The 49,699-nt window shown below is 71.4% G+C and carries 50 protein-coding genes and 1 tRNA gene; 35 read left to right on the top strand and 16 right to left on the bottom strand.

The features are described 5' to 3' along the window. Positions 1-125 precede the first annotated feature (125 nt). Entirely contained in the window at positions 126-785 is a 660-nt protein-coding gene (locus ACXN5W_RS22380) for an RloB family protein (RefSeq protein ID WP_473160307.1), read from the top strand. Between the two features lie 344 nt (positions 786-1,129). Here the strand turns inward: ACXN5W_RS22380 and ACXN5W_RS22375 are convergent. Continuing rightward, positions 1,130-1,216: transfer RNA gene (locus ACXN5W_RS22375), tRNA-Ser, on the bottom strand. Between the two features lie 174 nt (positions 1,217-1,390). Between ACXN5W_RS22375 and ACXN5W_RS22370 the strand changes: the two genes are divergently transcribed. After that, entirely contained in the window at positions 1,391-2,368 is a 978-nt protein-coding gene (locus ACXN5W_RS22370; protein ID WP_473160306.1) for an NAD(P)H-quinone oxidoreductase, read from the top strand. Positions 2,369-2,372: 4 nt separating this feature from the next. Here ACXN5W_RS22370 and soxR read toward each other — a convergent pair whose 3' ends face one another. Next, a complete protein-coding gene (soxR, locus tag ACXN5W_RS22365) occupies positions 2,373-2,807 on the bottom strand; it encodes a redox-sensitive transcriptional activator SoxR (RefSeq protein WP_473160305.1) in 435 nt (144 codons plus the stop codon). 49 nt (positions 2,808-2,856) lie between these two features. Between soxR and ACXN5W_RS22360 the strand changes: the two genes are divergently transcribed. Both ACXN5W_RS22360 and ACXN5W_RS22355 read left to right on the top strand, forming a co-directional pair. After that, positions 2,857-3,558 carry a transketolase gene (locus ACXN5W_RS22360; RefSeq protein ID WP_473160304.1) on the top strand — a complete coding sequence of 234 codons (702 nt, stop codon included), beginning with the start codon at positions 2,857-2,859 and terminating at the stop codon, positions 3,556-3,558. Further along, complete coding sequence (locus tag ACXN5W_RS22355; protein ID WP_473160303.1) at positions 3,558-4,436, top strand: transketolase family protein; 879 nt, start codon at positions 3,558-3,560, stop codon at positions 4,434-4,436. The genes ACXN5W_RS22360 and ACXN5W_RS22355 overlap by 1 nt, the downstream gene beginning before the upstream one ends. Before the next feature lie 75 nt (positions 4,437-4,511). Here ACXN5W_RS22355 and ACXN5W_RS22350 read toward each other — a convergent pair whose 3' ends face one another. From ACXN5W_RS22350 to ACXN5W_RS22325, 6 genes are all read right to left on the bottom strand, one after another. Beyond that, positions 4,512-5,222 (bottom strand): glycosyltransferase family 2 protein, encoded by a 711-nt coding sequence (locus ACXN5W_RS22350; protein ID WP_473160302.1) that lies wholly within the window; start codon positions 5,220-5,222, stop codon positions 4,512-4,514. Positions 5,223-5,441: 219 nt separating this feature from the next. Then, positions 5,442-6,053 carry a hypothetical protein gene (locus ACXN5W_RS22345; RefSeq protein WP_473160301.1) on the bottom strand — a complete coding sequence of 204 codons (612 nt, stop codon included), beginning with the start codon at positions 6,051-6,053 and terminating at the stop codon, positions 5,442-5,444. Between the two features lie 111 nt (positions 6,054-6,164). Beyond that, a complete protein-coding gene (locus ACXN5W_RS22340) occupies positions 6,165-7,568 on the bottom strand; it encodes a sensor histidine kinase (protein WP_473160300.1) in 1,404 nt (467 codons plus the stop codon). Positions 7,569-7,749: 181 nt separating this feature from the next. Beyond that, positions 7,750-8,448 (bottom strand): response regulator transcription factor, encoded by a 699-nt coding sequence (locus ACXN5W_RS22335; protein ID WP_473160299.1) that lies wholly within the window; start codon positions 8,446-8,448, stop codon positions 7,750-7,752. 155 nt (positions 8,449-8,603) lie between these two features. Further along, the gene (locus ACXN5W_RS22330; protein WP_473160298.1) at positions 8,604-9,152 is read right to left on the bottom strand and encodes a hypothetical protein; all 549 of its coding nucleotides are present in this window, start codon (positions 9,150-9,152) and stop codon (positions 8,604-8,606) included. Positions 9,153-9,211: 59 nt separating this feature from the next. After that, positions 9,212-10,384, bottom strand: coding sequence for a thiolase family protein (locus ACXN5W_RS22325; RefSeq protein ID WP_473160297.1), 1,173 nt, complete (start codon positions 10,382-10,384; stop codon positions 9,212-9,214). Positions 10,385-10,525: 141 nt separating this feature from the next. Here ACXN5W_RS22325 and ACXN5W_RS22320 point away from each other — a divergent pair, with 141 nt between their 5' ends. Then, positions 10,526-10,951, top strand: a complete 426-nt coding sequence (locus tag ACXN5W_RS22320) for a PH domain-containing protein (RefSeq protein WP_473160296.1) — start codon at positions 10,526-10,528, stop codon at positions 10,949-10,951. Between the two features lie 262 nt (positions 10,952-11,213). Here the strand turns inward: ACXN5W_RS22320 and ACXN5W_RS22315 are convergent, their stop codons facing one another. Further along, positions 11,214-12,122, bottom strand: a complete 909-nt coding sequence (locus ACXN5W_RS22315; RefSeq protein WP_473160295.1) for a rhomboid family intramembrane serine protease — start codon at positions 12,120-12,122, stop codon at positions 11,214-11,216. Positions 12,123-12,155: 33 nt separating this feature from the next. Beyond that, the gene (locus ACXN5W_RS22310) at positions 12,156-12,686 is read right to left on the bottom strand and encodes a peptidylprolyl isomerase (RefSeq protein ID WP_473160294.1); all 531 of its coding nucleotides are present in this window, start codon (positions 12,684-12,686) and stop codon (positions 12,156-12,158) included. 117 nt (positions 12,687-12,803) lie between these two features. Between ACXN5W_RS22310 and ACXN5W_RS22305 the strand changes: the two genes are divergently transcribed. After that, the gene (locus ACXN5W_RS22305) at positions 12,804-13,472 is read left to right on the top strand and encodes a hypothetical protein (RefSeq protein WP_473160293.1); all 669 of its coding nucleotides are present in this window, start codon (positions 12,804-12,806) and stop codon (positions 13,470-13,472) included. A 124-nt stretch (positions 13,473-13,596) separates the two neighbouring features. On the opposite strand, the gene corA is transcribed toward ACXN5W_RS22305, so the two are convergent. Further along, entirely contained in the window at positions 13,597-14,739 is a 1,143-nt protein-coding gene (gene corA / locus ACXN5W_RS22300) for a magnesium/cobalt transporter CorA (RefSeq protein WP_473160292.1), read from the bottom strand. Between the two features lie 473 nt (positions 14,740-15,212). Further along, a complete protein-coding gene (locus ACXN5W_RS22295) occupies positions 15,213-16,307 on the bottom strand; it encodes an aminotransferase-like domain-containing protein (protein ID WP_473160291.1) in 1,095 nt (364 codons plus the stop codon). 195 nt (positions 16,308-16,502) lie between these two features. On the opposite strand from ACXN5W_RS22295, the gene ACXN5W_RS22290 reads away from it, so the two are divergent. The 4 genes from ACXN5W_RS22290 to ACXN5W_RS22275 all read left to right on the top strand — a co-directional run bounded on the left by ACXN5W_RS22290 (position 16,503) and on the right by ACXN5W_RS22275 (position 20,011). Further along, on the top strand, positions 16,503-17,291 hold the full coding sequence (locus ACXN5W_RS22290; RefSeq protein ID WP_473160290.1) for a hypothetical protein: 789 nt from the start codon (positions 16,503-16,505) through the stop codon (positions 17,289-17,291). A 170-nt stretch (positions 17,292-17,461) separates the two neighbouring features. Then, positions 17,462-18,193: a phosphocholine cytidylyltransferase family protein gene (locus tag ACXN5W_RS22285; RefSeq protein ID WP_473160289.1), complete on the top strand. Its 732-nt coding sequence runs from the start codon at positions 17,462-17,464 to the stop codon at positions 18,191-18,193. Beyond that, the gene (locus ACXN5W_RS22280) at positions 18,181-19,278 is read left to right on the top strand and encodes an iron-containing alcohol dehydrogenase family protein (protein WP_473160288.1); all 1,098 of its coding nucleotides are present in this window, start codon (positions 18,181-18,183) and stop codon (positions 19,276-19,278) included. The genes ACXN5W_RS22285 and ACXN5W_RS22280 overlap by 13 nt, the downstream gene beginning before the upstream one ends. Before the next feature lie 25 nt (positions 19,279-19,303). Next, the gene (locus tag ACXN5W_RS22275) at positions 19,304-20,011 is read left to right on the top strand and encodes a CDP-alcohol phosphatidyltransferase family protein (protein ID WP_473160310.1); all 708 of its coding nucleotides are present in this window, start codon (positions 19,304-19,306) and stop codon (positions 20,009-20,011) included. Between the two features lie 27 nt (positions 20,012-20,038). Here ACXN5W_RS22275 and ACXN5W_RS22270 read toward each other — a convergent pair whose 3' ends face one another. After that, the gene (locus tag ACXN5W_RS22270) at positions 20,039-21,370 is read right to left on the bottom strand and encodes a glycosyltransferase (RefSeq protein WP_473160287.1); all 1,332 of its coding nucleotides are present in this window, start codon (positions 21,368-21,370) and stop codon (positions 20,039-20,041) included. 24 nt (positions 21,371-21,394) lie between these two features. Here ACXN5W_RS22270 and ACXN5W_RS22265 point away from each other — a divergent pair, with 24 nt between their 5' ends. The 20 genes from ACXN5W_RS22265 to ACXN5W_RS22170 all read left to right on the top strand — a co-directional run bounded on the left by ACXN5W_RS22265 (position 21,395) and on the right by ACXN5W_RS22170 (position 43,163). After that, complete coding sequence (locus ACXN5W_RS22265) at positions 21,395-22,255, top strand: Fpg/Nei family DNA glycosylase (RefSeq protein WP_473160286.1); 861 nt, start codon at positions 21,395-21,397, stop codon at positions 22,253-22,255. Between the two features lie 241 nt (positions 22,256-22,496). Further along, positions 22,497-24,086 (top strand): sugar transferase, encoded by a 1,590-nt coding sequence (locus ACXN5W_RS22260; protein WP_473160285.1) that lies wholly within the window; start codon positions 22,497-22,499, stop codon positions 24,084-24,086. 50 nt (positions 24,087-24,136) lie between these two features. After that, positions 24,137-25,369 (top strand): histidine kinase, encoded by a 1,233-nt coding sequence (locus ACXN5W_RS22255; RefSeq protein WP_473160284.1) that lies wholly within the window; start codon positions 24,137-24,139, stop codon positions 25,367-25,369. Next, positions 25,366-26,121, top strand: a complete 756-nt coding sequence (locus ACXN5W_RS22250; RefSeq protein ID WP_473160283.1) for a LytR/AlgR family response regulator transcription factor — start codon at positions 25,366-25,368, stop codon at positions 26,119-26,121. The genes ACXN5W_RS22255 and ACXN5W_RS22250 overlap by 4 nt, the downstream gene beginning before the upstream one ends. Positions 26,122-26,300: 179 nt before the next feature. Continuing rightward, positions 26,301-26,714 carry a hypothetical protein gene (locus ACXN5W_RS22245; protein WP_473160282.1) on the top strand — a complete coding sequence of 138 codons (414 nt, stop codon included), beginning with the start codon at positions 26,301-26,303 and terminating at the stop codon, positions 26,712-26,714. Beyond that, positions 26,714-28,357 (top strand): sodium/solute symporter, encoded by a 1,644-nt coding sequence (locus ACXN5W_RS22240; RefSeq protein WP_473160281.1) that lies wholly within the window; start codon positions 26,714-26,716, stop codon positions 28,355-28,357. Before ACXN5W_RS22245 ends, ACXN5W_RS22240 begins: the two co-directional genes overlap by 1 nt. A 110-nt stretch (positions 28,358-28,467) precedes the next feature. Continuing rightward, the gene (locus ACXN5W_RS22235) at positions 28,468-29,229 is read left to right on the top strand and encodes an ABC transporter ATP-binding protein (RefSeq protein ID WP_473160280.1); all 762 of its coding nucleotides are present in this window, start codon (positions 28,468-28,470) and stop codon (positions 29,227-29,229) included. Then, a complete protein-coding gene (locus tag ACXN5W_RS22230; RefSeq protein ID WP_473160279.1) occupies positions 29,220-30,899 on the top strand; it encodes an ABC transporter permease in 1,680 nt (559 codons plus the stop codon). Before ACXN5W_RS22235 ends, ACXN5W_RS22230 begins: the two co-directional genes overlap by 10 nt. Before the next feature lie 59 nt (positions 30,900-30,958). Further along, positions 30,959-31,597 carry a flavin reductase family protein gene (locus ACXN5W_RS22225; protein ID WP_473160309.1) on the top strand — a complete coding sequence of 213 codons (639 nt, stop codon included), beginning with the start codon at positions 30,959-30,961 and terminating at the stop codon, positions 31,595-31,597. Between the two features lie 205 nt (positions 31,598-31,802). Next, positions 31,803-32,159, top strand: coding sequence for a DUF485 domain-containing protein (locus ACXN5W_RS22220; RefSeq protein ID WP_473160278.1), 357 nt, complete (start codon positions 31,803-31,805; stop codon positions 32,157-32,159). Then, positions 32,156-33,823 (top strand): solute symporter family protein, encoded by a 1,668-nt coding sequence (locus tag ACXN5W_RS22215; RefSeq protein WP_473160277.1) that lies wholly within the window; start codon positions 32,156-32,158, stop codon positions 33,821-33,823. The genes ACXN5W_RS22220 and ACXN5W_RS22215 overlap by 4 nt, the downstream gene beginning before the upstream one ends. 162 nt (positions 33,824-33,985) lie before the next feature. Beyond that, complete coding sequence (locus ACXN5W_RS22210; RefSeq protein WP_473160276.1) at positions 33,986-34,963, top strand: UDP-glucuronic acid decarboxylase family protein; 978 nt, start codon at positions 33,986-33,988, stop codon at positions 34,961-34,963. 82 nt (positions 34,964-35,045) lie between these two features. Then, positions 35,046-36,296, top strand: coding sequence for an LCP family protein (locus tag ACXN5W_RS22205; RefSeq protein ID WP_473160275.1), 1,251 nt, complete (start codon positions 35,046-35,048; stop codon positions 36,294-36,296). Between the two features lie 164 nt (positions 36,297-36,460). Beyond that, positions 36,461-37,672, top strand: a complete 1,212-nt coding sequence (locus ACXN5W_RS22200; protein ID WP_473160274.1) for an LCP family protein — start codon at positions 36,461-36,463, stop codon at positions 37,670-37,672. 258 nt (positions 37,673-37,930) lie between these two features. Then, positions 37,931-38,869, top strand: a complete 939-nt coding sequence (locus ACXN5W_RS22195; protein WP_473160273.1) for an LCP family protein — start codon at positions 37,931-37,933, stop codon at positions 38,867-38,869. A gap of 28 nt (positions 38,870-38,897) precedes the next feature. Further along, on the top strand, positions 38,898-39,233 hold the full coding sequence (locus tag ACXN5W_RS22190) for a rhodanese-like domain-containing protein (protein WP_473160272.1): 336 nt from the start codon (positions 38,898-38,900) through the stop codon (positions 39,231-39,233). Between the two features lie 4 nt (positions 39,234-39,237). After that, positions 39,238-40,080 carry a glycerophosphodiester phosphodiesterase gene (locus tag ACXN5W_RS22185; protein ID WP_473160271.1) on the top strand — a complete coding sequence of 281 codons (843 nt, stop codon included), beginning with the start codon at positions 39,238-39,240 and terminating at the stop codon, positions 40,078-40,080. A gap of 71 nt (positions 40,081-40,151) precedes the next feature. Next, positions 40,152-41,603 carry an ATP-binding protein gene (locus ACXN5W_RS22180; protein ID WP_473160270.1) on the top strand — a complete coding sequence of 484 codons (1,452 nt, stop codon included), beginning with the start codon at positions 40,152-40,154 and terminating at the stop codon, positions 41,601-41,603. Positions 41,604-41,647: 44 nt separating this feature from the next. Continuing rightward, the gene (locus ACXN5W_RS22175; RefSeq protein WP_473160269.1) at positions 41,648-42,154 is read left to right on the top strand and encodes an ATP-binding protein; all 507 of its coding nucleotides are present in this window, start codon (positions 41,648-41,650) and stop codon (positions 42,152-42,154) included. 121 nt (positions 42,155-42,275) lie between these two features. Continuing rightward, positions 42,276-43,163, top strand: a complete 888-nt coding sequence (locus ACXN5W_RS22170; protein ID WP_473160268.1) for a DUF5926 family protein — start codon at positions 42,276-42,278, stop codon at positions 43,161-43,163. 81 nt (positions 43,164-43,244) lie between these two features. Here ACXN5W_RS22170 and ACXN5W_RS22165 read toward each other — a convergent pair whose 3' ends face one another. Then, a complete protein-coding gene (locus ACXN5W_RS22165; RefSeq protein WP_473160267.1) occupies positions 43,245-44,447 on the bottom strand; it encodes an arginine deiminase in 1,203 nt (400 codons plus the stop codon). Positions 44,448-44,611: 164 nt separating this feature from the next. Here ACXN5W_RS22165 and ACXN5W_RS22160 point away from each other — a divergent pair, with 164 nt between their 5' ends. The 5 genes from ACXN5W_RS22160 to pheA all read left to right on the top strand — a co-directional run bounded on the left by ACXN5W_RS22160 (position 44,612) and on the right by pheA (position 48,111). Further along, positions 44,612-45,355 carry a hypothetical protein gene (locus tag ACXN5W_RS22160; protein ID WP_473160266.1) on the top strand — a complete coding sequence of 248 codons (744 nt, stop codon included), beginning with the start codon at positions 44,612-44,614 and terminating at the stop codon, positions 45,353-45,355. Positions 45,356-45,520: 165 nt separating this feature from the next. Next, entirely contained in the window at positions 45,521-45,967 is a 447-nt protein-coding gene (locus ACXN5W_RS22155) for a PAS domain-containing protein (protein WP_473160265.1), read from the top strand. Positions 45,968-46,077: 110 nt separating this feature from the next. Next, positions 46,078-46,464 (top strand): ACT domain-containing protein, encoded by a 387-nt coding sequence (locus ACXN5W_RS22150; protein WP_473160264.1) that lies wholly within the window; start codon positions 46,078-46,080, stop codon positions 46,462-46,464. A gap of 99 nt (positions 46,465-46,563) precedes the next feature. Next, complete coding sequence (locus ACXN5W_RS22145) at positions 46,564-47,145, top strand: hypothetical protein (RefSeq protein ID WP_473160263.1); 582 nt, start codon at positions 46,564-46,566, stop codon at positions 47,143-47,145. 9 nt (positions 47,146-47,154) lie between these two features. Further along, a complete protein-coding gene (gene pheA / locus ACXN5W_RS22140; protein WP_473160262.1) occupies positions 47,155-48,111 on the top strand; it encodes a prephenate dehydratase in 957 nt (318 codons plus the stop codon). Positions 48,112-48,246: 135 nt separating this feature from the next. On the opposite strand, the gene ACXN5W_RS22135 is transcribed toward pheA, so the two are convergent. Together ACXN5W_RS22135 and ACXN5W_RS22130 are read right to left on the bottom strand one after the other, a co-directional pair. Further along, positions 48,247-48,975 carry an AIM24 family protein gene (locus ACXN5W_RS22135; protein WP_473160261.1) on the bottom strand — a complete coding sequence of 243 codons (729 nt, stop codon included), beginning with the start codon at positions 48,973-48,975 and terminating at the stop codon, positions 48,247-48,249. Positions 48,976-49,158: 183 nt separating this feature from the next. Continuing rightward, entirely contained in the window at positions 49,159-49,521 is a 363-nt protein-coding gene (locus ACXN5W_RS22130; RefSeq protein WP_473160308.1) for a metallopeptidase family protein, read from the bottom strand. Positions 49,522-49,699: the final 178 nt, after the last annotated feature.

Genomic DNA, 49,699 nt, shown 5'->3' with positions numbered 1-49,699 from the left:
CTGGCCCGTCAGACGACTCGCTGGAACAACTCCACCGAGCGGCAAGCCGCCCAACGCATCAACGCCGAACGACTTCTCACCACGTAGCTGCCCAGTTACCCGACAGTCTCTAAGCCGACGGGAGGGTGAAGCGCTTGCCTCCGCGTAAACCAACTTCGGCCAGTGGGTTACAGAGACGAAGAGGCAGCCGCGAGGTTCGTCAGCGTTTTCTTCTGCTGTGCGAGGGGATCGTAACGGAGCGCGAGTACTTTGAGCACCTGCGGAAAGAGTTGCGTGGAACTCTCGTGACGATTGAGATTTCTCGGGAGCAAGGAGATCCCCTGAGGCTCGTAAAAGAAGCATCACGAATGCTCCGAGACTCCTCTCGGCAGGCGAGAAGAAGTCGGGACGATTACATGCGCTACGACTCGGTCTGGTGCGTCTGCGATGTCGACGACCATGCTCGGCTAGAGGAGGCGGTTCGACTAGCAGCACGCCAAGGGGTAAGTATGGCGATCTCGAACCCATGCTTCGAAATCTGGCCCGCGCTCCACTTCGATCCGTGTACACGTCACGTTACCTCGGACGACCTCAAGGCGATCATTCGTCGGCACCTTCCGGGATACGAGAAAAGCCTAGACTGCCAGAAGTTGGTTGGCCGACAGGAAGAGGCGGTTCGTAGAGCGATAGCACTCGAAAACCAGCATGCCCGGAACGGTAAACCGACGGGATCTAACCCATCTACCGGTGTATGGAAGCTGGTGCAGACGTTGAAGGATTCGGCCGGATCGCCAGCCATGAAATGAACATCGCGGCCATCCCGTCTGCTGCTGACCCACACCTCGACGGAGCGAGCCATGGCTGCCGTGTCGCTATGGGCGTACCGGCGAGGTAGGTAGCGCGGTGGCCGAACACAGCGTGCGCGTTCTGTTGAAGGTCTACGCCTCCTGCATCGACGGACAGGACGAAGCGGCCCGGAAGCACATCAAGGGGGCGTTGGGCACCGAGGGCGGAGTAGCGCCGACACGGATACGACACAACCAGTGAGATGCGACGGCCCTCAGAGGGACGAAGTGAGACCGATTCGCAAAGCGAGAAATGCCTCAGACCAGCGGTCTGCGCTGGCCGCAGGACACTGCCGCTCAGGATGCGGAGGGTGTGGGATTCGAACCCACGAAGAGGTTGCCCCCTTACCGGTTTTCAAGACCAGCGCCATCGGCCACTAGGCGAACCCTCCCGGCGCGAACCGGCGTACCGGATTCGCGGTTCCTAGTCTGCCATGACCCGGCGACACTCCGGTGATCGGCGGACCCCGGCGTGGATCGGCGGGCGGGCGGCGTCGATCGCCGCACCCGGGTGATCGGGGCGGGCCGGGGCGTGGATCACGCCCGCCGTGGGGTATGACTGGGCCATGCGCGCGATCACGATCCCCAAGCCCGGTGGTCCGGAGGCTCTGGTCTGGGCGGAGGTGCCAGATCCGGAGCCGAGTCCGGACGAGGTGTTGATCGACGTGCGGGCCAGCGGGGTCAACCGGGCCGACCTGTTGCAGCGTCAGGGGCACTATCCACCGCCGCCCGGCGCGTCGGCGTACCCGGGAATGGAGTGTGCGGGTGTGGTCGCGGCGGTCGGCACCGGGGTGACCGGCTGGGAGGTCGGGCAGCCGGTCTGCGCGCTGCTCGCCGGCGGCGGCTACGCCGAGCGGGTGGCCGTACCCGCCGGGCAGGTCCTGCCGGTGCCGGCCGGTGTGGACCCGGTGGAGGCCGCCGCGTTGCCCGAAGTCGCCTGCACGGTCTGGTCGAACGTGGTCCGGCTGGCCGGCCTGGCGTCCGGGGACACCCTGCTGGTGCACGGCGGGGGCAGCGGGATCGGTACGTTCGCCGTCCAGCTCGGCAAGGCGCTCGGCACGACAGTCGTGGTCACCGCGCGGGCCCGTAAGCATGACGCGCTGCGCGAGCTGGGTGCGGACCACACGATCGACTACCAGACGCAGGACTTCGTCGAGGAGATCCGCTCCGCCACCGGCGGGCGGGGCGCCGACGTCATCCTGGACATCATGGGCGCGGCGTACCTGGGTCGGAACATCGCGGCGCTGGCCACCGGCGGCCGGCTCGTGGTGATCGGCATGCAGGGCGGGCGCAAGGGCGAACTGGACCTCGGGGCCCTGCTGGCCAAGCGGGCCAGCATCTCGGCCACCGCGCTACGGTCGCGGCCCGTCGAGGACAAGGCCGCGATCGTTCAGGGGGTACGTGAGCAGGTCTGGCCGTTGATCGAAGCCGGGAAGATCCGCCCGGTCGTGGACCGCCGGTTCCCGCTGGCGCAGGCGGCGGAGGCGCATCGGCTGCTGGAGTCCAGCGACCACCTGGGCAAGGTGCTGCTGGTCCGCGAGTAGCGCCTCAGCTCAGCAGGCGGCGGGGGCCGGGGCCCTCGGCGGCGAGGACGTCGCCCGGGTTGTAGAGGCGGCACCGTTGCAGCGACAGGCAACCGCAGCCGATGCAGCCGGTCAGGTCGTCCCGGAGCTGGTTGAGCTGCCGGATCCGCTCGTCCAGCCTGGCCCGCCACAGGTTGGACAGCCGGTTCCAGTCGGCCCGGGTGGGGGTGCGGGAGTCGGGCAGCCCGTCGAGTGCCGTCCGGATCTCCGCCAGTGGGACGCCGACCTGCTGGGCGATCCGGATGAACGCCACCCGGCGCAGCTCGGCACGCTCGTACCGGCGCTGGTTGCCGCCGGTGCGCCCGGCTCTGATCAGGCCCAGCCGCTCGTAGTACCGCAGCGCCGAGGGCGCCACCCCGGACCGGGCCGAGAGGTCGCCGATGGTGAGAGTGTCCTGCATGACGACCTCGCCTTGAGTTGAAGCGGACTTCAAGTTGCAGGGTAGCCAGATGAGCCAGTTGACGAACACGGTGAACCGGGTGGCCTCGGTCGCACCGCTGCTGAGCCGGGTCACCGGGGACGAGAAGCACGCGCCCAGCGCACACAGCACCCTCGATGTGCTGTGGGTGCTGTACGACCGGGTTCTCCGGGTCTCCCCGGCGAGCGTGGACGACCCGGACCGGGACCGGTTCCTGCTCTCCAAGGGGCACGGACCGGCCGCCTACTACGCCGTACTGGCGGCGAAGGGGTTCATCCCGGCGGATTGGCTGGACGACGTGGCGGGGCCGGACAGTCGGCTCGGTCACCACCCGGACCGGCTGCTGGTGCCGGGCGTGGAGATCGGGTCCGGCTCGCTGGGCCACGGCCTGGGACTGGGCGTGGGCACCGCGCTGGGCCTGCGGGCCCAGGGCCGCACCGACCCCCGGGTGTACGTCCTGCTCGGCGACGCCGAGTTGGACGAGGGTTCGAACCACGAGGCGATCGCCTACGCCGGCGCCACCGGACTGGACAGCCTGACCGCCATCGTCGTCGACAACGAGTCCGCCACCCACGGCTGGCCGGGTGGCATCGCGAGCCGCTTCACCAGCAACGGCTGGACCGCCGACACGGTGAACGGCCGGAACCACGACGAGATCCACGCGGCGCTCACCGGACACCGGCCCGACCGGCCACACGCGGTGGTCGCCCGGATCGGGGCCGGGGAGGCGTGATGCGCGAGACGTTCATCGACACGACGACGCGGTTGCTGGCCGACGACCCGCGAACCGCGCTGGTCCTCGCCGACATCTCGGCGGCGGCATTCGAACCGGCGGCCCGCCGCCACCCGGACCGGGTGCTCAACGTGGGCATCCGGGAGCAGTTGATGGTCGGGGTGGCCGGCGGACTCGCCCTGACCGGGTTGCGGCCGATCGTCCACTCCTACGCGACGTTCGTGGTGGACCGGGCGTACGAGCAGATCAAGCTCGACCTCGACCACCAGGGCACGGGTGCGGTGCTGGTCAGCGTCGGCGCCTCGTACGACGGGTCGTCGATGGGCCGGACCCACATGTCTCCCGGCGACGTGGCCCTGTTCGACACCCTGGCCGACTGGACCGTCCGGGTTCCGGGCCACCCGGACGAGGTCTCCGCGCTGCTGCGGCGCGCCGGCGACGGCGATGACCGGGTCTACCTGCGGCTGTCCAGCCAGACCAACGGGAGGGGCTATCCCGACGCGGACCGGCTCATCCCGGTACGTCGGGGTTCGGCCGGTGCGCCGCTGGTGGTGGCGGTCGGCCCGATGCTGAACGCGACCCTCGCGGCGGTGGCCGGGCTCGACGTGACGGTGGCCTACACCCACACGCCACGGCCGTTCGACGCCACGGGGCTGCGTGAACTGGCGGGCCAGGACGTGGTGCTGGTCGAGCCGTACCTGGCCGGGACCTCGTCCGCCGCGCTGAGCCGGGCGCTGGCGGACCGGCCGCACCGGCTGCTCGCGCTCGGGGTGGGAGAGGTCGACCTGCACCGCTACGGCAACCCGGCCGACCACGCACGGTGGCACGGGCTGGACGCCGCCGGACTACGGCGGTCGATCACCGCGTTCCTCGACTGACGTCCGGTCGGGCTGCGGCCGGGATCCGGAGGTCGGCTTCCTCTCGGGGCCGACTTCCGGGTGGGTACGGTTCGGTCAGTTGACTCCGGAGCTCAGCGCGCGGGGCCGGCGGGCCCGCTCGCGGCTGAGGATCCACAGCGCCTCGACGCCATCCCGCCAGGTGATCTTCTTACCCTCGTCGCGACCCCGCGCCCGGTAGCTGATCGGCACCTCGTACGGCCGGATCTTGCGGCGCAGCAGCTTGCCGGTGACCTCGGCCTCCATGCCGAAACCGCGCGACTTGATCGTCAACGACCGGTAGAGCGCGACCGGCAGCAGCTTGAAGCAGGTCTCCAGGTCGCCGATGTACGAGTTGTAGAGCACGTTGGCGGCGGTCGTCACGGCCTTGTTGCCCATGACGTACCAGAAGCTGTAGGCGCTGTGGCTGCCGAAGGTCCGATTTCCGTAGACCACCGTGGCGCGGCCGTCGAGGACCGGGGCCAGCAGCCGAGGGATGTCGTTGGGGTCGTATTCGAGGTCGGCGTCGAGGATGACCATGTACTCACCCTCGGCGTTGTCCACGGCCGTCTTGATCGCCGCGCCCTTGCCGGCGTTGCGCTGGTGGGTGATCACCCGGACGCGGTTGTCGTCCGCCGCGGCGAGGATCTCCGCGGTGCCGTCCTTGCTACCGTCGTCGACCACGACCAGTTCGATGTCGCAGGGGTAGTCCACGGCTAGCGCCTGCTTGAGCGCGTCGGCGATGCGTTCGGCCTCGTTGTAGACCGGCATCAGGATCGAGAGCTTCACGAGAATCTCCGTGGTGAGTCGACAAATCTCCGACAGCGTATCCGAAGCTGTTCGATCACTATGCCCGGCGCTGGTCATACCGCTCTCGCCCGGCCCGGGGGCGAGCGCTCCCACCTGGGCCGGAGCCCTCTTTCGCCGAAGGGTCCGGTTCGATTGAACCAATCGGGGCGGCGGGACGCCCGGCGAACCGGACACCCCGCCGCCCCTACGAGACGTCGGCTACTTCTTCTTGTTCGGGATGACGATCAGTCGGGCCACGCCCTTGTCGCCGTCCTTCGCACCCGCCACACCCAGTTCGGTACCGATCTTGACGTCGCTGGCCTGGATCGTGCTCCGGTGCTCGACGACCCGCAGTTTCGGGTCGAACGTCCAGGTCATCGTGAAGCCGTCGGTCGACTTCACGGTCACCGAGGTGTCGCTGACCGCGGTCACCGTGCCGCGCTGGACCGCCACGGTCTTCGTACCGTCCTTGCCTTGGACCACGACCTCGCCGTGCAGGGTGTTCCGGCGCAGCAGTACCCGCGCCCCGTGCCGCTTGCGCCACGCCTCCGCCCGCTGCTTGCGCTGACCCTTGTCGGCACCGGGGCTCGCACTCGGGTCGGCGGCATCGGTGGCCGCCAGGTCCGGCGACGGATCCGCCGCGGCGATCTGCGCGGTGTCGAAGCCCATGGCCGCCAGCGCCTGACCGTCGGCGCCCATGGCCGCGGCCACGTCCACCGCCGCCTGCTGCGCGGAGTCCGCGGCCTGCTGCGGCGTGCCGCATCCGGTCAGGCCCAGCGCGACCGTCCCGGCCAGCAACGCCGTGCCGATGGCAACTCCCCAACGCTTCATCGTCCGTCCTTCCTGTGGAATACGGCCAGACTGCCGTACCCACGCGAGCGCACCGTCAGGCCGATGTTCGGGTTTGGTAAGAGCACCCGGCACCCGGCACCCGGCACTCGGTCAGGGCGGTGCGGGCAGCCGGACCGTGAACCGGGCCCCACCCTCGGGGGCGTGGTCCGCGCCGATGACGCCACCCAACCGGCGTACCAGGCCGGCCGCGAGTGCCAGCCCGAGGCCGCTGCCGACCTTGCGGATGCCTCGGTAGCGCTGGTGCAGGGCGCCCCGCTCGAACGCCACCGCGAGATCGTCGTCGGTGAAGCCAGGTCCGCCGTCGCGGACCTCCAGCAGGCCACCCTCGGGCACCGGGTACGCCGCCAGCACAACCGGCGCACCCGGCGGTACGACGCGGAGCGCGTTCTCCAACAGCCCGTCGAGCACCTGCCGGATCCGTCCCGGATCGGTGTAGACGGCCACCGGAGCGCTGGGCAGCTCCGCCCGCAGTTCCACGCCCGCCGCCGCGCACCGTGGTGTCCAGGTCTCCACGGTCGCCCGCAGCAACTGGCCCAGTTCCACCGGCATCGGTTCGAGGGCGAAGTCGGCCGCCTCCAGCCGGGCCAGCGCGAGCAGGTCGCTGACCAGCCGGTCCAGGTGCTCCGCCTCGGACAGCATGGTCTGCCCGGCCCGCCGAGCGCCGTCCGCGTCCACCACCCCGTCGGCGATCGCCTCGGCGTACCCCCGGATCGCGGTCAACGGCGTCCGCAGCTCGTGCGAGACGGACAGCAGGAACTCCCGCTGTCGGCCCTCGCTGGTGGCCAGCGCCTCGGCCAGGCCGTTCAGCGCGTACGCCAGTTCCGCCGCCTCCTCCGGCGGCTCGACCGGAACCCGGACGTCCCGGTCCCCCGAACGCAGCCGGTGCGCGGCGGTGGCGGCGTTGCGGATCGGCCGGGCGAGCCGCCGGGCCAGCAGCAGCCCGGCCACCACTCCGGCGGCCAGGCCGGCGGACAGCGGCAGCCACAGTCCACCGGCGATCCGCAGCCACAGCCCGCTGGAGACAGGGCGGACCAGGACCACGCCATTGCCACCGGGCAGGGCACGCGCCTCGACCAGCGCGACCCGGTCGCCGACCAGTCGCCGCCCGGAGAAGCTGCGGCCCGCGGCCAGTCGTTGCAGCACCACGGACGGCAGCCCCGCCCGGTCCGGCTGGCCGTCCCGGACCAGGTACGCGTCGATGTCCTGGTTACGCAACTGCTGGATGATCCGCTCCTCGTCGGCGGTGCGACCCCGGTCGATCCGGGGGCGCAGTGCCTGGGCGGCCAGGTTCGCCTGCGCGGCCAGCGCCTGACGCTCCTGCCGGTCGGCCGTCCGCGCGGCCAGTGGCACCGCCACCAGGACGGTGACCAGCACCGAGACCAGCGCCACCGCGCAGCTCACCAGGACGGCTCGGGCCGTGAGGGTCCGGCCCGGTTGTCGGCGGCGCGGCGGCGGTTCGGCCACCGGACGGCCACCGATGACGGGCAGCGCCATGGTCGGCTGCTCGCCGCGCGCGGAGGGCTCGACCGACCCGGATCCGCCCCACACCGGCCGCTGACCGTGCCGCGGCGGCTCGGCCGGCCCGGGCCCAGCCCACACCGGCCGCTGACCGTGCGGAGGCGGCTCAACCGGCCCGGGTCCAGCCCACACCGGCCGTTCGCCGGGCGGAGGCGGCTCAGCCGGGGCAGGCATAGCCCACGCCGCGATGGGTGCGGATCACGTCGGCGGCGCCGGGGCCGAGCTTGGCGCGTACCTGCGCCACATGCACATCGACGGTACGGGTGCCGGTGTGCGCGGCGTAGCCCCAGACGGCGGCCAGCAGTTCCTCCCGGGTGAAGACCCGGCCGGGCCGGCCCATCAGGTGGGCGAGCAGGTCGAACTCGGTCGAGGTGAGCCGTACCGGCGACCCTTCGACGGTGACCGTCCGGCGCGTCGGGTCCAGGGTGACCGGCCCGGCCGTCCGGGACCGCTCGGTCCCGGGCGGATCGCCGGCGGTGCGGCGCAGCACGGCGCGGACCCGGGCCACCAGTTCGCGCGGGCTGAACGGCTTCGTCACGTAGTCGTCGGCGCCGAGTTCCAGCCCGACCACCCGGTCCACCTCGTCGTCCCGGGCGGTCAGGAAGATCACCGGCGTCCAGTCCCCGTCCTGCCGCAGGCGCCGGCACACCTCGGTGCCGGCCAAGCCGGGCAGGGCGATGTCCAGGACGCAGGCGACCGGCCGCAGCCGCCGGGCCGCCGCCAGTCCGGCCTCCCCGTCCTGTTCGATGTGTACGCCGAATCCGTCCCGACGCAGGTAGAGCCGGACCAGGTCGGCGATGGCCGGCTCGTCCTCGACCACCAGGACCAGTCCGCGCTGCGGCACGTCGGTGAGCACCGGCCAATGATGGCCGACGCGGCGGCGGTCGCACAGGCGGGACGTGTTCGAGCCAGGTAAGAGGATGTTCGGCGCTCGCCAAGAACCAGCGTCAGGGGCGTCAGGAAGGGCCCCTTCCTATACAAAAAGCGATAAGAAGGGGCCCTTCCTTTCGGCTAGGCGATGGCTGGGGTGGGGCGGGTGAGTCTGGTCGACGCGGTGGGGACGGTGCCGACCGATCCGGGTACGGCGCCGGTCGGCGCGGGCACCGGGCCGGTCGCGTACCGGGGCGGGCAGGGCGGCGCGGGCACCCGGAAGGCGTGGCTGAGCAGGGCGTCCAGCCGCCACACCCGGCGGGGGTCGCCGGCTCGGATCAGGAACCGCTCGCGGACCCCGTCGATGGCGGTGACGGCCAGTTCGACGAGACCGTTCCGGTGGTCCGGGTTCCAGGTCACGTGGTCGAGGTGCCGCAGTTCGGCGTTGAGGTGCAGCCGGAGCCGGTGGGTGAACCGGGTCTCGGTGGTGACCACGAACCGGTGCCCGGTCAGCAGCAGCAGGTAACCGGGGTGTGCCGGTCCACCGGGGCGGGCACACCGGCTGACCAGCACGGTCGCGTCGCCGGGTTCGACGCACCGGCGCAGCACCGGCAGGTGCCGGCCGACAGTGGGAATCGCCACCGCGGCTTCGGCGGCGGCCGGCAGGAAGGTCCGGGTGAACACGTCCATGTCAGCAATAACGATAGGTGCACTCGCGATGACGCGGCGTGACATGGATGAAAGTAAAATTACAGAAGTTCCACGATGGTGGCGTTGGCCATTCCACCGCCCTCGCACATCGTCTGGAGGCCGTACCGGATCCCGTTGTCCCGCATGTGGCGCAGCATGGTGGTCATGATCCGCGCACCGGAGCCGCCGAGCGGGTGGCCCAGCGCGATCGCGCCACCCCGGGGATTGAGCCGGTCGGGGTCCGCCTCGGTCTCGGCCAGCCAGGCCAGCGGCACCGGCGCGAACGCCTCGTTCACCTCGTACACGCCGATCTCCTCGATGCCGAGTCCGGCCCGGCGCAGCGCCTTCGCGGTGGCGGGGATCGGCGCGGTCAGCATGGTGACCGGATCGTCCGCCGCGACCACGGCGGTGTGGACGCGGGCCAGCAGGCGCAACCCGTGCTCGCGGGCCCACTGCGAGGTGGTGACCGCCAGCGCCGCCGCCCCGTCGGAGATCTGCGACGCCGACCCGGCGGTCACCACACCGTCCGCCCGGAACGGCGTCGGCAGTTCGGCCAGCCGTTCCAGGCTGGTGTCCCGGCGGATCCCCTCGTCCCGGTCGGCCTTCTCACCGAACCCCGTGGGTACCGGGACGATCTCGTCGTCGAACGCTCCGGCGTCCTGGGCGGCGGCCGCCCGGACGTGGCTGGCCAGGGCGTACTCGTCGAGTTGGGCGCGGGAGAAACCCCACCGCCGGGCGATCAGTTCGGCTCCGACGCCCTGGTTGAACGGCACCGGTTCGTCGGCCGAGAAGCCCTCGACCCCGCGGTAGCGCTCACGTACCTGGTCCCCGTACGGCAGGCCGGCCCCCACGCTGGCGCCCATCGGCACCCGGGTCATCGACTCCACCCCGCCGGCGACCACCAGGTCGGCCTGGCCGGCGACCACGGCCGCAGCGGCGAAGTGCAACGCCTGCTGGCTCGACCCGCACTGCCGGTCGAGGGTGGTGCCGGGCACCGACTCGGGCCACCCCGCGGCCAGTACGGCGTTTCGCCCGACGTTCCACGCCTGCTCGCCGACCTGCGACACGCAGCCCCAGACCACGTCGTCGACCTCGGTGGGATCGAACCCGGCCCGCTCGGCCAACGCTCGCAGCACGTACGCGGACAGATCCACCGGGTGTACGCCGGCGAGCACGCCGCGACGCCGCCCGACCGGGGTCCGTACCGCTTCGACGATGACCGCGTCCCGCATGTCTACTCCCCGGTAACCGATTGGCTCCGATCGTAACCCCACCCGGCCCGCCCACGCACCACTGTTGATCATGACGTACCGGCGCGGCACGCCGGCCGGTGTGCTCAACCAGTCTCGGTGGTCGGCTGGCATGCTGGGCGGATGGAACCGGCGATCTGGCGGGTGCCACGGGTCGTACCCACCCTCAAGTTGGCTGGCGCGGCGGCGCTGCTGGCGCTCGCGCTGCTGTTCTCCGACGGTGATCCGGTCCGGCTCACCGTCGGTGCGGTGGCCGCCGCCGGGCTGGTCGGCTGGGCCGGCCGGGACCTGGTCGCGCCGGTCCGACTGGCCGCCGACGCCGCCGGGCTGTGGGTGTCACGCGGGTACGCCGGGCGGCGCCGGCTGGACTGGGCCCAGGTCGAACGGATCGACCTGGACAGCCGGACCCGGCGCGGGCTGCGCACCGGGACGCTGGAGATCGACACTGGCGACGCGCTGTACCTGTTCGGCCGGTACGACCTGGGCGCGGAGCCGGCCGACGTCGTGGAGGTGCTGCGGGCGGTCCACCGCCCGGCGTCCCCGAACTGACCCTGCATCTGCGGTGACGAGCTGGTGGCGACCTGCCAGCGCGCGGTCACCCGTCATGGTCAGCCAGGTCTGGATGTTCGGTATGACCCGTGGCTGGTGATCGTGGATTCCTGCTGCCCCCGGGAGGGCAGTGGGAATCCACGATCGTCCGGCTGCGATCGAACGTCCCCACGCGGCCGGTGACAGGACGGGCCGGATCTGGCAGAACGGGCCGGATGGCCGAGACCATCTTCCGGCCCGCGCGGCGAGCAGTATGGCCCGGTCAGGCGAGGAGTATGGCGGTGCGGGCGATGGTCAGACAGACCAGCAGCAGCGCCAACGCCAGTCCGCCGACGAGCTGGACCGTGCCGCGTCGCCGCTGCGGGGCGTACGCGAGGACCAGCGCCATCAGCACGCCGGCGACCAGGCCACCGAGGTGCCCGGCGATGCTGATGGTCGGCACGGCGAACGTGAAGATCAGGTTCACCACCAGCACCGGCACCAGACCCGAGGTGTCCCTGCGTAGCCGGCGCATGATCACAAAAAGCGCGCCGAAGAGGCCGAAGATGGCCGTCGAGGCGCCGGCGGTCTGCTGGTTCGGCGCGCTGAACAGGTACGCCGCCACGTTGCCGCCCAGGCCGGCCACCAGGTAGAGGGCCAGGAACCGGGCCGGACCGAGCGCCGACTCCAGGATGCGGCCCGCTATCCACAGCGCCCACATGTTCAGCAGCAGGTGCACGACGCCGTAGTGCAGGAACATCGCGGTGAGCAGGCGGTACCACTCGCCCTCGGCGACGCCGTGCAGGCTGAAGTCCTGGTAGTGGGCGAGGCCGAGTACCGAACCCCAGCGGGTCAGCGGGGTCCCGTTGCCCATCAGGCCGCCCAACCCGCCACCGGCCACCGCGCTGCCGGCCCCGGAGGAGGCCACCGAGATCAGCATCACCACCACGTTGAGCCCGATGAGGGTCTTGGTGACGTAGCCGTGGCGGCCGGCGGCACCGCCACCGAAGGCGGTACGCGCCGGCCGCTGGGTCCGACGGCCCAGCGCCACGCACTCGGGGCACTGGTGGCCCACCGAGGCATCCCGCATGCAGTCCGGACAGATCGACCGGTCACAGCGGGTACACCGGACGTACGTCTCCCGCGACGGGTGTCGGTAGCAGACCGGCGTCGTCGGGGGAGATTCACTCATGCCAGCAAAAATACCTCGGTTCGCTGGGAGTGGTCAGTTCCCGGATCGCTCGATCTCGACCCGCTCGATCACCACGTCCTGCCGCGGCCGGTCGCCCGGACCGGTCGGGGTGTTGGCGATCGACTCGACCACCTTGGCCGAGTCCTCGTCCGCGACCTGGCCGAAGATGGTATGCCGGTTGTTCAGGTGCGGGGTCGGGCCCACCGTGATGAAGAACTGCGAGCCGTTGGTGCCCGGGCCGGCGTTGGCCATGGCCAGCAGGTACGGCCGGTCGAACCGCAGTTCGGGGTGGAACTCGTCGGCGAACTGGTAGCCGGGTCCGCCCCGACCGGTGCCGGTCGGGTCACCCATCTGGATCATGAAGCCGCTGATCACGCGGTGCGAGATGGTGCCGTCGTAGTACGGCCCGGACCCCTGCTGGCCGGTACGCGGATCGGTGTATTCGCGGTTGCCCTCGGCCAGGTCCACGAAGTTGCGCACCGTCTTGGGCGCGTGGTTCGGGAACAGCTCCAGCCGGATCGGGCCGTGATTGGTGTGCAAGGTGGCGTAGATGGTCTCGGCCACGGGTACTCCTCAGTCGTTGGTCAGTTCCATGCGGATCCTCCCATGTGCCCGTTCTGGCGGTACGGAGGCATCCGGTAATGGAGGATGGCGGAGGAACCACACAGGAGGTGGAGACCGGTGTTTGGAAACGGGCGACGCAAGCGCCATCGCGATCTGGTCAGGACAGAGCTGGGGGAGAGCCTGGACCACTTCGTCCAGGCGGCCTCGCACGCGGCCGACGGGATGGGCGCGACCGTCGGGCCCCGGGTGAACGCCGCACGGGACCGGGTGGCACCGGGCGCGGTCAAGGTGCGTGACGGTGCGCAGCGTCGGTGGGGCAGCACCATGAGCGCGCTGGCGCCGCTCGCGGTGGCCGCCGCCGACGGGGCCCGGCAGGCCGGCACCGCGACCCGCAAGGTGAAGCCGGCGAACCTCGGGAAGAAAAAGAAGAAGTCCCGGCTGTCGAAGGCGGCCAAGGTGCTCGCCGTGGGTGCCGCGGTCGGCGCCGTGGGCGGGATGGTCATGCGCCGGCGACGCGACAACCAGGAGTGGAACGCCTACGACCCGGCCGCCTCGCTGAACCCCGTCGCCAGCCCGGCGACGTCACCGGGCCAGCCGACGAGCGACCCGACCGCCCGGACCGAGAGCGACCTCGCGGCGGCGGCCGCCACGGCTCCGGAGACGGCCGTCACCCCGGATCAGACCACCGCCAGCACGACGACGCAGCGCGCCACCACCAGCGGCGACAAGCCCGGCTCGGCGACCGCCTCGCTCACCGAGAAGGCCACGCCAGCCGCCAAGAAGTGAGGGAAAGGAAGGGCCCCTTCTTATCGCTTTTTGTATAGGAAGGGGCCCTTCCTAACGCCCGCCGCCCGCTGCCGCGTAGCGGCGGGAGGTGGCAGGCAGCGCCCGGGAGCGTCGCGGCGGGCGGTCAGAGCCAGCCGTTGCGCCGGAACCAGCGGTAGAGGGCGAAGGAGATCACCAGGATCAGCGCCCACACCCCCGGATAGCCGTACTTCCAGCCCAACTCGGGCATGTACTTGAAGTTCATCCCGTAGATGCCGGCGAAGGCCGTCCAGACGGCGGCGATCGCCGCCCACGCGGCGATCTTGCGCATGTCGTTGTTCTGCTCGACGGTCACCTGCGCCAGCCGGGCCTGAAGGATCGAGTTGAGCAGGTCGTCGTACGAGTTGACCTGCTCGACGGTCCGACTGAGGTGGTCCTGGACGTCCCGGAAATAGCGCCGGATCTCCTTGGGCACCTCGCGGTTGAGCTGCCCGGTCAGCAGCACCATGGGCCGTTGCAACGGGATCACCGCCCGCTTGAACTCGACCAGTTCCCGCTTCATCTGGTAGATCCGCTGGATCCGGCCACTGGCCTGCCGGGCGAAGACCTCGGCCTCCAGCTCGTCCAGATCGTCCTCGATCTTGTCGGCCACCTCGAGATACAGGTCGACCACCCGGTCGGTGACCGCGTACGCCACCGCCCACGGGCCCTGTTCCAGCAGGTCGCGCTTGCGTTCCAGGTCGGCACGGATCGGCGCGAGCCGGCAGGCGTCGCCGTGCCGGACGCTGAGCACGAAGTTCGGCCCGATGAACAGCATCACCTGGCCGGTCTCCACCACCTCGGAGGTCTCGGTCAGTTCGTCGTGCTCGCAGTACCGGGCGGTGCGCATGACCAGGAAGTTGACCTCGCCGAACCGTTCCAGCTTGGGTCGCTGCTCGGCCTTGACCGCGTCCTCGACGGCCAGTTCGTGCAGCCCGAACGCCTCGGCGATGCCGGTCATCGCGGCGGCGGTCGGTTCGTGCAGCCCGACCCAGACGAAGGCGTCCTGCCGGTCCCGCGCCTCGGCGAGAGCGTCGGCGTAGTGCCAGTCACCGGGTTGGCGCTGGCCGTTGACGTACAGGCCGCAGTCGACGACCGAGTCCCGTTCCTCCGCGGTGTGCGGGGTGGGACGCTGCCCGTCCGGCGACAGGATGCGGGTCATCGCGCGTACCGGCGCTGCCCAGGCCCGGTTCCTCGGCCGGCCGACGCCGTCACCACGCGGATGCCCCTGCTCGATCCGTTCCGCCATCGCGCCGCCCCCTCTCCGCCGGTCTCCCGCGGATTGCAGGGTACGCCGGTGACGGCGGAAAGCATGATCGCCGATAGCTCACCGGGTACGCCGGACGGGGCCGCCGCAATCCCGATCCGCGCGGTGCGGCAGCCCCGATCGACCGGGGTGCGAACGACGACGACCGATTGAATCGATCGACGGGGCACGACCGCGTCGGCGTCGGTTGGGGGCGGCGCCGGGTGGACCGGCCGCGTCGGGGGGATGAGGTGCGAGCGGCCCACCCGGCGCCCTTGGGGGCGGGGGTCGTGTTCCTGGGCATCGTCCCCTCGACGCCGGGTGACCGGCGGGCCACCGCGACCACGTGCGTGGGAACGACGCTCGGAGCATTGTGTGCCGGTCACCGGTTCCAGAAAAGGCCCACACCCCGGATCCGCGAGTTTCTGTCATGTTTCTGACAGAAACTCGCGACAACCTTGACGACGCGCTCGGCGTCAGCGGCGTACCTCCCGGACCGCCTCGGCCAGCCGGCGCACCCCCTCCTCGATCTGTTCGACCGACACCGCCGAGTAGGCCAGTCGGACCGCGTGCTGGCCGCCCTCCAGGACGAAGTCGCTGCCCTTGACCACCGCCACGCCGCGCCGGGACGCCGCCGGCGCCAGGTCGTCACTGTGTACGTCGTCGGGCAGCTCGATCCAGAGGAAGTAGCCGCCGTCCGGCTCGGTGAACCGGGCCTCCGGAATGTGCCGGCGCAGCGCCTCGGCCAGTGCCTGGGCCCGCTCCCCCAGCGCCGTCGAGACGGTGGCGATGGACCGGTCGATGTCACCCGAGACACAGAACTGGTGCACGATCGCCTGGGCCACCAACCCGGGCGAGATGTACAGGTTCGTGGCTCGCTTGGCGATCGCGGCGATCAGCTCGGGGTGACCGACCAGATAGCCCACCCGGACGCCGGGGCAGACCGTCTTGGTGAAGCTGGAGGCGTGTACCACCACGCCCCGCCGGTCCAGCGACAGCATGGACGGCAGCCGCTCGCCACGGAACCGGATGTCCGCGTACGGGTCGTCCTCGAAGATCGTGAACCCGTACTCCGCGGCGAGTTCGAGCAGCTCGTTGCGCTTGCTCAGGGAGAGCGTCACACCCGCCGGGTTCTGGTAGTTCGGGATGATGTGCGCGAGCTTGGGGCGTACCCCGGATTCCAGCAGCTTGCGGAGTTCGGCGGTGTCCACGCCGTCCGGCTGGATGGCCACACCGTGGACCTGGCCGCCCTGCTGCTGGAGGTTCAGCAGGGTCCGGTCGTACGTCGGGCGCTCGACCACCACGGCGTCGCCGGCCTTCACCAGGTGGTCGAAGAGGAAGGCATCGGCCTGCAACGACCCGTTGGTGATCAGCACCTGGTCGGTGTTCACGCCGTGCTTGCGCGCGATCCACTCGCGCAGCGGCGGGTAACCGACGCTGGTCCCGTACGCGGTGATGCCGGCGGGGTCGGTCTCGAAGGCGCGTACGGCCGCGGCCTTGAGCCCGTCGACATCGATAATGTCCAACGAGGGTGCCCCACGGGCGAAGGAGATCAGCTGCTCCGCAGTCATGACTACCGAGCGTACGGGTGACCAGGGCGGCCGGGACACTGGTTCCGCCCGTGTCCGCATGCTGAACCGTGATCTCCGCCTCGCCGCCCCTCCGGCTGTCCCGATCACCCCGATGGTCACTAATCTTGCCGACGTGGGCCCTCTCCGCCGTGTCGGCATGCTGATCATCGCGGACCTGACCGGGACGGCCGGTCGGTGACCGGTCCGGCGACCCCGGAACGGGTGACCCGGACCGACGGGACCGATCTGGTGTCGCTGCCCGGATACCGGATCGCGGCCCTCGTCGCCCCCGCCGTGGACCGGGTCTTCGTGGCCGCCATGGCGGCCGTGCGGTTGGGCGGTGGCAGCCGACTGGTCCAGCGGTACGGCGGACCGGCCGCGATCGCCTTCCTGATCGACTTCCGGACCCGGCTGGCCGCCCCGGGCGGTGTGGTGGACGACCCGGGGTTCGCCGCCGTCACCCGGTACCACGACCCGGCCGAGTGCCGCCGGACGCTGGACCGCCAGGTGGCACACGGCATGATCCAACGGATCGACGGCGGGTTCGCCGCCACCGAACGCGGGCTGGCCTTCCTGGCCGAGCTGTACGAGCTGCACGCCGAGGTCATCGCCGCGCTGTGGCGTAGCCACGACGACCGGGTGGCCCGGCTGGTCGGCATGCTGGGCCGGCTGCTCAGGGCGGCGCAGGCGGACGCCGGTCCCGCGTTCCGGACCGTGGCCCCGCCGTACGAGCCGGTCCGGGCGACGCCGGGTCTGCTGCTGCTCAACCGGCTGGGCGTGCTGCGCTACCACCGGGCCGACGCGCACGCGGCCGCCTGGGCGGCGGCCGGGCACACGGCGCAGAGCATCGTGGCCCTGACCCCCGGACCCGAACGGCAGGCCATCGAGCAGGAGACCGACCGCCGGGCCGCCGGACCGTACGCCGCGTTGACCCCCCAGGAACGGCTGTCGCTGCTGGCCGAGCTTGCCGCGCTGCCCGGCTGAACCCGGCCGGGCCCAGGTGAGCACCCGGCCGGGCCGGACTGAACACCCCGCTCGACCCGGGTCGGCACACTCCGATGAACGGGGGCCGAACACCGGCTGACGCCGCCGCGACCGGTAGCCGGCGCTATCCTTCCGCGGACGACTGTTGTCTTGAGGGAGGATCCGTTTCCATGATCGGAATGGTGCTCGCCGCTGGTGCGGGGCGCCGGCTCCGTCCGTACACCGACACGCTGCCCAAGGCGCTGGTGCCGGTGGACGGGGAGACCACGATCCTCGACATCGCTCTGCGTAACCTCGCCGAGGTCGGGCTCACCGACGTGGTGATCGTGGTCGGCTACGCGGCCGGGGCGGTCGAGTCGCGGGTCGACGCCCTTCAGGAGAAGTACGGCGTCAAGATCACGCTGGTGTACAACGACAAGGCCGAGGAGTGGAACAACGCCTACTCCCTGTGGCTCGCCCGGGACCACTTCGCGCGCGGCGCGCTGCTGGTGAACGGGGACACCGTGCACCCGGTGAGCGTCGAGCGGACGCTGCTCGCCGAGCGCGGACCCGGCATCCTGCTCGCCCTGGACACGGTCAAGAAGCTCGCCGACGAGGAGATGAAGACCACCTTCGACTCCGCCGGCCAGCTCACCAGGATCACCAAGCTGATGGACCCGACCGAGGCGTACGGGGAGTACATCGGCGCCACGCTCATCGAGCCACGGGTGGCGGCGGACCTGGCCGACGCACTGGAGGCCACCTGGCGGCGTGACCCCAACCTCTACTACGAGGACGGCTACCAGGAGTACGCGAACCGGGGCGGCGAGGTACGCGGCGCGGCCATCGGCGACGTCGAGTGGGTAGAGGTCGACAACCACGAGGACCTGGCCCGGGCCCGGGAGATCGCGTGCCGCTACTAGCCCGCTCCGTCCAGGCCCCGCTGCACATCGACGTGCGGCGGGGGGCCGTGGCCGACCTGGGCGGGATCCTCTCGGACGGACGCATCTCGGCCGGCGGTGACGTGGCGGTGGTCGTCGGACCGGGACAGGGCGAGAAGATCGCCGAGCTGATCCGGCCCACGCTCGGCTCGGCGGACGTCTTCACCACCACGGGTGGCACCCTGGATGCCGCCCTCGAACTCGGCGGCAAGCTACGGACCCGCTCGTACGACGCCGTGGTCGGCATCGGCGGCGGCAAGACCGTGGACGTCGCCAAGTACGCCGCGATGCGCCGCGGCCTGCCGATGGTCTCGGTCGCCACCGCCCTGGCCAACGACGGCATCGCCTCCCCGGTGGCCAGCCTGGTCACCGACGGGATCAAGGGGTCCTACGGGGTACACATCCCGATCGCGGTGATCGTCGACCTGGACTTCGTGGAGAGCGGACCCGAACGGCACAACCGGGCCGGCATCGGCGACGTGATCAGCAACATCAGCGCGCTGGCCGACTGGGAACTGGCCCGGAAGGTCCGCGCGGAACCGGTGGACGGGCTGGCCGCCTCACTGGCCCGGGCGGCCGCCGAGGCGCTCATCAACCACCCGGGCGACATGGCCGACGACGACTTCGTCATCGTGCTTGCCGAGGGGCTGATCTCCAGCGGGCTCGCCATGGCGGTGTGCGGCAGCAGCCGACCGGCCAGCGGTGGCTGTCACGAGATCATGCACGCCATCGATTCGCTCTTCCCCGACACCGCCTCGCACGGTGAACTGGCCGGACTCGGCGCGCTGTTCTGCACCTGGTTGCGCGGCGATGAGCGCCGGCTGCGACAGATGTCGGCCTGCCTGGCCCGGCACAACCTGCCGCGTACCCCGGCCGAGGTCGGACTGGACGACGAACAGTTCGCCGACGCGGTGGCCTTCGCGCCGCGGACCCGGCCGGACCGGTACACCATCCTCGAACACCTCGACCTGAGTGCCACGGAGATCCGCCGTCGGCTCGGAGACTACGTTGCCGCCGTTACCGCCCTCGACGACCACGCCCCGGCCCTCGATGACCACCGTGGCTGAGCCGACCCCGTCCTCGACGACCACCATGGCTGCGCCGACCCCGCCGGCGGTCCGCGACTTCTACCGGACCAACCGGGGCGGCGGGCTGTTCAGCGAGGCGGTCAGCCAGTGGCTCGGCGCAGTGCTGGCCCGCACCGGCCAACGGCTCGGCGCGGCTCCCACGACGCTCACCCTGGTCAACCTGGTACTCGGGCTGGCCACCTCGGCGACCGTGGTGGCGTTGGCGCCTCGGGTGGCTCGTGGCGACCTGCCGGCCTGGCCCGTCGGACTGCTGGCGCTGGTCGGCTGGCAACTCGCGTACGCCTTCGACTGCGCCGACGGACAGTTGGCCCGGGTGACCGGCCAGGGCAGCCCGGCGGGGGCCCGGATCGACGTGCTCTGCGACGTGGCGGCGCAGATCGCCCTGGTGGCCGCCCTGTCGTCGGTGGCCGTGGCGCAGTGGCGGGACATCCCGACCTGGCTGGTGGCGGCCTTCGCGGGCACCTGGATGGTCAACCTGGTCACCTCGGTGATGCAGGCCGGTCCGAACGCGGCGAGCATGGCGCCCTCCCGGTCCCTGCCGGTCCGGGCGGTCAAACTGGTCCGCGACTACGGTGCGGTGATCTTCGTGTCGGGCCTGGTGCTGACCCTCGTACCCGCCTGGACCGTGGGACTGCTGGTCGCGTTCACCATCGTCAACGGCGGATTCCTCCTGGCCAGTATCGCCTTCTCGGCCCGCTCCGCGCTGCGCTGACGGCGACACCGCGCACATCCCACAAGGTCAACTCACTGTCGGCGGAGTTGGGGGGTCCGAGCCGGTCGGACACCCCTGTTCCGCCGACAGTGAGTCGACCTTGAGGCTGGCGTAGATGTCGAGGAGTTGCCGGGTCACCACGCCCGGGGCGAACGTCCGCTCGTACCGGACCCGGGCGGCGGGCGCCAGCGCCGCCGCGCCGTCGCGGGCCGCCGGCAGCGCGGCAGCCACGGCCGCGACGTTGGCGGGCACCGCCCAGCCGGCCGGTCCCGCCCCCGCCGGGCGGCCCGCACCACCCGAGGCCACCGGGAGACCCGCACCACCCGGGGCCGCTGAGAGGCCCACGTCGAGGGTCGGGAGGTCCGCGGTCGGGTCCGCCAGACCCAGCAGGTACGGGATGCCGCCGAGCGCCGTGCCGAGCACCGGCCGGCCGGCCGCCAGCGCCTCGATGACCACCGTGGGCAGCACGTCGTGCCAGGTCGGCACCACCAGGACGACGGCGGTCGAGCGAAGTGCGTCGGCCACCCCGGCCCGATCCAGTGGTCCGAGGTAGGACACGTCCGACCGGGCCACCGCGGCCGCCTCGGCCAGCGGTCGCAGTTCGCCGTCGCCGGCGATCCGCAGCGGTCCCAACGCGCCGTCCGGGTGCCGCTGCCACGCCTCCAGCAGCAGTCCGAGACCCTTCTCCCCGGACAGCCGGCCGTAGTAGAGGAAGCCCTCGCCGAGCGGCTGCGGCGGCCCCGGGTCCGGGATGGCGTTCGGCTTGATCACGATCCGGTCGGCCGGGATGCCGTAGTCGCGCAGGTGCTCGGCGATCCCGCCGGTCAGCGCGATGTACCGGTCGACCGAACGCCACGTCGGGCGGTGTACCGCCAGCGTGGTGGCCATCAGCGCGCTCTGCGCCCGGGAGCCCCGGTAGCACCGGTGGACGATCGCCGGCACCCCGAGCGCCCGACCCCGGCAGTCGGTGCAGATCCGGCCGTCCCGGAAGTAGATCCCGGAGGAGCAGACCTGCCGGTAGTTGTGCACGGTCTGCACCACGGGCACACCGTGCCGGTGCGCGGTCCGCACCACCCACGGCGAGAGCAGCGGGTACGGGTTGTGCAGGTGCAGCAGATCGGGGTGGTGCGTCTCGATCAACCGGGCCAGGTCACGTTGCGCCCGGGGCGCGTACATCGGCGACAGCGGCAGCAGCGCCCGGGAACTGGCCGGCAGTTCGGGGATCTCGTCCGAGCTGCGCAGGAACGGCAGCACCTCGACGCCGGCGGCGGTGAGCTGCTCGATCTCCGCGTCGACGATGGTGTTCTCCCCGGACGGCTGACCGGACCGGTAGCGGTTGTGCGCCACGACCACCTTCATGAGGGAACAAGCTACCGTTGAACCGTGCCGGAGTTACCCGAGGTGGAGGCGCTGGGCGCCTACCTGCGCGAGCGGGCCGTCGGCCGGCGGGTCGACCGGCTCGAGGTGACGTCGCTGTCCGCGCTGAAGACGTACGATCCGCCGCCCTCGGCCGTCGCTGGCCGGGAGGTGACCGGGGCGGGCCGGCACGGCAAGTTCCTGGACGTGTCCTTCGACGGCGATCTGCATCTGGTGGTCCACCTCGCCCGCGCCGGCTGGCTGCACTACCGCGAGGCGTTCCCCTCGGCGCTGCCGCTCAAGCCCGGCAAGGGGCCGATCGCCCTGCGGGTACGCCTCGACGACGGGTCCGGCTTCGACCTGACCGAGGCGGGCACCCAGAAGAGCCTCGCCGCGTACCTGGTCACCGACCCGGCGCTGGTGCCCGGTGTGGCCCGGCTGGGGCCGGACGCACTATCGGCCGACCTGGCGACCTTCGCCGAGCGGATCCGGAGCCGCCGGGGCCAGCTCAAGGGGATGATCACCGACCAGCAGGTGCTCGCCGGGGTCGGCAACGCGTACTCGGACGAGATCCTGCACGCGGCGAAGCTGTCCCCGTTCGCGATGACCGACCGGCTGAGTGCGGAACAGGTCGAGGCGCTGCACACGGCGACCCGGCGGGTGCTGTCGGCCGCGGTGGAACGTTCGGTGGGGCAGCGGGCCGCGGAACTCAAGGGGGAGAAACGCGCCGGTCTCACCGTGCATGCCCGGACCGGCCTGCCCTGTCCGGTCTGCGGTACGACGATCCGCGAGGTGTCGTTCGCCGATTCGAGCCTCCAGTACTGCCCGGGGTGTCAAACCGGCGGCAAGCCATTGGCTGACCGTCGGTTGTCGCGACTTGTGCGCTGAGTGAGGGCCGGCGGGAATTCCGCCAGCCCGTGCGAAATCCGCCCGGTACGCGCACCTTCGCCTGGCTCGATCCGTCGGTATAGTGGCTCGGTCCGCGAATGGCGCGGGGTCCCGCCAGCGGTCGGGTGGTGGTCCGGCGCAGGGGCGTAATGTCTCCCGGGTCGACATTCGGCCAGGGTCAGCGTGGGAGACTGGGACTGTGGGCGACCCGAGCCCTTATGGGGAATGGGCGGCACGTGTCATGCGGGAGGACCTAGGCGAGGTGACCACGAGCCTCCAACGCCCGGAAGGCCACACCTACCGGAGCGCCAACGCGCGTCACGTCGACAGTTTCGAGATCCAGCCGCCGAGCGGAGGACCGGCACCCAACGGTGTGCCACGGCTGGCCTGGGCGCGAGCCCGGCGCCGGGTGTCCCGCTGGCACCGGCCGTACACGGCTGCTCTGCTGCTTGCCGACTTCGGCGCGGCCGCACTGGCGAGCTGGATCGCGATCACCACCTTCAGCCAGGCCCGGGCCGGCTTCTTCAACGCCAAGGGCGACGACCCGACCTGGTTCTACACGGTTTCCTTCCTGCTGCTGCCGCTCGGCTGGCTGCTCATCCTGTGGGGCAACCGGGCCTACGACCGGCGCTATCTCGGGCTGGGGCCGGAAGAGTTCAAGCGGGTCATCCGGGCCTCGGTGACGGTCGCCGCCAGCGTCTCGTTCCTCGCCTTCGTCAGCAAGACAGATCTGTCCCGGTTCGCCGTGGCCACCGCCCTGGTCGGTGCCACCGTGCTGATCCTGCTGACGCGCTACCTGGCCCGGCTGGTGCTGCACGGGATACGTACCCGGGGTGGGCATGCCGGGCACCGGATGGTGCTGGTCGGCACGCTCCCGGACGCCCTGGAGGTCTACCGCGCGGTGACCCGTAGCCCGGCCGCCGGCCTGGTCCCGGTGGCCATCGCGCTCACCGACGGCTTCGCCGCCGCCCGGGGCATCGAAACCCCTGTTCCGGTGTACGCGGGCCGGGACGTGCTCGCGCTGGTCCGCGAGGTGGCCGGGGACACGATCGCGGTCTGCGGCTCGGCCAGCGCCGAGCCGGGTGAGCTGCGCCGGCTGGCCTGGCAGTTGGAGGGTTCCGGGGTCGACCTCGTGGTGGCCCCGCAGCTGACCGACATCGCCGGCCCCCGGGTGCACATCCGACCCATCGAGGGCCTGCCGCTGCTGCACGTCGAGGAGCCCACGCTCTCCGGGCCCGCGCTGCTGGTCAAGAGCCTGATGGACCGGGTTGCCGCCGGGCTGGGCCTACTGCTGCTGATCCCGCTGTTCCTCGCGATCGCCGTCGCGATCCGGCTCTCCGACCGGGGTCCGGTCTTCTTCCGGCAGCCGCGGGTCGGGCACGAGGGCCGGACGTTCCGGGTCTGGAAGTTCCGGACCATGTACGTCGACTCGGAAGATCGCCTGGCCGGGTTGGTGGACCAGAACGAGACCGACGGAATGCTCTTCAAGATCCGTCAGGACCCGCGCGTCTTCCCGATCGGCCGGTTCCTGCGGGCCAGCTCGCTGGACGAACTGCCGCAGCTGATCAACGTGCTGAAAGGTGAGATGTCGCTGGTCGGGCCGCGCCCGCTGCCCGCCGACGACGGCGACTTCCTCGGCGATGTCCGCCGCCGGCTGCTGGTCCGGCCGGGCATGACCGGTTTGTGGCAGGTCTCCGGCCGCTCCGACCTGTCCTGGGACGAGGCGGTCCGGCTGGACCTCTACTACGTGGACAACTGGTCGTTGGCGTACGACCTGAGCATCCTGTGGCGCACCGTCGGCGTGGTGCTGGCCCGCAAGGGCGCGTACTAGCGTCCCGACCCCCCTGGCGCACCCGGTCCCGAGCGGTCAGGATTCGACAGGTGGCTGCCAACCTGTCCGCGGCACTGGCCGTCGTGGTGCTGATCAGTGCACTCGGCGCCGCCGTGTACGCGGTGGTCCGGCTGCGGGCCCGGCGCGGCATCGTCACGGCGGGCCAGCGGGCCACGTACGACGTCCTGCACACCGCCGGACTCGCCGCCGAACCGCTGCGCGGCGGGCTGACCCCCGCGGGCGCCGCGAAGGCCGTACGCCATCTGCGGGCCCTGGTCGGCGCGACCGGGCTGGCGCTGGTCGACGACCGCACGGCGTTGGCCTTCGACGGCCGTGGCGGGCACCACCTGGACCAACTGGTGGCGGCGGCACACCGGGCCATCTCGGCCGACCGGTCCACCGTGCTGGGCGAGTCGGATCTGCGGTGCGACCGGGTCGACTGCCCGGTGCGCGGGGCCGTCGTCGCCCCGCTACGCGGCCCGGACCACCGGCCGGTCGGCGCCCTCGCGGCGGTCTCCGACGATCACCCGGCACCGGGCCTGGTGCAGGCCGCGCTGGAGACCGCGCACTGGGCCAGTGGCCAGCTCGCGCTCGCCGAGTTGGAGTCCTCCCGGGAGCGGCTGGCCCGGGCCGAGGTGCGGGCGCTGCGCGCCCAGATCAGCCCGCACTTCATCTACAACGCGCTGACCGCCATCGCGTCGTTCGTCCGGACCGACCCGGAGCGGGCCCGGGAACTCATCCTGGAGTTCGCCGAGTTCACCCGCTACTCCTTCCGGGCGCACGGCGACTTCACCACCCTGGCCGAGGAGTTGCGCTCGATCGACAGGTACCTGACCATCGAACGGGCCCGGTTCGGCGACCGGCTCCAGGTGCGGTTGCAGGTGGCCCCCGAGGTGCTGCCGGTCAGCCTGCCGTTCCTCTGCCTGCAACCGCTGGTGGAGAACGCGGTCCGGCACGGGCTGTCCCGCAAGACCGGGGTGGGGATGGTGAGCATCATGGCCCGGGACGCGGGCGCCGAGTGCCACCTGACGGTCGAGGACGACGGCGTCGGGATGGACCCGGCGGTGCTGCTGGGCGGCCCGGCGGACGGTCCGGCGGACGGGGAGACCGCGCTCCGGGCGGACGACTCGGGCCAGCACGTCGGGCTGTCGAACGTGGATGAGCGGTTGCGCGCGGCGTTCGGTGACGAGTTCGGACTGGTCGTGGAGACGGCCCCGGGAGCAGGTACGAAGGTGAGCATGCGGGTACCGAAGTTCCACCGCGACGTGCGGGCCGGCACGTGACGCCGTTCCTGCGGGTGCTGGCCGTGGACGACGAGCCGCCGGCGCTCGACGAGCTGGCCTACCTGCTGCGCGCAGATCCCCGGGTGGCCCACGTACACACCGCCGGTGACGCCACGGAGGCGCTGCGGGTGCTCCGGGACGCCGACGTGGAGGCGGTCTTCCTGGACATCCGGATGCCCGGGCTGGACGGCATGGAGCTGGCCCGGGTGCTGCGACGGTTCGTCCGGCCGCCGGCCATCGTCTTCGTCACCGCGTACGACGACGCGGCGGTCGACGCCTTCGACCTCGGCGTGACCGACTACGTCCGCAAGCCGGTCCGGACGGAACGCCTGGCCGAGGCGGTCCGGCGGGTGGCCGGCTCCCGGGTGGTGGCCAGCCATCCCGCCGCGCTGGCCCGCGCCGAGGAGGATCCGGCCATCCCGGTCGAGTTGGCCGGTACGACCCGGATGCTGCCCCGCTCGGCCGTGCGCTGGGTGGAGGCGCAGGGCGACTACGCCCGGCTGCACACCTCGGAGGGCTCGCATCTGGTCCGGGTGCCCCTGGCCACCCTGGCCGAGCGCTGGGCGGACGCCGGTTTCGTCCGGATCCACCGGTCGTATCTGGTGCAGTTGCGGCTGATCGCCGAGCTGCGGCTGGTCAACGCCGGGTACGTGGTGCTGGTGGACGGCGCGGAGCTGCCGGTGAGCCGGCGGCACACCCGGGAGTTGAAGGACAAGCTGGTCCGGGCCGCGAAGCAGGACTGGACCCGCTGACCGGGTCAACCGCGACGATGGTTCGGGTCAGGTGCCGGAGCGGGCGCTGACGTCATCCACAACCAACACGAGTTATCCACAGGGGTGACGGGTTACCCACAGGTTGTCCACAACGCGCCAACCCCGGTCGAGGTGGCGGCCGGGCTTGACAATCATCATCGGGCGGTGAGACTGCCGGGATGGCCGCAACCAGCGACGCACCGGCGCCACCGCCGCCACCGGGTCCGCCCCGGCGGGCGCGTGTCGTGCTGGCCGAGGTGGGCCGCCGGCCCGCGCCCCGGGCGGCCACCCGGACCGAGCTGACCCAGGGAACCCAGGTGGGCGACGCCCTGGTCCGGGGGCTGGTCCGGGCCCAGTTGGCGCTCGCGCTCCGGCTGGCCCTGGTGGTGGCGATCGCACTGGGCGGGCTGCCCATGCTCTTCGCCATCGCGCCGACGGTGGGCCGGCTGACCGTGTTCGGGGTCGACCTGCCGTGGCTGCTGCTGGGGATCGCCGCGTACCCGTTCCTGGTCGGGATGGGATGGTTGTACGTCCGCTGGGCGGAACGTAACGAGCAGGACTTCACCGACCTGGTCCAGCGACCGGAGCGCTGATGGTCACCCCGTACGCCGTACCGGCCATCGTCGCGGTCACCCTGGTCACCCTCGCCATCGGCTTCTACGGCCTGCGGGTGGCCCGCACCACCTCGGACTTCCTGGTCGCCTCCCGGATGGTCAGTCCCACCTGGAACGCCGCCGCGATCGGTGGCGAGTACCTGTCGGCGGCGTCCTTCCTCGGCGTCGCCGGCCTGATCCTGAAGTACGGCGTCGACGTGCTCTGGTATCCGGTCGGGTTCGCCGCCGGCTACCTGGCCCTGCTGCTGTTCGTGGCGGCCCCGCTGCGCCGGTCCGGCGCGTTCACCCTGCCCGACTTCTGCGAACTGCGGCTCGGCTCGCGTCGACTGCGCAAGCTGGCCACGCTCTTCGTGATCTTCATCGGCTGGCTGTACCTCGTGCCCCAGTTGCAGGGCGCCGGCCTCACCCTGACCACGGTGACCGGCCTGCCGTACGCGCTCGGCGCCCTGCTGGTGGGCGCGGTGGTCACCGCGAACGTGGCGCTCGGCGGGATGCGGGCGATCACCTTCGTGCAGGCGTTCCAGTACTGGCTCAAGCTGACCGCGCTGGCCGTACCCGCGATCTTCCTGGTGTTGCAGTGGCAGTCGGACGGCCGGCCCGCGGTGACCCCACCGGCCGGCACGGTGTTCCGGACCGCCACCGCCGTCGAGGTCCGGGACACCGCGACCGTCACCCGGGCCGACGGCACGATCCAGCTGGTACGCCCCGGCGACCGGCTGGACTTCGCCGCCGGCGAGCCGGTGCCGCGGGTGTCGACGGTGCAGACCCGGGACGGCGTCGACTGGCTGCTGCCCAGCGCCGCCGGTCGGGACGATCGCGGGCTGTTCGCCACGTACTCGCTGATCCTGGCGACGTTCCTCGGCACGATGGGGCTGCCGCACGTACTCGTGCGGTTCTACACCAACCGGGACGGCGCCGCCGCCCGCCGGACCACGCTGGTGGTGCTCGGCCTGGTGGGCGCCTTCTACCTGCTGCCCACCCTGTACGGCGTGCTGGGCCGGGTCTACACCCCGCAACTGCTGGTCACCGGCGACACCGACGCCGTGGTGGTGCTGCTGCCGTCGGCGGTGCTCGGCGGTACGACGCTGGGCCACCTGCTGGCCGCGCTGGTCGCGGCGGGCGCCTTCGCGGCCTTCCTGTCCACCTCCTCCGGGCTGCTCACCAGCGTGGCCGGGGTGCTCTCGGCCGACGTGCTGGGCCGGGGCTCGGTGCGGGGCTTCCGGCTGGCCGCGGTGGTGGCCGGGGTGGTGCCGATCGTCCTGGCGCTGACCGTGACCGGGCTGGACGTCTCCCAGGTGGTCGGGCTGGCCTTCGCGGTCGCCGCGTCCAGCTTCTGCCCGCTGCTGGTGCTGGGGATCTGGTGGCGCGGGCTGACCGACGTCGGCGCCGCCGCCGGGATCCTGGCCGGGGGCGGGGCGGCGGTGCTGGCCGTGCTGGTCACCGTGCTCGGACCGCCGCTGTCCGGCTGGCCGTCGGTGCTGGTCACCCAGCCCGCCGCCTGGACCGTTCCGCTCGCCTTCACCGTGATGACGGTCACCTCGGTGGCCACCCGGCGGCGGGCGCCGCTGGACGTGGGCGCCACCATGCTCCGCCTGCACGCCCCGGAGGCCATCCGCCTGTAAGGAAGGGCCCCCTGCTATCGCTTTTCGTATAGGAAGGGCCCCCGCTCAACCTCGCTGACCGGTCTCCCGCAGCGCATGCCGGGCTGGCCCCGGCGGACTACCGTGACCGCATGGACGGTGCTGGACAGTCGGCCCTCGCGCTCCGTGGGCTGGCAAAACGGTTCGACGACAAGGTCGCGGTGGCGGGGGTTGATCTCGACGTCCCGGCCGGGTCGTTCTACGGGCTGCTCGGGCCCAACGGTGCCGGCAAGACCACCACCCTCTCGATGGCCGTCGGATTGCTGCGCCCGGATGCCGGTACGGCGTGGGTCCTGGGCCACGACGTGTGGGACGACCCGGTGCGGGCCAAGCAGCTCCTCGGGGTGATGCCGGACGGCGTCCGGCTGTTCGACCGACTGACCGGGCCCGAGTTGCTCGCGTACCACGGACTGCTGCGGGGCATGGATCCGGCCGTGGTGGACCAGCGGGCCCGCGAACTGCTCGACGTGCTGGCCCTGGCCGACGCCGGGCGGACCCTGGTGATCGACTACTCGGCCGGGATGAAGAAGAAGATCGGGCTGGCCTGCGCGCTGTTGCACGCGCCCCGGCTGCTCGTCCTCGACGAACCGTTCGAGGCGGTCGACCCGGTCTCGGCCGCGCTGATCCGGGACATCCTGCACCGGTACGTCACCGGCGGCGGCACGGTGATCTTCTCCAGCCACGTGATGGAGGTGGTGGAGCGGCTGTGCAGCCACGTGGCCATCCTGGCCGACGGGCGGATCAAGCGGGTCGGCACGCTTGCTGAGGTGCGCGGGGAACGTTCGCTGGAGGAGACCTTCGTCGAGGTGGTCGGCGGCCGTACCGCGACCGGCGAGGAGTTGGCGTGGCTGTGACGAGTGTCGCCGTACCCAACGAGCGGCCGGAGGTGGCCGTCCGGCGGGTGTCACCGGGGCACTTCGTCCGGCTGAAGCTGCGGGTGCTGCGGAACAGGTTCCGCGGACAGGTCGGCCGCATCGTCATGTTCATCGTCGGCATCCTGGTCGGGCTCTGGTTCGCCGGAACCGGGTTCCTGCTGCTCGCGGCACCCGGCCTGGACGGTCGGTCGGACATCGAGCTGCTGGTCGCGTCGTTCGGCGGCACGTTGCTCGTGCTGGGCTGGCTCTTCCTGCCGCTGGCCTTCTTCGGCGTCGACGAAACGCTGGATCCGGCCCGGTTCGCCCTGCTGCCGTTGCGGCGGCGCACGTTGATCACCGGCCTGCTCGCCGCCGCCCTGCTCGGCGTCCCGGCGATCGCCTCGCTGCTCGGCGCCGCCGGGCTGGTGGTCGGCACCTGGGGTCTGGGTGACGCCCCGGCCGGGCTCGTCGCGGCGCTCGGCGTGCTCGCCGGCATCGTGCTCTGCGTGGCCGTCAGCCGCGCCGTCACCAGCGCGTTCGCCACGATGCTGCGGTCCCGCCGGGTCCGCGACCTGGCCGCCGTCCTGCTCGCGCTCTTCGCCGCGCTGCTCGGCCCGCTCCAGATCGCGGTCCTGGGCACGGTCGAGAACGCCGACTGGGACCGGTACGCGACGCCCGCCCGGATCATCGGTTGGACCCCGTTCGGCGCCCCGTTCACGATGGGGCTGGACGTGGCGGCCGGACGCGCCTGGGCGGCACCGGTCAAGCTGTTGATCGTGCTGGTCACGATCGGCCTGCTGCTGCTCTGGTGGTCCCGTTCGGTCGAGTCGGCCATGGTGGGCTCGGCGGGCGGCGGCGCCAACCGGGGAACGGCCACCGGCGGCGCCGTACACCAGCTCTTTCCCCGGGCGCTGCGCGGGCTGCGCCCGAACCGGTACGGCGCGCTGGTCGCCCGCGAGGCCCGCTACTGGTGGCGCGACATGCGACGCCGGGCCGGCCTGATCACGTTCGCGGTGGTCGGTGTCTTCATCCCGGCCATGATGAACATCCGCAGCGTCGGTGGGGCCGACGGTCCGGACGCCCCGTCGGCCAGCAAGCTCAGCCTGTCGCTGCTCTTCGTGGGCGTTCTCGCGGCCGTCACCCTGGCCAACCAGTTCGGCAACGACGGCAGCGCGTACGCGGCGAACGTCACGGCCGGGGTCCCCGGGCGGACCGAGCTGCGCGCCCGGGTGACGGCCTTCTCGCTGTACGTGGTGCCGCTGATCGCGGTCATCTCGGTGGTGCTGGCGGTGCTGCTCGGCCGACCGGGGTGGCTGGGGATGATCGCCGGCACGCTGTTCGGCGCGTACGGTGCCGGGCTGGCGGTCAACCAGTACGTCTCGGTTCTGGGCGCGTACGCCCTCCCGGAGTCGAGCAACCCGTTCGCCATGAACACCGGCGCGGGTTCGGCGAAGAGCCTCCTGAGCTTCCTCGCCATGCTCGGCTCCGCCGTGGTCGGCAGCCCGATGGTGGTGGCCAACGTGCTGCTCGGCGACGCCCGACTCTGGCTGCTCCTCCCGATCGGTCTCGGGTACGGGCTCGGCGCGGTGATCCTGGGGACGTACCTCGCCGGGGACGTGCTGGACCACCGGATGCCGGAACTGCTCCAGGCCGTGACCCCGCGCCGCTGATCCACCGACCGTCGGCCCCGTGACCGCGCGTCGGCACACCCACACCCGGCGGCCCTCGGCTGCGGTGGCGACCGGCGGATCCGGCACCGACCCGCAGATCCGGTTGGGCGACCGGCGGATCCGGTGGTGACCGGCACGGGCCGGCCGGAGCGGGCAGAATCGCTCGGGTGACAGTCTCGGAGCCGACCGGCGGGCAGATCCACCACACGGACCCGTTCGCGACCCCGCTGGCGGACCGGTCGCCGGTCCGGCGGCTACGCGGTCGGCTGGCGGCCCCGGTGACGCTGTGGACCGCGCCGGGACCGGCCGGGCTCACCGTCTCCGCCACGCTGGTGGCGGACGGCGAACCCGGCCGGCTGCTGGGTCTGGTCGACGACGAGTCCGAGCTGTGGTCGGCCATCACGGCGGCCGAACGGTTCGCCGTCACCCCCCTCGGGCCGGGCCACCGGCAGCTCGCCGACCGGTTCGCCGGGCTGTTCCCGTCCCCTGGCGGCCTGTTCGCCGTGGACGAGTGGGTCGAGACCGACTACGGGCCGGTGCCGGCCGACGCCGGCGGTTGGGCTGGTTGCCGGCTGGACGAGGCCCGCCCGTACGGCTGGGCGCTGCTGGTCGAGGCCACCATCGAGACCGTGGAGCTGACCGCCGACGTACCGCCGCTGCTGCACCACCGCGGCCGTTACCGGACGCTCGCCGACTGACCGCCCAGCCGTCGGCCCGGAACCGGCTGGCACCGCTCCAGGACCCGGTGGTCGAGCGGCGAACGGCGTGACCAAGGTCACTCGGCGCACCGGGTCGGCCGTTCGGCGCACCCGCCCGCATGCCCCGGTCCAGGCACTTCCGCGCCACGGCACGGCTACCTAACGTGCGCCCGGAATCCCCCACCCGGAAGGTGGTGACCTGAGCATGTCAACGGATACTCCCGCCGAGACCCCGGCCAGCCCGGCCGATCCAGCGGACCGCTATCTGGAAGTGGCCCGGTCGGCCGAGTTCACCGGTCTGCGTCGGGCGCTGCGCCGTTTCGTCTTCCCGATGACCGTGGCGTTCTTCTGCTGGTACGCGCTCTACGTGATCCTGTCCGCGTACGCCCGCGGCTTCATGGGCCAGATCCTCTTCGGACACATCAACGTGGCCCTGGTGTTCGGGTTGTTGCAGTTCGCCTCGACGTTCCTGATCGCCTGGGCGTACTCCCGCTACGCCGACCGTCAACTGGACCCGGTGGCCGACCGGATCCGGGCCGAGCTGACCGGAGGTGACTCGTGAGCCCCACCCTCGCCGCCGCCTCGGCCGGCTCCGCCCGGGGCCTGACCATCACGCTGTTCCTGGTGCTGGTGGCGGTCACCCTGGCCATCACCATCTGGGCCAGCCGACAGACCCGGACGGCCACCGACTTCTACGCCGGGGGCCGGTCGTTCTCCGGGTTCCAGAACGGGATGGCGATCGGCGGCGACTACATGTCGGCCGCCTCGTTCCTCGGGATCGCCGGCATCATCGCGCTGAACGGGTACGACGGCTTCCTCTACTCGATCGGCTTCCTGGTGGCCTGGCTGGTGGCGCTGCTGCTGGTGGCCGAGCTGCTCCGCAACTCCGGCCGGTACACCATGGCCGACGTGCTGGCGTTCCGGATGCGGCAGCGGCCGGTCCGGACGGCCGCGGCGGTCTCCACCATCACGGTGTCGATCTTCTACCTGCTGGCCCAGATGGTCGGCGCGGGCGCCCTGGTGGCGCTGCTGCTGGGGATCAAGCCGGGCACCACGTTCCTGGGCATGGATGCCAGCACCGCCAAGGTGGCCACCATCATCCTGGTCGGCGCCCTGATGATCGTCTACGTCACGGTCGGCGGGATGAAGGGCACCACGTACGTCCAGATCGTCAAGGCGATCCTGCTGATGGGCGGGACGCTGATCATGACGCTGCTGGTGCTGGCGCACTACAAGTTCAACCTGTCCACCCTGCTCGGCGACGCCGCGCGGGCCTCCGGGAAGGGCAACGCCTTCCTGGAACCCGGCCTCAGATACGGGGTGGAGAGCGCCGACGCGACGAAGACGTTCTACAGCAAGATGGACCTGCTGTCGCTGGGCATGGCCCTGGTGCTGGGCACCGCCGGCCTGCCGCACATCCTGATCCGCTTCTACACCGTGCCGACCGCCCGCGCGGCCCGGCGCAGCGTGCTGTGGGCGATCGGGATCATCGGCGTCTTCTACCTGTTCACCCTGGCCCTCGGGTTCGGTGCCGCGGCGCTGGTCGGCAGCAAGGCCATCAGTGAGCAGGACAAGGCCGGCAACACGGCCGCGCCGCAGCTCGCCCAGGCACTCGGCATCGACTACCTGGGCGGCGACACCGGCGGCTCGATCCTGCTGGCGGTCATCGCGGCCGTCGCGTTCGCCACCATCCTGGCCGTGGTGGCCGGGCTCACCCTGGCGTCCTCGTCCAGCCTCGCGCACGACTTCTACGCCAACGTCGTCAAGCGGGGCGAGGCGTCGGAACGGCAGGAGGTGAACGTCGCCCGGATCTCCGCCCTGGTGATCGGCGCGATCGCGATCGTACTGTCGATCTTCGCGCAGAGCCTGAACGTGGCGTTCCTGGTGGCCCTCGCCTTCGCGGTGGCCGCGTCGGGGAACCTGCCGGCCATCCTCTACAGCCTGTTCTGGCGGCGGTTCAACACCTCCGGGGCGGTCTGGGCCATCTACGGCGGCCTGCTCGCGGCCGTGGTGCTGGTCTTCTTCTCGCCGGTGGTCTCGGGCTCACCGACCGCGATGTTCCCGAAGCACGACTGGCAGTGGTTCCCGCTGTCCAACCCCGGCATCATCTCGATCCCGTTCGGCTTCCTGTGCGGCTGGCTCGGCACCCTGCTGTCCAAGGAGCACGACGAGGCGAAGTACGCCGAGTTGGAGGTCCGGTCGCTGACCGGCGCCGGCGCGCACTGAGCCACCCCGGTCGGCCGGGACGTCAGCCCCGGCCGGCCGGTGGCGGGCAACGACGAGCACACCCGAGGCCCCCTCCCCGCCGAATTGACGGACGGGAGGGGGTCTCGCGTATCACCCCCGTCGGGTGCGCTCGGGATCTCATGAATGTGTAGGCTCAGCCGCATGGTGGTTTCGCAGCGATTCGGGTCCGGACACCGCATCCTCGTCACCGGCGGTGCCGGTTTCGTTCCGTCCCACCTGGTCGACGCGCTGATCAAGCGCGGATGCAGCGTGGTGGCCCTGGACAACTTCGTGACGGGTTCCAAGGAGAACCTGTCACATCTGGCCGACGAACCCCGGTTCACGCTGGTCGAGGCGGACATCTCGGATGGCCTGCCGGCCCACCACCCGGCGTTGGCCGAGCGCTTTGACGCGATCATGCACATGGCCTCCCCGGCCAGCCCGACCGACTTCGCGCTGCTGCCCATCGAGATCCTGCGGGTCGGTTCGCTGGGCACCCTGCACCTGCTGGAGCGGGCGCAGGCCGACGGAGCCCGCTTCCTGATGGCCTCCACCTCCGAGGCGTACGGTGATCCGCTGGTCCACCCCCAGCCGGAGACCTACTGGGGCAACGTGAACCCCAACGGCGTGCGCAGCGTCTATGACGAGGCCAAGCGGTTCTCCGAGGCCGCCACCATGGCGTACCACCGACTCCACGGGCTGGACGTCGCGATCGTCCGGATCTTCAACACCTACGGTCCGCGGATGCGTCCCGACGACGGGCGCGCGATCCCCGCGTTCATCACCCAGGCACTGCGGGGCGAGCCGCTCACCGTGCACGGCACGGGCGCGCAGACCCGGTCCATCTGTTACGTCGACGACCTGGTCCGGGGCATCCTGCTGCTGCTCGACTCCACCGAGACCGGCCCGGTCAACTGCGGCACCGAGCACGAGATGTCGATGCGGAAGCTCGCCGAGCTGATCGTCGAGATGACCGGCGGCCAATCCGAGGTGACCTATGTCACCCGTCCCGCCGACGACCCGGAGAAGCGGCGCCCAGACCTCACATTGGCGCGGGAACGGCTCGGTTACGAACCGCAGATCGACCCCCGGACCGGCCTCTCCCGCACCATCGAATACTTCCGGGCTCGGCTGGCGTAACTCGGGACGGAGGACGGGATACCCGCCCATATCCCCCTCCGCCTTCAGGGTTTTCTTGTTTTGACTACGTACCCTGAGTGACATGTCAGCGAATCCGCCCGCCGGCCGGTCCGGCGACGTTCACCCGCGCCCATCCGGTGGCTCGGCCGGCCGGGCGACCGTGCCCGGTCGCGGCGCCGTCGATGGTCGCGGCCGGATCCCGCGTCCCGGAGACGGTCGCCGGGACGGTGGCTACGAGCGCCCCGGGTTCGGCGTCGACTCCGGCGGACCGGGCGGACCGGGCGGGCCCACCTGGCCGGCCGCCCCCACCGGCCCGCGTCGACGGCGTCCCCGCTGGGGCCGGATCGCCCTGGTGGCCGGCGTGGCGGTGCTCGTCCTCGGCCTGCTGGCCGGTACCGGCGCCTGGTTCTACGCCCGCAACCTGAACTCGGACCTCGCCCGCACCGACCCGTTCTCGGCCATCACCGCGGGGCGGCCGGCCAAGACGGTGGACGGTGCGCTCAACATCCTGCTGGTGGGCACCGACTCCCGGGATCCGGACGCGCCGGTCGACAGTGCCGGCAAGTGGCGGTCCGACACCATCATCCTGATGCACATCCCGGCCAGCCACGACAAGGCCTACCTGGTGTCCATCCCGCGTGACCTGTACGTGCCGATCCCCAAGGACGCCTCGGCCGGCTGCGACACCGGGCAGCGCGAGAAGATCAACGCATCCTTCGCCTTCGGCGGTCTGCCGCTGGCCGTACGGACCGTCGAGTGCTTCACGGACGTACGGATCGACCATGTGATGGCCATCGACTTCGCCGGCTTCAAGGAGGTCACCGACGCGCTCGGCGGGGTGGACCTGAAGGTGGACCAGAGCATCACCTCGATCCACAAGCCGTACCGGAAGTTCACCAAGGGCACCATGCACATGGACGGCGCGACGGCGCTGGACTGGGTGCGCCAGCGCAAGCAGTTCGCCCAGGGCGACTTCGCGCGGGTCCGCCACCAGCAGGAGTTCCTGCGCGCGCTGATGGACAAGGCGGCCAGCACCGGGACCCTGTCCAACCCGGCGAAGCTGAACGCGTTCCTCACCTCGGTGACCAAGGCGGTGACCGTCGACCAGGGTTTCTCGTTGGTCGACATGGCGGTCCAGTTCCGGAATCTGCGCGGCGAGAACCTGACCTTCATCACCAGCCCGCACCTGGGAAGCCAGACGATCAACGGCGAATCCGTGGTGGTTTCGGACCGGGCCAACGCTCTCGCCATGTACCAGGCGATGGCCGCGGACAAGATGGATCAGTGGGTGGCCGCCGACAAGGACCCGAGCGCCGCGACGAATGGCGGCTGAAATCAGCCGAAAGGATGTTCCGACCGCGCGTGCATCCTGGTCGGGTATGGTGCGGCGGCCCGTGTGGGTCGGCACGAGAGGGCCCGACCCCCGGATGGACACTCGCGGGAACCGCCCGAGATCCGTACAGTGGGCTGGCCACCGACCCGTGAACTGGAGCAGGCATGCCGGTTGACACCCGTCGACGTTCCACCTCGATGGAGCCGCCAGCGGCACCCGTCTACTCATCCTCCGCCTCCCGGCCGCCGACCGATCCACCCAAGGGGACGACGCGCAAGCGGCGCCGCGATCCCGCCTGGGCCCGGACGCTTGTGATCTTCGGTGCCGTGCTGATGATGCTCAGCGGTGGAGCGATCGTCGGCAGCAAGGCGATCATCAGCAGCGCCACCGGCGCGATCGACCAGGAGAACCTGCTCGGCGGGTCCGGCAAGAGCGGCGCGGAGGGCGGCAAGGACCTCAAGGGGCCGATCGACATCCTGATGCTCGGCGTGGACATCCGGAAGGGCTGGAACAAGAACGACACCCGGCCGGACACGATCATCATCCTGCACATCCCCGCGGCCCACGACCGGGCCTACCTGATCTCGTTCCCCCGGGACACCGAGGTGCAGATCCCGCCGTTCGCCAAGAACGGGTTCGCGGGCACGACGGAAAAGATCAACGGTGCGTTCTACGCGGGCGCCCAGAACGGCGGCGGCTGGGCCGGTGGCACGGAACTGCTGGCCCGGACGATCAAGAACGCCACCGGCGTCAGCTTCGACGGCGCCGCGATCATCGACTTCGGTGGCTTCAAGAGCGTGATCGACGCCCTCGGCACCATCCACATCTGCGTGGACCAGAAGGTCACCTCGCACCACATGACCTGGGTCGACGGCAAGCCGATGTACATCACCGACGCCAAGAAGAGCGGCAAGCGGTACACCCCGGTGGTCTACCAGCCGGGTTGCCGGGACATGAAGGGCTGGGAGGCGCTGGACTTCTCCCGCCAGCGGTACGGGCTGAAGAACGGTGACTACGACCGGCAGCGGCACCAGCAGCAGGTCATCAAGGCCATCGCCAAGAAGGCCATGGACGGCGGGGTGATGACCAACCCGGTGAAGGTGAACAACCTGATCAAGGCGGCCGGTAAGGCGTTCACCCTGGACACCAACGGCGTCCCGATCGCGGACTTCATCTTCACGATGCGCGGCGTCACGGCGAACGACCTGACCCTGCTGCGTACCAACGGCGGCAAGTTCAACTCGCACAAGAGCAGCAACGGTGAGGACCGGGAGGCGCTCACGTCGGAGAGCCTGGAGATGTTCCGGGCGGTCAAGAACGACAAGCTCGCCGAGTTCATCCAGACCCATCCGGACGCGCTGGCGCCGAAGGTCTGATCCCGCGCCCGACCCCGATGCGTCCCAACGGGATTGTCACGGTGAGTGAAGCAAAAGCCACCGTGTGCCCATCGCCGGCCCGTAGGGTGAACCGAGAAAGGTTCACATAACTGCGGGTCGGGAGGGGCCACGTTCAGCCGAAGCCATGCCCAGGACGCGCGTCCGGCCGGTCCCGAGACCGACCCGGAGCCGACGGGCCCACGCCGCCGTCGCGGCCCGCTCTGGGCCCGGCTCACGATCCTCGCGGGGCTGCTGCTGGTGGCCTTCGCGCTCGTCGCCGGCCTGGGCATCCGGGTGATCACCGAGCGGTACGAGCACAGCGTCAGCAAGGAAACCCTGCTCGACGAGATCGCCCGGCGGTCCCGGGCCACCGTGTCGGGTCCGCTGAACTACCTGCTGATCGGCTCGGACCAGCGAGCCGCCGAGCCGGGCGGCGGGGCCAGGTCCGACACGATCATCATCGCGCACGTTCCGGTGGGCATGGACCGGGCCTACCTGATCTCGGTGCCCCGCGACCTCCTGGTGGACATCCCGCCCGCCGGGTCCTATGCCGGCGGCAGCGACAAGATCAATGCCGCCTTCCAGTACGGCGGTGGCGGTCAGGGCGGCGCCCGACTGCTCTCCGCCACGCTCAGCCGGATGACCGGGGTCCGTTTCGACGGTGCCGCCCTGATCGACTTCGCCGGCTTCGAGCGGGTCATCGACCTGGTCGGCGGGGTGCGGATGTGCGTGGACACCCCGGTGCGGTCGATCCACACCGGCGCCACCTTCGCCGTCGGATGCCGGCAGATGAGCGGTGGGCAGGCCCTCGACTACGCCCGGCAGCGGTACGACCTGCCGAACGGTGACTACGACCGGCAGCGACACCAGCAGCAGCTGCTGCGGGCGATCATGGATCGGGTGGCGCCGACGGACCTGATGACGAACCCGGTCAAGTTGGATCAGGTGATCCGGGCGATCGGCTCCGCGTTCACCGTCGACACGAACGGGGCCCAGCTACCGGACCTGGTGTTCGCACTCCGCGGCGTCCATTCCAGCGCCCTGCTCGGGGTGCAGGTGCCGTCGCACCCGGACACCGTCGACGAGGTCTCCTACGACCTGCTCGACCCGGAGTCGGACGGGCTGTTCCAGGCCCTGCGTACGGGCGCACTCGACAACTGGACCCGGGCCAACTCGCGGTGGGTGAACCGGCTGTAGCGGGTGCTCTGGCCTAGGCTAGGCGATTGTGTTCTCACCCGATGTTCCCTCCGTGAGCCCGGCCGACGTGCCGGACGACGCCTACCTGCTCGACGTGCGTGAGCCGGACGAGTGGTCGGCGGGCCACGCGCCCGACGCGCACCATCTGCCGATGATGGAGGTGCCCGCCCGCCTCGCCGAGATCCCCACCGACCGCGATGTGGTGGTGGTCTGCCGGTCCGGCGGCCGGTCGGCTCAGGTGGTGGGCTACCTGCTGGGCAACGGTTGGGACAACGTCCACAACCTGACCGGTGGGATGCGCCAGTGGGCCGCGGCCGGTCGCTCGCTGACCAGCGAGGACGGGCAGCCGGCCCGGGTGGTCTGAGCGGATGCGCCGCGCTGCCGCCCGCGCGCTGGGCCCGGACGGCGAGGACCTGCCCCGCCCGCTCGTCTTCGCCCACCGAGGGTCCTCGGAGGCACTGCCCGAACACACCCTGGCGGCGTACCGGCAGGCCCTGGCCGAGGGTGCCGACGGCCTGGAGTGTGACGTGCGACTCACCCGGGACGGCCACCTGGTCTGCGTCCACGACCGGCGGCTGAACCGCACCAGCAACGGACGCGGCCGGGTCAGCGCGCGGACCCTGGCCGAGCTGACCGAACTCGACTTCGGTTCGTGGCACCCCGGCGCCTCCAGCGAGGACGCGCCCACCGACCAGCCGCCGGACCCGTCGCGCAGCCGGCTGCTCACCCTGGACGGGCTGCTCTGCGCGGTCAAGGACGCCGGCCGGCCGGTCGAGCTGCTGATCGAGACGAAGCACCCCACCCGGCACGGTGCCGACGTGGAGCGCCGGCTGGTGGGGCTGCTCGACCAGCACGGCCTGCTGCACCGGGACCCCGGTCAGCCGGTCCGGGTCACCGTCATGTCGTTCTCGGCCCTCGCCGTACGACGGATCCACGCCCTGGCGCCGACCGTACCCACGGTGTTGCTGCTGGAGGTGCTGCCTCCCGGGCTGCGGTCCGGCCGGCTGCCGTTCGGCACCCGCATCGCCGGCCCCGGCATCGGCCTGGTGCGGGCCCGACCCCAGCTCATCCCGGCGCTGCGGGCCGCCGGCAACGGCGTCTACGTCTGGACGGTGAACGCGGCGGAGGACCTCGATCTGCTGCTGGACTGCGGCGTCGACGGCGTGATCACCGACCGGCCGGCGTTCATCCTGGAGCGTCTGGGCCGCTGACCGGTCACGGTGCGTCGACAGCCGGGTGGGCGGCCTGCCGGAAACCGGCCGCACGGGGCAGACTCTGGACCATGCCGGAGGCACTCGACTATCCCGCCCTGCTCGCCGGGCAGACCGCCATCATCGAACTGATCAACTCTGGTGACGCGGGCCTACCGGTGCTCGCCCAGCTCCTGCGGATCGTCCAGGACGCCATTCACGCGGACGGCATGGTGTTCGTGGAGTACGCCCCGACCGAGGGGCGCGTCGTGGCGGCCAGCGGTGCTGCCGAGTGGACGGTGGGCCGGCCGGTGCCGGTCGGCGACCCGGCCACCCTGACCGGCCCCCGCTGCCAGGAACTCCGGGTCGAGGACCTCGCCGAGGACCTCGCGGTACGGCTGGACGGGCACGGCCTCGGTCGCATGCTGGTGGCCCGCGCCGAGATCGGCGGCCTGGCCGTGGGCGGCCTGCACGCCCTGTATCCGAGCGACGCCCCGGCACCGGGCGTCGAGACGCGGACCGTGCTGACGTTCGTCGCCACCTGCGTCGCCCACCTCTACGGTGACCAGGCGGGGCTCCCGGTCCACGGCGACGGGCCGGTGGTGGCCGCCCTCGCCGACGGGTTGGCCATCGTGGACCACGACGGTGGGGTCCGGCTGTGGAACCCGGCGGCCGAGCGGATCACCGGGTTGCCGGCGGCCCGGATGCTCAACGAGACGCTTCCGTTCCCGCTTCCGCCGCCCGGACAGGTGCTCGACCACCGGCTGCCGGACGGCAGGTGGCTCAAGATCACCACTGGGGAGCTGCCCGGCACGGTCGCCTCCCGGGTGGTGACCATCTCCGACGTCACCGAACAGCACCAACGGGACCACGATCGGGACCTGTTCGTGGCGGTCACCAGCCACGAGCTGCGTACGCCGGTGACGGTGATCAAGGGCTTCGCCGACACGCTGAGCAACCACTGGGACTCGGTGCCCGAGCCCGACCGTCGGGCGGCGGCCCGGATCATCGGCCAACGCACCGACGAGCTGGCCCGGTTGGTCGACCGGCTGCTGTCCGCCGCCACCGACGCCGGCTCGGTGGGCGGTGCTCCACCCGTACCCTTTGATCTCACCGCGGCGCTCACGGACGCGGTCGTCGACCTTCCGCGCGACCTGCGCCGGCGGCTGACGCTGGATCTGCCGACCGCCCTGCCGGCGGCGATGGGCGACCGGACAAGCCTGCCCACCGTGCTCATCGAACTCGTCACGAACGCCGGGAAGTACTCGCCGACCGGTACCGCCATCGAGATCGGTGCCGGCGCCGATGAGCGGTCCGTGTTGTTCCGGGTCAGTGACCGGGGCATCGGGGTCCGGCCGGAGCATGTGGAACGCGCCTTTGACAGGTTCTGGCAGGGTGAGTCGGGAGACCGGCGGCGCTATCCGGGCGCGGGACTTGGTCTATACCTGGTTAGAACCATCGTAGAGCGACAAAAAGGATGGGTAAGCCTCCGACCTCGGTCGGGTGGCGGTACCGTCGCGGAAGTACGGCTACCGCGGGCATGACCCTGGGCGGCACCGGCGATGGCCGGCGGAGGAGGATGACGGCGATGACCGGTCCGGGAACGCGAGCCTGGTGCCTTGTGGTGCCGTACCAGCCACGCGGCGCCCGGCTGGCGCGACACCGGTTGTCCACCGAGCTCGGCGCCGTGGTCCGGCCCGGTCTGCTCGCCGACGCCGTGGCGGTCCTGGCCGAGCTGGTCGGCAACTCCATCCGACACGCCGACCCACTGCCCGGCGACGTCATCCGGGTGGCCTGGCGACACCGCGCCGAGCAGGGCACGGACATCGTCGAGATCCGGGTGACCGATGGCGGCGGCAGGGCCACCCCACAGGCCCGATCCGCCGACCTTGACGCGCTGGACGGCCGTGGCCTGCACATCGTGTCCGCCCTGGCCAGCCGGTGGGGGACCGACCGGGACGGGCTCGGGCAGAGCGTCTGGGCCGAACTACGCGCTCCGGCCGGCGACCCGGCCGGCCAGGACGGTGCCCGCGACCCGGCCGGCCAGGACGGTGCCAGCGACCCGGCCAGTCTGCTCACCGCCGTTCGGCCCTGACGCGGTTCCGCCGCCCGCCATCCCACCGCCTGCCGCTGCCTCCTGCCGTCCCGCCGCCCGCCGGCTTGAAGTCGGCTGGGGGGCCACGCCGGGACGGTTCGGCTGGCTAGGCTGTCAAACCGTGAGCAAGCGTCGTAAGAGCAACCGTGCCGGTGGCGACGTGGCGCCCAAGCGCCAGAAGCTGCGGGACATCTTCGTGCCCCGACCCTTCGAGGGACTCGTGGACGAGGTCGAGTGGATCGCGCTGCGGGAATTCGTCCCGGCCGCGTCGGCACCGCTGACGCTCCGTCCCGAGATCATCGAGGAGTACGGCGAACGGCCGGTGACCGTGGCCACCGTGCTGCCGGTGGCGGCGCCGGCGATCTCCCGCGCCGACGGTGCGGTGCTGATCGGGTTGCAGCGCCACGTGCAGTCCGGGGACGTCTCCCGGGATCTCGCCGAGGCCCTGCTGTGCGCCCTGCGTACCGAGCCCGGCCAGCCGGTCGAGGTACCCGCTCTGCCCGGGGAGGGGCCCCGGCTGCCGGACGTGTTGGTGGACGGCCCGCTCGAGATCACCATGCATGACGGCTTCGAGTTCTGGCTGGCCGAGGAGTCGTTGCAGGACAATACGGTCCAGGCGTCGCTGGAGCGCGCGAACGCCTCCATCTATCCGACCGAGCGGCTTGAGACCGCTCGCGCCGCGTACTGGGTGCGGGTGCCGGAGAAGGCCCACGTCCGGTGGGTGCTGCCGGAGGACGAGGACGTCGCCCTGGACGCCCTGGCCCGGCTCGGCGCCGCCGGTGAGCTGCTGCTCGGTGCCGGTACGAAGTTCGCCGGCATGTTCCGGGCGCACGGGCGGCTCGTCCCGGTGTGGGATCTGCCCGGCGAGCCGGGCGCCGACCACTGGGCCGGACCGGTGGCCGACTTCGCCAAGCGGTACGCCGAGGCGGTCGCCGACGGCACCCCGCTGGACGCCGCCGGTCGCCGCGCCCGGCAGGGCCTGCTCGGCCGGCAGGTGGCGCTGCGCTGACCATCCGCGCTGGTTAACGCGCTGATTAACAGGGGGCCCTTGCTATACAAAAAGCGATAACAAGGTGCCCTTCCTTTCGGCTCAGCGGGGGGCGCGGGCGATGGGGCAGGACATGCAGCGCGGCCCGCCCCGCCCCGAGCCCAGCTCCGACCCGGCGATCCGGATCACCTCGATGCCGGCCCGCTCCAACTGGGCGTTGGTCTCCACATTGCGCTCGTACGCCACGGCCAGTCTGGGTGCCAGGGCCAGGGTGTTGTTGCCGTCGTCCCACTGTTCCCGTTCCGCGGTCACCGGGTCGAGCCCGGTGTCGATGACCCGCAGCATGTCCAGGTCCATCGCGTCGGCGGCGGCCCGCAGGAACGGCGCCGGTCCGTCGACCCGCAACTCGCCGTCCGGTCCGGCGATGACGGTGTACGCCGACAGACTGTGCGCGATGTTCGGATACATCAGGACGGCGTCGACGTCCACCATCGTGCAGACGGTGTCCAGGTGCATGGTGGCGCGCTGCTGGGCGATCGGTACCACGAGCAGGGTGTGCGTCAGCCCGGCCGCGAAAACCCGGCGGGCCAGCCGCTCGGCTCCGGCCGGGGTGGTGCGCTCGCCCACCCCGATGGCCAGCACGCCGGGGGCCAGCAGCAGCACGTCCCCGCCCTCCACGGGCTCCAACTCCGGCCGGTACACGAAGTCCGTGCCGACGAATCGGGGATGGTGCCGATAGATCGCCTCGGTCAGCGAGGTCTCCCGGCGGCGGGCCGGCATGGCCAGGCTGGTCACCGCCACCCGGTCTCCGATCCAGACCGAGGAGTCCCGGGTGAACAGCAGGTTCGGCAGCGGGTCGATCACGAAGTCGTGGCGGTCCATCAGCCGGTAGACGAGACCGCCCGGTCGGTCGGGGCTGGTCCGCAGTTCCTCGTGGGCCAGGCCGGCGGTCAGCACGTTCGCCAGTGCGCCCGGGTCCAGGTAGGCGAGGTGGTCCGCGACACGCCGGCGCAGCGTCTCGCCCAGACGCGGGTCGGCCAGCACGTGATCGGTAAGCTCCTCTCGGGCCGCCGGCATCGCCAGCGTCTCGGTCAACAGATCGCCCAGATAGAGCACCTCAACACCCCGCGTGCGGAGCGCGGCGGCGAACCCGTCGTGTTCCTCCTGGGCGCGTCCCACCCACGGGATCGCGTCGAAGAGCAGGGAGTCGTTGTTCCGAGGAGTGAGCCGGGCCAGTTCGGGGCCGGGCCGGTGCAACAGGACCGTGCCCAACCGGCCGACCTCACTGTCCACGTAGTGAGTCATTGGTGCAGCGTAGGCCAGCGGTTGGCACCATCCGGGAAAACAGCCTGGGGATGAATGTGGCATTCATCCGTACTCACTCCGCCACTCCCGCTTGCCCGTTTGGCCGCTCGTCCACGTAGGGTAGTGGATACATAACTTCAAGAGACCTTTTGCCGGAGGTCGTCATGACTGTATTTCCCGCCCGACGCGCCATCCCCCCGGGCCGGGCACTGCCGCCCGGTGGTTCCACCCAGGACGGTTCGGGTCCGTCCAGCGTGCTCGAACCCGTCCGGCCCAACCCGGTCGAGTGGGCTCGCCGCCGCCGCGCCGAGCGCGAGGCCCGTCGGGTGGAGGCCGCCGGTGCGCGGGCACTGAGCCGCCTCGACCACCTGGGCCCGTCGTGGCACGTGGCAGAACTGCCGTCGCCCGACCTCCGTGGTGCGCTGCTCGACGTGGACGGGGTGGCGGAGCGCCACCGCTTCCTGGCGATCGGTCCGGGTGGCCTGTTCGCGGTCACGGTGGCCGACCACGGGCGGTCCCGGGTCATGATGGCCGGCGATGTCGTGCAGATCAACGGCAAGCGACCGACGTACGTCGCGGACGCCCGCCGGGAGGCCCGCCGGGCGAGCCGTGCCCTCTCCGAGGCCGTCGGGTTGAACATCCCCGTCACCCCCGTGCTGACCTTCGTCGGTTCCGGCGTCATCAGCGTGTACGGCCTGCCGAAGGAGTGTCTGGTGGCGACCCACCGGGAACTCGACCGGCTGCTCGTCGCGGGCGGCGAACGGATCAGTCCGGCGACTGCCGACAAGCTGTTCCGGGTGGCCAGCGCGCCCACCACCTGGGGACTTCCGGTCCAACCGGCCGCCGCCGACTACCGGTGGTACTCCGACGGCCGAACGGCCGCTGACAAGCAGCCGAGCCCCCGGTAACGTCGCAACCAGCGCCACCGCTGTCCCACGGGAAACCATCGCTGGCGGGACGTCACCGGCGACACGCGCGTCGGGCCCGCCGCGGCGGCTCACCGTTGCGACGGGGTGACGTTCCGGGGTGGAACCGGCTAGCGTGGTTCTGCCGGTGGTTGCATAGGAGGCGCGGTGGCCCACGTCGAACTCTCCCTCACGGAAGCGTTCGCCCCGGCGTCGACGGACGAGACGGACAGCTTCTCGCGGTGGGTCGGCACGGTTTCGGCGGCGGCCGAACCCTGCCTGGTCATCGATATTCACACGATCGTCTCCGCGGTCTCCAGATCCTGCTGCGACCTGCTCGGCCTCGGTTCACCCGCCGAGGCTGTCGGGCGCCCGTTGCTCGGCAACGGCCTGCGGCTGCTCGACTTCACCGCCGCCCGCGCCGAACTCAGCGAGCAGGACGCCGAGCGGATCCCGCCGCTGCTGGCGATCTCCTCCCAGCGGTTGGCCCGAGGGCTGATGCGGGTGACCACCTCGGCGGCCGGTGAGACGGACGCCACGGTTGACGCCATCGCCACCCCCCTGCTTGAGGCCGGGAAGGTGGCCGGCTCGCTGACCTTTCTGTCCCCGGTCTGACCCGTACCGGCCCGAATGCGACCCACGACCGGGCCGGAATCCACCGGTTGTGTCGTTCGCCGCACCGAAGCGGCGTTGGGCATGGCCCCTGATCACCGTATGGTTCCCTCATGCTGGATATCGCTCTGCTCCCGGGGGAGTACGCCGTGTGCCGGCTGGCCGCCGGTGCGCCGGTACCCGCCGGCCTGTTGAGCACGGGCGGCACCGGTGTCGTCTCGATCACGGCGACGGCAGACGAGTTGTCCGTGATCTGCCCGGCTGACCGGGTGCCGGCCGAGGCCGTCGTCGAGACGCCGTGGCGGTGCCTGAAGGTGGTCGGCCCGCTGCACCTGGCGCTGACCGGCATCCTGGCCTCCCTCTCGGTGCCGCTGGCGGAGGCCCGGGTCAACATCGTGGCCTTCTCCACCTACGACACCGACTACCTGCTGGTGCCGACCGTCCGGCTCACCGAGGCACTGGCCGCGCTCAGCAACGCCGGACACCGGATCGCCGGCTGAGGTGACCGCCCGGCACCGAGCCGCCATGGTCAGGGTGGCCGCCGGAGGATCTACGATGGTTCAGCCGTTCATTCTCGTCGATGCCGAGGAGCCCGAACCGTGCTCCGGTCCCCCGCCGTTCGCCGTCGCCTGCGTACCCCGGCTGTCGCGACGCTGCTCGCCGCGCTGCTCGCCGGCTGCGGCGCCCCACCCCAGCCCCGGGCGACGCCCGGCCTGACCGGCGCCCCGGTGCCACCCGAATCCGCTTCGGCCACGGCCCCGACCTTTCCCTCGACCGGCGTACCCGTCGGGCCGGGATCGCTCCAACCGAGCGGCTCGGCCGTCATTCCGCCGCCCGGCGTCGGGATTCCCGCCCCGACCACCGCCGCGGCGGCTCGGTCCTGTTCTGGCCGGCCGAGCGGAGCCGACGTGCTCGCGCTGCTCCGCCGCGCGAAGATACTTCCCGCCGGGGAGCACGCCCGGGTCGCCACCGGGCCGCTGTGCGCCGAGGAATGGCAGTTCACCCAGGTCGCGGTGCCGGACAACGACCCACTCCAGGTGGTCTCCCGGCGCCGGGACGGCCGGCTGGTGGTGGTGACGGCCGGGACCGACGTGTGCAGCGTCGACGTCCGTACCGCAGCGCCCGCCGCCATTCGCAGCCTGGCCTGTGATGCCGGCGCCGGCTCGGGCGGCGTTGCGTAGGCTGGGCGGATGCCAGGAAACCCACCGAGCCGCTTCGTCTACCTCGGGCCGGAGGGCACCTTCACCGAGCAGGCCCTCCGGACCGTGCCGGCCGCCGAGCACGGCGTCCGGACCCCGGCGCGCAGCGTCCCCGAAGCACTGGACGGCGTGCGTGGCGGTGACTTCGACGCCGCGGTGGTGCCGCTGGAGAACTCCGTCGGCGGCGCCGTACCGGTGACCCTGGACGAACTGGTCGCGGGCGAACCCCTGACCATCACCCGGGAGATCGTGCTGCCCGTCCGGTTCCAGCTCGCGGCACCGGTCGGCGCGGAACTGTCCCGGATCCGCACCATCGCCGCCCACCCGCAGGCCTCCGCGCAGTGCCGACGCTGGTTACGGGCCAAATTGCCGGACGCCACAGTGGTCGACGTGCTCTCCAACGGCGCAGCGGCCGCCGCCACGGCCGAGGGCCGGTACGACGCGGCGATCTGCGCCCCGATCGGCGCGAGTCGACACCGGCTGGCGGTGCTGGCCGACGGCATCGCCGATCACGACGACGCCGTCACCCGGTTCGTGCTGGTCTCCCGGCCCGGTCCGCCACCACCGCCGACCGGCGACGACGTCACCTCGCTGGCCGTCTACATCGCCCACGACCGGGTGGGCGCGCTGCTGACGGTCCTCACCGAACTGTCGGTACGGGGCATCAACCTGACCCGGATCGAGTCCCGGCCAACAGGTGAGGGCCTGGGCCGGTACGTCTTCTTCCTGGACTGCACGGGACACGTCGCCGACGTACGCCTCGGCGAAGCCCTCCAGGGACTGCGCCGGTCCTGCGCCGACGTGCGCTTCCTGGGGTCGTACCCCCGGCACCGCTGGTCCGGCTCGGCGAGCGAACGGCCGGTCCCGGCGCCGGCCGGGCTCTCCGACGCGGACGTGGCCGACTCGGTGGCCTGGCTGGCCCGGATCCGCGACGGCCTGCCGGGCTGAACCAGCACCCTGCCCGGTTGAGCCGACTGTCTGGCGCTGAGCCAGCGGCCTCGCGGGCTGAGCCGACTGCCTGGCGCCGAGCCAGCGGACGAGGGCCGGGAGCGCCTTCCGCCGAAAGCGCTCCCCGACCACCACTCAGCCGCCGAGCAGCCCGCCCAACAGGCCGCCCTGCTGCTGGTCCTGCTGCCCCGAACCCTGCACCGGAGGCTCCTCCGAGGGCTGGACGACCACGAAACCCTGGCCGGCGAAGCTCATCGTGAACGCCTCACCGGTGCGCCGGCCCAGCAGCGTGCCGAGGCCGAACTGCTCGGCCTGGTGGTAGCCGGTCTGGAGGCTGGCCGACCAGCACACGGCGGCCTGCGGGTCGACGTAGGTGGGTTGGTCGACGTTGAGCACCACCGGGGTGCCCTTGGTGGTGATGGCGATCCGCCCCCGACCGGTGAAGACGCAGTTGAACAGGCCGGACGAGGACATCATGCCGGCCCCACCGACCATCTTGATGTCGTAGTTCAGGGTGGTGTCGAAGGCGAGCACGCTGGAACCGTTGATGGACAGCGCGTCGCCGGGCTCCAGATCGATGATGTGGACATCCGCCGCGAGGTTGGCCAGGAAGACGTCCCCCCGGCCGGTGAGCTTCATCAGCGGTACGCCCTCGCCGGTCAGCTTCTGCTTGAGGAACTTGCCGATGCCGCCCGAGCCGAGCGCCTGGAACTGCACCTGCCCCTGGTAGGCGACCATCGAGCCCACCCGGGCCATCGCCTCACCGTTCAGCTCGATCTTCAGGAGTTTGGAATTCTGCAGCCGCATGCCGGGCTGGTCGGATTCCTTCTCCAGGTTCTCGGCGGCGAACAGCGCGCTGCGCATCTACAGGTCCTCCTGGTTGGGCTTGATTTGAGGTGCCGGTGGCGACCGTAAGCGGATCGGAACGCCGGTGGCGGCCGTCGCCCGGGCCTCGGAGTGCCGGACCCCGGGCACCGCTCGACGGATACGGCCCAAGGGTAGGCACCCCGGGCAACCGCGGGAACGACCGTTCCGGCCGACCCCGCCTCATCCCCAGCCGAGTTCGTGCAGCCGTTCGTCGTCGATGCCGAAGTGATGCGCGATCTCGTGGACGACGGTCACCGCCACCTCGTCGACCACCTCGTCCTCATTGGCACAGATCCGCAGAATCGGTCCGCGGTAGATGAAGATCCGGTCGGGCAGTACGCCCGCGTAGTCCCAGCCACGCCGGGTGAGCGCGTAACCCTCGTAGAGGCCCAGCAGTTCCGGGCCGCCCGGCGGCGACTCCTCCTCGACGAGGATCACGACGTTGCTCATCAACCTGAGCAGCCCTTCGGGGACCTCATCGAGGGCCTCGCCGACCAACTCCTCGAAGCGTTCGCGACTCATCTCGACGGGCACACCACCCATTGTGCCGCCGGACCGACGCCCCCGGGCCCCACCGAACCCGCTCACGACCGGTCCCACCCACGACGGGATCAAACCCGACCACCCAGAGCGGCCACCCCAGGGGTTGGGGAGGGGCCGTCCCAAAAGAGGGCGAAAACCACCGCAACAAGGAGGAGGGGGTAAGAAGGAACACAAAACA

The sequence above is a fragment of the Plantactinospora sp. A48 genome, assembly GCF_055793945.1.
Note: the sequence above shows the minus strand (reverse complement) of the source record. Positions and strands in the feature narration are given on the sequence as shown.

Excerpts from the sequence above, each read along its gene's own strand:
- ACXN5W_RS22275 (WP_473160310.1), top strand. The coding sequence starts at position 19,304 with ATGGCTGCGCCGACCCCGCCGGCGGTCCGCGACTTCTACCGGACCAAC.
- ACXN5W_RS22325 (WP_473160297.1), bottom strand. The coding sequence starts at position 10,384 with ATGCGGGACGCGGTCATCGTCGAAGCGGTACGGACCCCGGTCGGGCGG.
- ACXN5W_RS22270 (WP_473160287.1), bottom strand. The coding sequence starts at position 21,370 with ATGAAGGTGGTCGTGGCGCACAACCGCTACCGGTCCGGTCAGCCGTCC.
- ACXN5W_RS22285 (WP_473160289.1), top strand. The coding sequence starts at position 17,462 with ATGATCGGAATGGTGCTCGCCGCTGGTGCGGGGCGCCGGCTCCGTCCG.
- soxR (WP_473160305.1), bottom strand. The coding sequence starts at position 2,807 with ATGCAGGACACTCTCACCATCGGCGACCTCTCGGCCCGGTCCGGGGTG.
- corA (WP_473160292.1), bottom strand. The coding sequence starts at position 14,739 with ATGGCGGAACGGATCGAGCAGGGGCATCCGCGTGGTGACGGCGTCGGC.
- ACXN5W_RS22150 (WP_473160264.1), top strand. The coding sequence starts at position 46,078 with ATGCTGGATATCGCTCTGCTCCCGGGGGAGTACGCCGTGTGCCGGCTG.
- ACXN5W_RS22175 (WP_473160269.1), top strand. The coding sequence starts at position 41,648 with ATGACCGGTCCGGGAACGCGAGCCTGGTGCCTTGTGGTGCCGTACCAG.
- ACXN5W_RS22210 (WP_473160276.1), top strand. The coding sequence starts at position 33,986 with ATGGTGGTTTCGCAGCGATTCGGGTCCGGACACCGCATCCTCGTCACC.
- ACXN5W_RS22185 (WP_473160271.1), top strand. The coding sequence starts at position 39,238 with ATGCGCCGCGCTGCCGCCCGCGCGCTGGGCCCGGACGGCGAGGACCTG.
- ACXN5W_RS22260 (WP_473160285.1), top strand. The coding sequence starts at position 22,497 with ATGCGGGAGGACCTAGGCGAGGTGACCACGAGCCTCCAACGCCCGGAA.
- ACXN5W_RS22295 (WP_473160291.1), bottom strand. The coding sequence starts at position 16,307 with ATGACTGCGGAGCAGCTGATCTCCTTCGCCCGTGGGGCACCCTCGTTG.
- ACXN5W_RS22340 (WP_473160300.1), bottom strand. The coding sequence starts at position 7,568 with ATGGCGCTGCCCGTCATCGGTGGCCGTCCGGTGGCCGAACCGCCGCCG.
- ACXN5W_RS22205 (WP_473160275.1), top strand. The coding sequence starts at position 35,046 with ATGTCAGCGAATCCGCCCGCCGGCCGGTCCGGCGACGTTCACCCGCGC.
- ACXN5W_RS22200 (WP_473160274.1), top strand. The coding sequence starts at position 36,461 with ATGCCGGTTGACACCCGTCGACGTTCCACCTCGATGGAGCCGCCAGCG.
- ACXN5W_RS22130 (WP_473160308.1), bottom strand. The coding sequence starts at position 49,521 with ATGGGTGGTGTGCCCGTCGAGATGAGTCGCGAACGCTTCGAGGAGTTG.
- pheA (WP_473160262.1), top strand. The coding sequence starts at position 47,155 with ATGCCAGGAAACCCACCGAGCCGCTTCGTCTACCTCGGGCCGGAGGGC.
- ACXN5W_RS22180 (WP_473160270.1), top strand. The coding sequence starts at position 40,152 with ATGCCGGAGGCACTCGACTATCCCGCCCTGCTCGCCGGGCAGACCGCC.
- ACXN5W_RS22355 (WP_473160303.1), top strand. The coding sequence starts at position 3,558 with ATGCGCGAGACGTTCATCGACACGACGACGCGGTTGCTGGCCGACGAC.
- ACXN5W_RS22245 (WP_473160282.1), top strand. The coding sequence starts at position 26,301 with ATGGCCGCAACCAGCGACGCACCGGCGCCACCGCCGCCACCGGGTCCG.
- ACXN5W_RS22360 (WP_473160304.1), top strand. The coding sequence starts at position 2,857 with ATGAGCCAGTTGACGAACACGGTGAACCGGGTGGCCTCGGTCGCACCG.
- ACXN5W_RS22320 (WP_473160296.1), top strand. The coding sequence starts at position 10,526 with ATGGAACCGGCGATCTGGCGGGTGCCACGGGTCGTACCCACCCTCAAG.
- ACXN5W_RS22160 (WP_473160266.1), top strand. The coding sequence starts at position 44,612 with ATGACTGTATTTCCCGCCCGACGCGCCATCCCCCCGGGCCGGGCACTG.
- ACXN5W_RS22330 (WP_473160298.1), bottom strand. The coding sequence starts at position 9,152 with ATGGACGTGTTCACCCGGACCTTCCTGCCGGCCGCCGCCGAAGCCGCG.
- ACXN5W_RS22220 (WP_473160278.1), top strand. The coding sequence starts at position 31,803 with ATGTCAACGGATACTCCCGCCGAGACCCCGGCCAGCCCGGCCGATCCA.
- ACXN5W_RS22235 (WP_473160280.1), top strand. The coding sequence starts at position 28,468 with ATGGACGGTGCTGGACAGTCGGCCCTCGCGCTCCGTGGGCTGGCAAAA.
- ACXN5W_RS22370 (WP_473160306.1), top strand. The coding sequence starts at position 1,391 with ATGCGCGCGATCACGATCCCCAAGCCCGGTGGTCCGGAGGCTCTGGTC.
- ACXN5W_RS22345 (WP_473160301.1), bottom strand. The coding sequence starts at position 6,053 with ATGAAGCGTTGGGGAGTTGCCATCGGCACGGCGTTGCTGGCCGGGACG.
- ACXN5W_RS22315 (WP_473160295.1), bottom strand. The coding sequence starts at position 12,122 with ATGAGTGAATCTCCCCCGACGACGCCGGTCTGCTACCGACACCCGTCG.
- ACXN5W_RS22240 (WP_473160281.1), top strand. The coding sequence starts at position 26,714 with ATGGTCACCCCGTACGCCGTACCGGCCATCGTCGCGGTCACCCTGGTC.
- ACXN5W_RS22135 (WP_473160261.1), bottom strand. The coding sequence starts at position 48,975 with ATGCGCAGCGCGCTGTTCGCCGCCGAGAACCTGGAGAAGGAATCCGAC.
- ACXN5W_RS22165 (WP_473160267.1), bottom strand. The coding sequence starts at position 44,447 with ATGACTCACTACGTGGACAGTGAGGTCGGCCGGTTGGGCACGGTCCTG.